Origin of the sequence: Kocuria sp. CPCC 205263, assembly GCF_040981075.1 — a bacterium.
Classification (GTDB): Bacteria; Actinomycetota; Actinomycetes; order Actinomycetales; family Micrococcaceae; genus Kocuria; species Kocuria rosea.
In genome coordinates this window covers 1-56,005 of record NZ_JAVKPV010000012.1, presented here as the reverse complement: position 1 = coordinate 56,005, position 56,005 = coordinate 1, and the positions used below count along the sequence as shown (strand labels likewise).

The window sequence follows — 56,005 nt, the reverse complement described above, 5'->3', positions numbered from 1 at the left end:
TCCCCCGGCCCGGGGTGCTGAATTCTGGACCGTGCGGCCCGGCGCCGGGTCGTGGACACGAACGGATACGGAGATCATGAGCGCCCACTGCGACGCGCCCTGTGACAGACCCCGGCCTTCGGGCCGTGCAGATGTGACGAGGTGGTGGGGCCGATGGAAGTCCTCTCCGTCCTCAGCGGGGTGGCGACGCCCCCCGTCCGCGGCGCCTCGACGGTCGCCGCCGGCCCGGACGCCCCGGCGCCCCGGACCGGTGTCCCCTCGGCCGGGGGAGGGCCCTCTGATGCTGGAAGCATGGATTCTGCTCGCCGTGGCCGTCCTCCTGATCCTCGGCAACGCGCTCTTCGTGGCCGTGGAGTTCTCGTTCCTGACCGTCAACCGCAACGAGGTCCGCGCCGCCGAGGAGGCCGGCGACCGCCGGGCCGCCGCCATCGAGCGGGCCCTGACGAAGACCGCCACCAACCTCTCCGGCGCGCAGCTGGGCACCACCCTGACCAGCCTGGTCGTGGGGTTCCTCGCCGGGCCCTCCCTGGGCGTGCTCCTGGCGCAGGGCCTCGGCCTCACCGGGATGTCCCAGGGGGCCGCCACCGGCATCGCCACCACGGCCGCGTTCGTGCTCGCCACCTTCACCCAGATGGTCTTCGGCGAGCTCGTGCCGAAGAACTGGGCGATCGCCGAGCCGATGCGCGTGTCCCGGCTCGTGGTCCCCCCGCAGCGGGTCTTCATGCTGCTGCTGGGCTGGCTGGTGACGTTCCTCAACTCCTCGGCCAACTGGGTGCTCAAGCTGCTCGGCTTCACCCCGACCGAGGAGGTGGCCAGCGCCCGCACGGCCGCCGACGTCATGCGCCCGCGCCCGTAGGTCACCTTCCTCGACGACCACACCGTCCAGGAGCTCGTCGAGATCTCCTCGGAGACCGGCCACTCCCGCTTCCCGGTGGAGGGCGACTCCGTCGACGACATTGTGGGCGTCGTGCACTTCAAGCACGCCCTCGCCGTGCCCTTCGAGGACCGCGGCACCCGCACGGTGCGCGAGTTCGCGGTCCCGACGACGACCGTCGCCGCGTCGATGACCCTGGACCCGCTGCTGCGCGAGCTGCGCAGGCCCGGACTGCAGATGGCCGTCGTCGTCGACGAGTACGGGGGCACCGCCGGGATCGTGACCCTCGAGGACCTGATCGAGGAGATCGTCGGCGAGATCAACGACGAGCAGGACGAGACCGTCGCCCGCTACCGCCGTACCCGCGACGGGGGGATCTCGGTGTCCGGGCTGCTGCGCCCCGACGAGCTCGGCGACGTCATGGGCCTCGAGCTGCCCGAGGGCCGGGAGTCCGACACCCTCGGGGGGCTGATGGCCGAGAAGCTCGACCGGCTGCCGCTGGGCAGAGACACGGTCACTCTCGAGGCCGTCGACCACGTCCACCGCGACGACGACAACCTCCCCACCACCACGGACGTCGCCCTGACCGTGGTGCGGCTGGACGGGCACCGGGTGGACCGGATCGTCGTCCGGCGCGGCGACGGCCGCCGCGCCGAGGCGGGCGGCGCCACGCCCGCGGGCACACCGGCCGAGAGGGCCGGCGACGCGTCCGGCTCCACGGCCGTCGACACCGAGAGGGGTGAGTCCCGATGAGCGAAGGCCTCGCCATCCTGTTCCTGGTCCTGCTGCTGGGCGGCAACGCGTTCTTCGTGGCCGCGGAGTTCGCCATGGTCTCGGCCCGCCGTGACCAGATCGAGCCGAGGGCCGCCGCCGGTTCCGGCGCCGCCAAGATCGCCCTGGAGGGCATCGAGGACGTCTCGACGTCCCTGGCCGCCACCCAGCTGGGCATCACGGCCTGCTCCCTGCTGATCGGCGCCGTGGGGGAACCCGCGATCGCCCACCTGATCGAGGGACCCATGGCCGACGCCGGGGTGCCCGAGGGGCTCGTGCACCCGGTTGCGCTGGTCATCGCCCTGCTCATCGTCACGTTCTTCCACATGGTGATCGGCGAGATGGTGCCCAAGAACATGGCCATCGCCAGGCCCGCGGCCTCCGCCCTGCTGCTGGGCCCGGTCCTGCGGGTCTTCGTGCTGGTCTTCCGCCCGTTCATCTGGCTGATGAACCAGTCCGCGAACCTCGTGGTCCGGTACGTGTTCAAGGCCGAGCCCCGGGACGAGGTCGCCTCGAGCTTCACCTTGGACGAGGTCGCCGGGTTCGTCGCCGAGTCGGGCCGCGAGGGCCTGCTCGACGAGGACGAGATCACCCTGCTCACCGGGGCGCTGAACTTCGAGCACCTCACGGCGGAGGACGTGGCCATCCCCGCCGGGCAGCTGCACACCGTGCCCCGCTCCGCCACCGTGGCGGAGCTGGAGCGGATCTGCGCGCGCACGGGCTTCTCCCGGTTCCCCGTCCGGGAGGACGACGGGACGCTGGTGGGCTACGTCCACACCAAGGACCTGCTCGCGACCCCGGCCGAGCGCCGCCACGCCCCCGTCCCGCAGGAGGCCGTCCGCCGGCTCGCCACAGTGCCCGCCGACGCCAAGCTGCGGCGGGTCATGCGCTCCATGCAGCAGCGCAACGCCCACCTGGCCCTCGTCGAGGGACGGGGGACGACGGCCGGGGAGGTCTCCGTGGTGGCGCTCGAGGACGTCCTCGAGGAGCTCGTCGGGGAGGTCCGGGACGCGACCGGCACGTCGGCCTGACCCCACCCGTGACGCGGCCCCGCCCGGACCCGGGCGGGGCCGCGTCACGCTCAGCGCACGGGGACCCGCCCGGCCACCGGGTTCTCCAGGGTCCCGGCGTACTGCAGGGACGCCGCCTGGTCGGTCAGGTCGACCATCTGCAGGGTGTTGAGCAGCTGCAGCCGGTTGAGGCAGGAGTGCTCGAACCGGGGCGCGAAGAGCGGCACGCGGTCCGCGCCGGCCGGGTCGGCGTCGGCGACGTCCTGGAGGCACCGCGCCGCGAGGTCCCAGAACTCGTCCGCGGCCAGCAGCCCGTCGGCCTCGAGCAGGCCCGCGAGGTGCCGCAGCACGCCGTCGAACACGTCCGTGTGCACGGACAGCGCCGCCGTGGCGGGCGGCACCACGTGGCGGATCCGCTCGAGGCCCTCCGGGAGGGGACGGTCCGTGACGACGGCGACCTCCTCGCCGATGTCCTTCATGACCGCCCGCCGCGGGACGTGCCCGGCCAGGACGAGGACGACGTTCTCGCCGTGCGGCATGAACACGAGGTCGTGGGCGAGCAGGCACCGGGCCACCGGGGCGAGGTACACGGCGAGCAGCCGCCGCACCCACTCCGCGGCGTCCAGCCTGGACGCGCGCACGTGCACGGAGACCAGCGGCGTGCCGCCGGCGTCGACGTGCAGCAGGGACGCGAGGGTCGCGAGCCGCTCCCCGTCCGCGAGCCGGGGCACGGGGCTCTCCCGCCACAGTGCCGCGATCATCTTGGTGTGCGGGCCCTCCTCCCCGTGGCCGGAGGCGGCGGCGCGGTGGTACGCGTCCCCGGTGTAGCCGACCGCGGCCACCTCCCGCAGGACCGAGAACCCGGCCTCCGCGAGCACCGGGTCGGCCGCGACGACGTCGGCGACCCAGTCGTTGATCGCGGGGGTGTCGCGCATGTACCGGGGGGAGAGCCCCCGGAGGAAGCCCATGTTCTGCACGGCCAGCGCGGTCTTCACGTAGTGCCGGTCGGGACGGGAGACGTTGAAGAACGTGCGGATCGACTGCTGCGCCCGGTGCTCGTCCCCGGAGGTGCCCAGCAGCACGAGGTCCCGGCGGGCGAGGTCGGGGGCGAACGTCACCGCGATCCGGTGCTCCCACTGGTGGGGGTGCACCGGCAGGGGACGGTAGTCCTCCGGGTCCAGGCCCAGACCGGTCAGCCGGGCCCGGAAGCGGGCCCGCACGGCCGGGTCCAGCTCATCGGCCCACAGCTGCTCCTCGGTGCGGCCGCGCCCGGTGTCGAGGCGGCTGAGCTCCCGGCGGACGGCGAGCCACACGAGGCGCACCGGACGGGCGGCCTCGGGGGCGAAGCGGTCGTGCTCGGTGACGCCCATCCCGATCCGGCCGTTGTTGGCCACGAAGCCCGGGTGCCCCTCGGTCATCGCGGCCTCGACGTCCTGGAAGCCCGCCTCCGCGAGCGCGGCCGAGGGCCGGGTCCGGTGCACCAGCTTGTACGCGGCCGAGGCGAGCGTCCCCGCGATCTCCTCGAGGTAGGTCGCCAGCAGGTGCGGGGGGATGCCGAGCGCGGGGGCCAGCTCCGTGACCAGCGCCTGGGCGTCCGGCTCGGCGTCCGCGCCGTCCACGGAGCGGCGCAGCGAGCCCTCGTCCAGCACCCAGTGCTCCAGGGCGGTGCGCCGGGCCCGGAACCGGTAGCGGACCCGGTCCCCGCCGGTGCGGACCTCGAAGAGCCCCTCCCCCACGGGCTCGGGGGCAATCAGCCGTTCGTGGGCGAACTCGGCCAGGGCCTTGCAGCACAGGTGGCGGTGCGCGGTCCGCATCGGGTGCAGGCCGAGGTGGGCGGGCCCGTCGGCGGCCTCCTCCCCGGGGACCGCGACGGGGACCACGGCGGGGACCACGGCGGCCGCGGGGCCCAGCTCGGAGGCCGCGAACCCCTCGGGGGTGCACGTGCTGAGCAGGGCGGTCTTGCAGGGCAGCTCGAGCGGGCCGTGGACCTCGAAGCCGGCGCGGGCGTTGAGCCGGTGGACGGCGGTGTTGCGGACGTCGGGCTCGACGACGACGCGCCGGGCCCCGCGCCCCTCGAAGAGCCAGCGCAGCGTGGCGGCCATGAGGGCGGCGCTCGTGCCCGGCACGGGGGTCCGGGCGGGGGCGAGGAGCAGGTGCATCCCCACGTCGCCGGGCCGGTGCGCGTAGTGGCCGGGGAGGAGCACCGCGCCGGGGTCGTAGGTCTCGACGAGCCCGAGCGGGACGCCGTCGAGGCGGGCCAGCCGTGCGTCGCAGTGCGGGTCCTCGGCGACGGCCGCGAAGGTGCGCCGGACGCGCTCGGGGTCGGCGTCGAGCAGGTCCCAGAACCAGGACCGGGGGTGGGTGAGCCAGGCGTGCAGGAGCTCGACGGTGGGCGCGTCCGGGACGAGCGGCTCGAGGGTCAGGACGCCGCCGGGGGTGGCGAGACGGGCGGGCGAGGGGCGGGCGGTCATGCGGTCTCCTGGGGGATGTCGCGGGGGATGTCCTGGGCGGCGCCGCGGGGGACGCCGAAGGTCTGGAAGGCGATGGCGGGCTCGACCGGGTAGACCTCCCGGCCCGTGACGGCCCGGAGGATGACGCTGTTGCGGTAGGCGCCCATGCCGAGGTCGGGGGAGGTCAGGCCGTGGGTGTGCACCTCGGCGTTCTGCACCCAGATCCGGGAGCGCTCGTGGTCGACCGCGTAGTCGCGGGAGACGTCGTAGCGGCCGGCGGGGTCCCACGCGATGTCGTCGAGGACCGGGGCGAGGAAGGCGGGGACCTCGGCGCGGTAGCCGGTGGCCAGCACCAGGGCGCCGGTGGGGTGCCGCCAGCCGCGCTCGAGCTCGTCGTCGTGCAGGGCGAGGACCAGGTCTCGGCCGTCCTGCTCGACACCCGTGAGGGTGGTGCTCGTGGTCAGCAGGCCGGCGGGGTGCCCGTGCACCGAGCGGCGGTAGAGCAGCTCGTGGATGTCGTTCACCAGCTCCGCGCTGATCCCCTTGTAGAGGCTGGCGTGCTCGCGGTTGAGCCGGTCCCGCCGGTCCGCGCCGAGGCCGTGGAAGTGGTCCACGTACTCCGGGGAGGTCAGCTCGAGGGTGAGCTTCGTGTACTCCATGGGGAAGAACCGCGGGGAGCGGGTGATCCAGTCCACCCGCGGGCCGTCGGCGCCGGAGCGCTCGAGCAGGTCGCGGTAGACCTCGGCGGCGGACTGGCCGCTGCCGAGCACGGTGACGCTCCCCCGCCCGAGCAGCTCCTCGCGCCGGGGCAGGTAGTCGCTGGTGTGCAGGACGGTGCCGGCGGCGGGGTCCACGCCTGCGGGCACCGCGGGCACCGTGCCGACGCCGAGGACCAGCCGGCGGGCCCGCCACTGCTCCGTCCCGGCGGCCGTCCGGGCCGTGACCACGTAGGCGTCGTCGGCGGGGTTGCGCTCGACGCCGGCGACCTCCCGGCCCCAGCGCAGGCTGTCGAGCTGCTCGCTCGCCCACCGGCAGTAGGCGCTGTACTCGGCGCGCAGCGGGTTGAAGTCCTCCCGGATGTAGAACGGGTACAGCCGTCCGGTCCGCTTGAGGTAGTGGAGGAAGGAGTAGGGGGAGGTGGGGTCGGCCAGGGTGACGAGGTCGGCGAGGAACGGGACCTGGATCGTGGCGTCCTCGAGCATCAGCCCGGGGTGCCAGTCGAAGGCGTCCTTCGCGTCGAGGAACACCGCGTCGAGGTCCTCCAGCGGTGCGGCGAGGCAGGCCAGACCCAGGTTGAAGGGGCCGATCCCGATGCCCAGCAGGTCGTGGACGTGCCCGGTCGCGGGGGCCATCAGCGGGCTCCCGCCGCGGCCTCGAGCGGGCGGGGCGCGGCACCGCGGGCGGCGGCCCGGACGAGGTCCAGCACGCTCCGGACGTCCTCGGTGGTCGTCGCCGGGTTGAGGAGCGTGAGCTTCAGGCACCGGCGGCCGTCGAGGACGGTCGAGGCGACCGCGGCGCGGCCGGAGTCGAACAGCGCGCTCCGCACGGTCTCCACGAGCCGGTCCGCGGCGGCGTCGTCGGTGTCCGGGGACCGGTGCCGGAACAGGACGGTCGAGAGCACGGGCTCGGCCACCAGCTCCAGGTCGGGGGTCTCGTCCACGATCCGGCCCGCCTCCTGGGCGAGCTCCAGCACCCGGTCGAGGGCGCGGCCGATCCCCTCGGCGCCGACGGTGCGCAGGGTCATCCACAGCTTCAGGGCGTCGAAGCGGCGCGTGGTCTGCAGGGACTTGTCCACGAGGTTGGGCCGCACCGCGTGCCGGGGGTTCAGGTACTCGGCGCTCCACGTGGAGAAGCGCAGGCTCCGCCCCTCCCGCAGCAGCAGGGCGGAGGCGGCGACCGGCTGGAACCAGGACTTGTGGAAGTCCACGGTGACGGAGTCCGCCCGTTCGATCCCGTCCAGCCGGTGGCGGTGGGCGGGCGAGACGAGCAGGCCGCCGCCGTAGGCGGCGTCGACGTGCAGCCAGACGCCGTGGGCGGAGCACGCCCGGGCGACGTCGGCCAGGGGGTCGATCGCCCCGAGGTCCGTGGTGCCGGCCGTGGCCACGACCGCGGCGATCTCCGCGCCGGACGCGGCGACGTCGTGCAGGACGCGCTCGAGGGCGACCGGGTCCAGGGCTCCGCCCCGGGCGGCGGGCACGGGCACGACCGCGTCCGCGGACAGGCCCAGCAGGTGCGCCGCCTTCGCGATGCTGAAGTGGGCGTGCTCCCCCGCCACGATCCGCAGCCGCCCGAGCCGCTCCCCGCGGGACGCCGGGTGCGCCCGGGACAGACGCTTCTCCCGGGCGGTGAACAGCGCCTGGAGGTTGGACTGGGTGCCGCCGGTGGTGAACACGCCGTCCGGCTCGCCCGCGGCGGGGAAGCCGATCCGCGCGGCGGTCCAGTCCACGATCCGCTGCTCGACCAGGGTGGCGGTGGTGCTCTGGTCCCAGGTCTCGACCGCCGTGTTCACCGCGGCGGTGAGCGCCTCGGCGGCCACCGCCGGGATGGCCACGGGACAGTTGAGGTGGGCCATGTAGCCCGGGGCGTGGAAGTGCACGGCGTGGTCGAGGTAGAGCCGCCGGGTCTCCTCGACCACGGCGCCGAGGTCCCCGAGGGGCCGTTCGAGGTCCACCGCGGAGACCAGCTCCTCGAGCTCCTCGGGCGTGGCGGCGGAGCGGGGGCTCCGGGCGCCGGCGAGGTGGACGGCGAGCACGTCGACGGTCTCGTGCAGGGCGCGGGCGTACTGCGCCGGGGTGTCGTGGGTCAGCAGGAAGTCGTGCATGGGCTCCTCGCAGGGGGTCGACGGGGCCGCTCGGGCCCCTCGTGGAGTTAGGCAAGGCATACCTAACCACATCGGCGGAGCGATTACATCATGCTCGTGTTGCGTATTCGCCGGATCACGCCCTAGGGTGATCCCTGTCTTCCGGGTTAGGCAACCCTTGCCTCACCTCGCGTCCCACCGACGGTCCCGCCGTCGACGTCCGAAAGGGTGGCCGTGGCCTCTCTGCTCTCCCACGCTCCGCGCCCGCTGTTCCCCGCCCCGTCCGCCGCGCGCCGCCGCGTCCTCGCCCCGGCCGCCCTGCTGGCCTTGGGGGCTCTGGTCCTGACCGGGTGCTCCACCGGACCGGCGGGCGGGGAGTCCGGGAGCGGGTCCGCGTCCGCGGAGGGCGCCACCGGCGAGTTCCCGCGCACCGTGGAGCACGCGTTCGGCGAGACCACGATCGAGGAGGCCCCCGAGCGCGTGGCCACGGTGTCCTGGGTCAACCACGACGTCGCCACCGCCCTCGGCGTGGTCCCGGTCGGGGTGCCCGCCCTGGACTTCGGCGCCAACGAGAACGGCTCCACGGACTGGTTCGACGCCGCGCTCGAGGAGTCCGGCGCCGAGGCCCCGGAGACCTACGCCGAGACGGACGGCATCAACTTCGAGGCGATCGCCGCGCTCCAGCCGGACGTCATCCTGGGCGCCTACTCCGGGCTGACGCAGGAGGACTACGACAAGCTCTCCGAGATCGCGCCCGTGGTCGGCTTCCCTGAGGACGCCGTGGCCTACGGGACGTCCTGGCAGGACTCCACCGAGCTCATCGGCCAGGCCCTGGGCCGGGAGGAGCGGGCCGCCGAGGTCGTGGCGGACGTCGAGCAGCAGATCGAGGACGCCGCCGCCGAGCACCCGGAGCTCGAGGGCACGTCCTTCGTGTACGGCACGCTCGACCCGTCCGCGGCCGACCAGATCTTCGCCTACACCGCGGTGGACAACCGCCCCAAGTTCCTCGAGTCCCTCGGCATGGTCCAGTCCGAGGCGGTCGCGGAGGCCGCCGAGGGCAAGGAGGACGAGTTCTTCATCACCTGGTCCCCGGAGCGCGCCGACGAGCTCACCTCCGACGTCTTCGTCAGCTGGGCCGAGGACGACAGCGTGCGGGAGGCCATCGAGAGCGACCCCCTGCTCAGCCGCGTCCCCGCGGTCGAGAACGACGCCCTGGTGCTCCAGAGCGACCAGCAGGAGGTGCTCTCGGTGTCGGCCGCCTCCCCCCTGAGCATCCCGTGGGCGCTCGAGAACCTGCTGCCGGACATCGCCGAGGCCGCCGCGTCCGCCGGCGGCCGGTGAGACCGCGGTCCCGGTGAGCAGCACGAGCACGGCCTCCCCCGCCCGGGCCACCCGCCAGGTCCCCGGCACCGCGCAGCGGCGCCGGGGCCGCGCCCTGTCCGCGGCCGTGCTGCTGCTCGTCCTCGCCGCCGCGGCCTCCCTGTTCTGGGGGGCCCGCTCGGTGGACCCGGCCACCGTGGTCGCCGTGCTCACCGGCCTGCCCGCCGCGCTCCTGGAGGGCGGCTGGGCGCAGGTCTCCGCCGGCCTGGGCATCGACGCCGCCGTGGTGCAGAGCAGGATCCCCCGGACCCTGACCGCGGTGCTCGCGGGAGCGGCCCTGGCCGTGGCCGGCGCCGGCATGCAGGGGGTCAGCCGCAACCCGCTGGGCGACCCGGGGCTGCTCGGGCTGACCGCCGGCGCGGCGTGCGCCGTGGTCCTCGGGATCGGCTGGCTCGGCCTCGTGGCCACGTGGCAGCTCACCGCCCTGGCCCTCGCCGGCTCGGCCGTGGCCGCGGTGCTCGTCTTCGGCTCGTCCCGGCTCGGCGGCGGCGCCCCGACCCCCGCGGGCCTGGTCCTCTCCGGCGCGGCCGTGAACGCCGGCTTCACCGCACTGACCTCCTCCGTGGTGCTCATGCTGCCCGCGGTCCTGGACCGCTTCCGGTTCTGGAGCATCGGCTCGGTCGCCCGCGCCGAGACCACCGACCTCGCCGCCGTGGCGCCGCTCGTGCTGCTCGGCGTGCTCCTCGTGCTCGGCGGCTCCTCGGGGCTCAACGCCATGGCCCTGGGCGACGAGCTCGCCCACGGGCTGGGCGTGGACCTGGGCGTGCAGCGCGTCCTCGTCTTCGTGGGCGTGGTCCTGCTCTCCGGCTCGGCCACGGCGCTCGCGGGCCCCATCGCCTTCGTGGGCCTGCTCGTGCCCCACGCCGTGCGCCGCCTCCTCGGCGGCGACTACCGCTGGATCGTCCTGTTCAGCGTGGTCCTGGGCCCCGTGCTGCTCCTTGCGGCCGACGTCCTGGGCCGGGTGCTGACCCCGCCGCAGGAGATCCACGTGGGCGTCACCACCGTGGTGCTGGGCGTGCCCGTGCTGCTGGCGCTGCTGCGCCGGGGCCGGAGCGTGACGCTGTGACCGGCACCGTGCTCGCCCCCGCACCCGCCGCCCCCGCGGAGCCCGGCGCCGCCGAGCTCGTCCGGGGCGTCCGCCGCGTCCGGACCCGCCGCACCCGCCGGGCGGTCGCTCTGCTGGCCCTGGCGCTGCTCGCGGCCCTGGCCGTGCGCGTGCTGCTCGGGCGCTACACCGTGACGGTCCCCGACTTCTTCGCGATCCTCGCCGGGGAGCAGGTCCCCGGGGCGAGCTTCATCGTGCTGCAGGAGAAGCTGCCGCGCGCCGTGCTGGGCGCGCTCGCCGGGACCGCCCTCGGCTGCTCCGGCGCCCTGTTCCGCCGGGTGCTCCGCAACCCCCTGGCCAGCCCCGACATCCTGGGCATCACCTACGGCGCCGCGGCGGGAGCCGTGGCCGGCGCCGCGCTGTGGGGTCTGCGGGGCACGGCCGTGTCCTGGACCGCCCTGGCCGGGGCGCTGCTCGCCGCGGCCCTCATCGCCACCGCCTCCGTCCGACTGCGCACCGGCGGGATCGTGGGCGAGCGCTTCCTGCTCGCCGGCATCGGCGTGGCCGCGCTCGCCCAGGCCCTCACCGCGGCCCTGCTGGCACGGCTGTCCCTGAACTCCGCCCAGGACGCCGCCCTCTGGACCGCGGGCTCCCTCAACGCCGCCACGTGGGACCGGATCACGGTCCTCGGGGCGTGCCTGCTGCTGGCCGTGCCCGCGGCCGTGGCCGTGCACCGCGCGCTCGAGCCCGCCGAGCTCGGCCCGGAGCTGGCGGCCGGGCTCGGGGCGCGCCCGGCGCGCAGCCGGGCCCTCGCCCTGGGCCTGGGCGTGCTGCTGGCCGCCGTGGCCACCGCCGCGACTGGCCCGCTCGCCTTCGTGGCGCTCATGTCCACCCCCGTGGCCACCGCCCTGACCCGCGGACGGACCTCGATCGTGGCGTGCGCCCTCGTGGGCGCCGTGGTCGTGGTGGTCGCCGACGCCGTCGGCGCGGGCCTGGTGGCGCAGGTGCAGCTGCCGGCCGGTGTGGTCACTGGCGCCGTGGGCGCCCCCGTGATGCTGTGGCTGCTCGTGCGGCAGCGGAGAGGAGCCCTGGCATGAGCCCCGAGCTGCGCGACGACGTGCGCCCCGGCCTGCGCCCCGTGGAGGACCCCGGGGAGGACTCCGGGGCCGGCGTCCCCGCGTTCCGGATGCGCGGCCTGTCCCTGGGCTACCAGGACCACACCGTGGTGCGGGAGGTGGACCTCGACATCCCGCACGGGGCCACCACCGTGCTCATCGGCGCCAACGGCTGCGGCAAGACCACGCTGCTCAAGGGCCTGTCCCGGCAGCTGCGCCCGCTCGCCGGCACGCTCGAGGCGGACGGCCGCGGCGTGCGCGAGTGGCACGCCCGCCGGTACGCCCGCTCGGTCAGCCTCCTGCCACAGTCGCCGGTGGTCCCGGAGGGCCTGACCGTCGCCGAGCTCGTGGAGCGCGGACGGCACCCGCACCGCCGGTGGTGGGGCGCCCCCTCCCCCGACGACGACGCGGCCGTGGCCCGGGCGATGGAGCTCACCGAGCTCACGGCCCTGGCCGCGCGCCCCGTGGAGGAGCTCTCCGGCGGGCAGCGCCAGCGGGTCTGGATCGCCCTGACCCTGGCCCAGCGCGCCCGCACGATGCTCCTCGACGAGCCCACCTCGTACCTCGACCTGGCGCACCAGGTGGACCTGCTGGACATGCTCCGGGGGCTGGAGCACCCGGACGGGCCGGGCGCCGGCCGGGCCACCGTCGTCGCCGTCCTGCACGAGCTGAACCTGGCCGCGCGCGTGGCAGACCGGCTCGTGGCGATGGCCGCGGGACGGATCGTGGCCGTGGGCACGCCCGCCGAGGTGCTCACCCCCGAGCTGCTGGCCGAGGTCTTCGGGCTCCGGGCGGACGTCGCCCGGGACCCCGTGGGCGGCCGGCCCGTCGTCCTGCCCCGCGGGCGGGCCCGCGAGGGCTCCCACCCCGTACCGCCCGCCGCACCCGTGGCCCTGGAGCCCGCGCCCCGGGCCGCCGCCGAGATCGGAAGGACCCTGCCGTGACCGTCATCCCCACCCCCGAGGCCACCGGCGCCCGCGCGGACCCCGTGCTGTGCGTCGAGGCCGCCGTGACGTCCGTGACCCAGCTGTGCCCGTCCTTCCGCCGGATCACCCTGGCGGGCCCGGAGCTCGCCGGCCTGTCCCCCGCGCTCATCGGGGCCGGGGACCGGACCCGGTGCCGGGACGCCTACATCAAGCTGCTGGTCCCGCCCCCCGGCCGCGAGCCCGAGCGGGCGGACCTGTCCCTGGGACTGCGGGAGGGCTGGTTCGCCCGGCCCGCCGAGGAGCGCGGCTGGATGCGCACCTACACCGTGCGCGGCATCCGGCGCACCACGTTCTGCGGGATGGTGGTCCCGGAGCTCGTGATCGACGTGGTGGTGCACGGCGGGCACGCCCAGGACGGCCCGGGCAGCCGGTGGGCGGCCGCCGTGTCCCCCGGCGAGCGCGTGTACCTGCTCGGACCCGGCCCCCAGGAGCGGCCCTGGGCGGCGTGGGACCACGGCGGCGCCCAGCGCGTGCTCGCCGTCGGGGACGAGACCGCCGCCCCGGCCCTGATGTCCGTCGCGGAGGAGTTCACGGACGCCCACCACGGGCTGCCCGCGGGCGGGACCCGCCCCCGCCTCGACGTGGTGCTGGAGGTCCCGCACCCCGAGGACGTCGCCGCCCACTGCCTGCCCGCGGACCTGCCGGACGTCCGGCTGCACGTCCTGCCGCGCGCCGGGGGTGCCGAGCCGGCCGGGCACGGGCACAGGGCCGCGGTGCGCCTCGCGCGCCTGCTCGAGCTGCCCGGCGGAGCCGTGGACGACGTCCTGGCGGGCCGCCGCCCGCAGCGCGGCCGCGGGACGCCCGCCCTGGCGGTCGCGGAGAACGCCGCGGAGCCCCGGGCCTGGTCGGTGGCCGCCCCCGCGCGCGCCGACGCCCCCTACGTGTTCCTCGCCGGCGAGTCCGGCACCGTCAAGGCGCTGCGCCGGCTGTGCGTCGACGCCGCGGGCATCCCCAAGGAGCACGTCTCCTTCATGGGCTACTGGCGGCAGGGCCAGGCGGAGTCCTGAGCGGCCGCGCGCCGGGCCGCCGCCCTGCCGCCGGCGGCCGGAGCCGACGCCGAGGTCCTAGGTCTCAGCCCTCGCGGGCCACGGCCGCACGGGCCCGGCGCGCGCCGGCGGCGCGGGCCGTGAGCTCCTCCAGCGGGCCGCGCGGGAAGCGCCGCAGCCACAGGTGCGCGAAGACCAGCACGGCGGCGCACACCAGCAGCCAGCCGAGCACCGTGGCGGGCAGCCGGTGCTGGGCCGCGGCCACGGCCAGGCCCGCGCCCCAGCCGTAGAACAGCGCCGAGGCCAGGAGGTTCTGCAGCAGGTAGCAGCTCAGGGCGGTCCGGCCGACCTCCGCGAGCCTCCGTGCGGCCCAGGACGGCCGCTGTCCGGGGCGACGCACCCCGAGGTGCGCCACGAGGGCCAGCAGACCCAGCGCCACGACCGGGGCGGTGGTGTAGCGGGCGAGAAAGGCACCGGCCTGCCCGCCCAGGAGGTTCAGGCCGAGGTCCACGGGCAGGGCGGCCCCCAGGCCCAGGACCATGAGCCGCCGCCGCCACCGGTCCCCGTCCGGGACGAGGAGACCGGCCCGCCACAGGAACCGCCCGGCCAGGAACATGACCACCCCCAGCGCGAGGATCAGGACGGGTTCGGCGCGGAACAGGACGACGGCGTCCACCCGCAGCAGCACGAGCTCCCACCACGTGCCGTCGGCGTAGGGGTTCGGCCGGGCCAGGGCCTCGGCCGGGTCCCCGGCGGGGACGACGACGAGGACCGCCGTCAGCGCGCCGATCACCGCGACGTGCGCGGCGGCGCACGCCAGGACGACGCCGCGCTGCACCCGCTCCGAGGTGGTCACCAGCCACGCCACGACCATCCCCGTGAGCGCGTAGCCCATCAGGACGTCGAACTCGATGATCAGCAGGTAGTTGAGCAGCCCGTCCAGGAACAGGATCCCCGCCCGCACCCGGTAGGACCGGGGCCACGCGAGTCCGCGCCGCCGGGCGGAGGCGTGCTGGACGGCGAGGCCGATCCCGAAGAGGAGCATCAGCAGGCCCAGGAACTTGCCGTTGGCCGCGGCCATCAGCAGCGCCTGGGCAGCACGCGCTGCTCCGCCGGCGGTGCCGGCCAGCGGATCGGTCAGGTAGCCGAGGAAGCCGCCCTGGTGGCTGAAGATCCAGATGTTGGTGGCGAGCGTGCCGAGGATCGCGAGACCGCGGGCCACGTCGAGGGCCGCGATGCGGGAGGGGGCGGGAGCGGGCATGGGTCCACTCTGCCCGGCTCCGGCTCGCGGCGGATCCGCCCCGGGACGGAGCCTGGCGGGGCGCCGATCCGCCGTCGACCGGGCTGGGGGACGACGCGCCGCACGGCGGGCCGCGCCGGCTCAGGGGTGGAGGGCGTAGGCGCGGGAGACGCTCACCATGGACAGCAGCTGGATCGAGCTGGAGTAGTAGGACGTGAACTCGGTGCGGGCCGCCAGACAGCGGCCCAGGGCGTCGAGCCAGGCCTGGTCGCCGCCCCAGCGGGCACCCACGAGCAGGGGCGCGATGAACGCGAGGTCCTGGTAGCCCCCGCCCGGCAGGGTCGCTCCGTCCAGGGTGAAGCCGGAGGGCAGCCGGGCAGGATCACCGCCGCACTTCGTCCGCGCCCAGCCGGAGATGCGGGCCGCGGCGGCCCGGGCCTCCGGGTGCCGGGACGCCCCCAGTCGCAGCGGGACGCGGCACGAGTTGTAGTAGTAGTGCCGGTCGTGGCCGGATTCCAGGGTGTGGGCCGGGGCGGGGGCGATGGTTGAGGCGGAGCCCACGGTGAAGTCCGGGAGCAGGCCGGTGCGCGGAGCGTGGACCGACTGCAGGCGCCGGACCGCGGCCAGGTGCCGCCCCCAGAGGGCTGCCCAGCTCACGTCCCCCGTGGCGCGGTGGAACGCCCCGAAGTGCCCGATCATCCAGTCGCTCGGGCGCGAGACGTTCTGCCAGGCCCCGTTGGACCAGTCCCCGAGCTCGAGGAGCCCGGTGGTGGGGGAGATCAGGGAGCGCTTGATCGCGGCGATGCGGGCCAGGGCCAGCCGCCGGTAGTCGTACGTCCCCGCGGAGCCCCACCGCCGGTGCGCCATCAGCCACCCCATGGCGAGGTCCAGGTCGCCGTCGGTGGCGCTGTCCCGGCCGTGGTGGGAGACCATGCGGTCGTCCTGCTCGGCGGCGTGCAGGCCCGGGTCGATCCGGGAGGGGTGGTCCAGGACGTAGCGGGTGATCCCGTCGACGTAGCCGCGGGCCCGGGGGTCGAGGGGCGCCAGCTGGGCGCAGAGCATCAGCCCGTACCCCTGCCCCTCCGCGACGTAGGGATTGGTCCCGTTCTGGGCATCGGCACGGACGGCCCACCAGCCGCGGGCCGCGTCGTGCCGCAGCAACGATGTCCAGCCGGCCCACAGCGTGCGGACCGCGGCGTCCAGCTGACGCTGGGTCGTGCTGCTCGGGCTGAGCGTGGTTCCTGCCTGTGCTGGGGTCGTCGGGGCGGCGACGGGTACGGTCGCGAGGGCGGCGCCCAGCGCGAGAAGGGTGCGGCGGTGCATGGGGGAACTCCCTGGGCCCGAGAGGGGGGTGGTGGGGGTGCGGGTGGGGGATCGTGACGAGGTCGGGGGCCACGTCACCGGGGGACCGTTCCGCGGGGGCCGTTCGGGGGACGGTCTCAGGCGCCAGTCAACCGGAGCCGCCCGGCGGGCGGGCGGCACCGGCGCCCTCCGGCGTGTCGGAGGGGCCAGGCGCCCCGCGCGGAGCCGTCGCGCAACCCGGCCTGCGGCGGCGTGCCCTGGACGGCGCCGGCAGGCCGCGCCCCGCTCAGGAGTCGCCGGCGCTCGCCGTGACGCGCAGGACGGCGTCGTCGTCGCCGTTCGAGGTGGTGACCCACAGCGCGCCCTCGTCGTCGAGGGTCAGCGAGCGCAGCCGGCCGTAGTCGTTCTCCAGCTCGGCCATGCGGGTCAGCCCGGTGACCGCGGTGTCCTCGACCCGGTAGACCCCCACGCCGGTGTTCTTCAGCTCCGCGACCGCCAGGGCGCCCTCCCACGCCCCCCACTGGTCCCCCTCGAGGAAGGCGGCCCCGCTGAGGGCGACCGTCGGGCGACCGGAGGACCACGCGGCCGGGAGCGAGTCCGGGAACTCCTCGAGATCGGTCATGGGCACGGACTCGTCGTAGCCGGGCGCCGGGTCCCACCCGTAGTTGGCGCCGGGCTCCAGGACGTTGATCTCGTCGTCGGTGCCGGGGCCGTGCTCCGCCGACCACACCGTGCCCGTCCCGGGCTGCACCGCCAGGCCCTGGACGTTGCGGTGGCCCAGGGTGTGGACGGCGGCCCCGGGCCCGTCCCGGTCGGCGAACGGGTTGTCCTCCGGGACCGTGCCGTCGGGGTGCAGCCGCAGCGTCTTGCCCCCGAGCGAGTCCGGGTCCTGCGGGTTCGCGCCCTGCGCGGCGTCCCCGGTGCCCACGAGGAGCGTGCCGTCCGGGAGGAAGCGCAGCCGGCAGCCGCTGTGCCGGCCGGAGCTGATGGGCAGGCCGTCGACGACCGTCCCGGTGCGCTCGGCCGCCGCGGCGCCCCCGTCGAGCCGCCAGCGGGTGACCCGCACGTCCTGCGGCCGGCCGTCCCCGGTGCGCGTCGCGTGGCACAGGAAGATCTCCCGGGTCCGCCCGAAGTCCGGGGAGACCTCCAGGCCCATCAGCCCGGCCTCGCTGCCCACGAACAGGTCGTCCAGGTCGGCCGCGACCTCCCGCGTGCCCTGCTCGTCGTGGGCCAGCAGCCGGCCGCCCCGCTCGGTGACCAGCACGGTGCCCTCCGGGGTGAGGGCCACGTCCCACGCGAGCTCGAGCTCGTCCACGACGACCTCGACGTCGAGGGCGGGGGCGTCCGCCGGGGCGCCCAGGCGCTCGCCGGTGGCCACGGTCCCGCCACCCTCCGGGGCGCAGGCGCTCAGCAGCAGCACGAACACGGACAGCGTGCTCACGATCCCCCCGCGGATGTCCATGGTGGCAATCTACTCCGGTCGACGCCGGGCCGGACCCGTAGGATCGGGGCATCCTGCCCCGGACGGGGCGCGGAGCGGATCGGAGGTGCGCCGGTGGACCACGCCCCGGCCGGTCGTGCCCGGCTGATCCTCCTGGGCGCCGTGGCGCCGGTCGTGTGGGGGACCACCTACGTGGTCACCACCGAGCTGCTGCCGCCGGACCGGCCCATGACCGCCTCCCTCCTGCGGGCCCTCCCCGCCGGGCTGCTGCTGCTCACCCTGACCCGGCAGCGGCCGCCGCGGGACTGGTGGGGACGGTTCGCGGTGCTCGCGCTGCTCAACTTCGGGGCGTTCTTCCCCCTGCTGTTCCTCGGCGCCTACCGCCTGCCGGGCGGTCTCGCCGCGGTCGTGGGCTCCGCCCAGCCCCTGGTCGCCGCGCTCCTGCTGCTGCTGGCCTTCCGGCAGCGCACGCCGCTGCCCCGGATGCTGTGGGCCCTCGCCGCGGTGGCGGGCGTGTCCGTGGCCGTGTTCGCCGGGACCGTCACCCTGGACGCCCTCGGGCTCGCCGCGGCCTTCGCCGGGACCGCGGTCATGGCCGCCGGGGTGGTCCTGACCCGCAGGTGGGGTCTGCCCGACGGCATGAGCGGGCTCGCGGCGACCGGCTGGCAGCTGACCCTCGGCGGTCTGATGATCGCCCCGCTCGTGCCCCTGCTGGACACCGGCGCCTTCGTCCTGGACCTGCCGGCCGTGCTCGGCTACGCCTGGCTGGCGCTGCCCGGCGGCGCCGTCGCCTACGCCGCGTGGTTCCACGCCGGACGGCGCGTGCCGTCCACGAGCCTGACCCTGCTGATCCCGCTGACCCCGGTGACGGCCGCGGTCCTGGGCCTCCTGCTGCTGGACGAGACGCTCACGGGCCTCCAGGCCGCGGGCTTCGGCCTGGCCCTCGTGGCGTCCCTGGCGGGACAGCTGCCGGGGCTGCCCCGCGCCGGGCTCCGCCGCGGGGACGCCGGCCGGTTCCGCCCGGGCGGCGGCGGTCCACGCCGCAGCGGCCGCGGAGCCCGTCACGGTTCTTCATGAGCTGCCGCCGGGCGTCCTGCCGGTCGATCGGCGGCGGCGGCCCGCGCCGGTTCGCACGCGGTCGGGAAAATCAAGGGGTGATCCGTGACCGGGGTCTCAGTAGGATGGGGCGAGGCCGCCGGATCTTCCTGATTTCCCTGGTGGCTGGGCCGGTGCGGGGGCGATCTCGTACCGGCCGCTTACTGCCCGCTCCGCAGCGGGCGCCTCCGGCTCAGCAGATCCGCTCCTCCGCGGGCAGCACGCCCTCGAGGAGATGAGCGGTGACCGTCTCGTCGATGCACCGGTTGCCGCTCACGTAGGATCCGTGCCCCTCGCCCACCCGGGTCAGCAGGTGCCCGCCCTCGAGCTGCGCGGCCAGCGCCTGCGACCACGCGTAGGGCGTGGCCGGGTCCCCCGTGCCGCCGACCACCAGGATGGGCCCGGCACCGGCGGCGTCGATCGGGGCGGGCACGCCGACGGGCTCGTGCGGCCAGGCCCCGCAGGTGACCTCGTCGTGGCTGAACCAGTCACCGAGGGTCGGGGACACCTCCTGCAGCTGCGCGTCCAGCGCCGCCATCGCGGCGGGGTCGTCGTCCTCGGGGAGGTCGAGGCAGTTGATCGCGATGTTCGCCGCGCTGGAGTTGGCGTAGGTGCCGTCGGGTCCCCGGCCGTACGCCAGATCCGCGAGGAGCATCAGGCCCGTCCCGTCCCCGTGCTCCGTGGCCAGCGTGAGGGACTGGGTCAGGAACCACCAGATGCGCGAGTCGTAGAGCGGCTTGATGAGCCCGCTGACGGCGTCGTTCACGGTGAGCGGCCGCCCGTCGGCGGTCGGCAGCGGCTGCACCTCGGTCTGCCGGAGCAGCGCCTCGATCTCGGCCATCCCCTTCTGGACGGTCCCCTCGAACGGGCACCCGTCCAGGGGCAGGCAGGACTCGACGTACACCCGGAGGGCACGTTCGAAGCCGGCGGCCTGGTCGAGGATCATCTCGGAGCCGTCGAGGGACGGATCCACCGCCGCGTCCAGCACGAACCGTCCCGTCCGCTCGGGGAAGAGGTCGGCGTACGTGGCGCCGAGCCGGGTGCCGTAGGAGTAGCCGAGGTAGTCGAGCTCGTCGTCGCCGAGTACCGCCCGCAGGATGTCCAGGTCCCGGGCGGCGCTGACCGTGTCGACCTCGCCGAGCAGCGGGCCGGTGTTCGCCGCGCACGCCGCGGCGAACCGTTCGGCCGCCGCGACGGCCTGGGCCAGGCCCTCCGGGGTGTCGGGGTCGATCGTGGTGGCCCGGCTCGCGTCCATCGCGGCGTCGTCGAGGCACTGCACCGCGGTGGAGCTGCCCACGCCCCGCGGGTCGAAGCCCACGATGTCGTAGGCGGCGCGGACTCGCGGGTCCAGACCCGCCGCCCACGCCTCGATCGAAGCCGTCCCGGAACCGCCCGGGCCGCCGAAGTTGACGAGCAGGGAGCCCTGCCGGGCGGCGGGGTCGGTGCTCGGCACCCGGGTGACCGCCAGCTGGATCTGCCCTGCGGCCGGGTTCTCGTGGTCGAGCGGCACCTGCACCAGGGCGCACTGCGCCGCCGCCCCGCACGGGGTCCAGGCCGGCTGCTGGGCGTAGAACTCCTCGAGCCCGGGCGGCACCTGGGCGGTGACGAGGACGCCGGGCGCCGGTGCGGCGACCGTGGCCGTCCCGGCCGCCGGAGCGGTCGCCAGGAGCACGGCCAGGGCCAGCGCGGAGCCCGCTCGGCGCGTGCGCCAGCGCCTCCGATCGCGGGCACCGGGGCCGGAGTCGGGGCGGTGGTCGTTCTCGGGAGCACGCATGGCTCACCACTGCTTTCGGTCGGACCGGCCGGACGCCGGTGCGCGAGCACGAGCGCGGACGCGCACGTCATGACCCCTGCCACCGGCCTCGCGGTCCGCCAGGCCCTCGGACGCCCCCGCGCCCCGCAGCCTCCGCACCCCACCGCCGTGCCACCAGGGGCTTCAGGCTAGGATCGCGCCGATCGGGCGGTCAAGGATGTGTCGTGGCGCGAAGACCGCCCGGGCCGCCCCGCGCCCCGGGCGGGCGGAGGACCACGGCGGACAGCAGCCCGCCCGCCGCGAGCAGGCCCGCGCACAGCGCCATGACCACGGGGAACCCCGCACGGAGCCGGGCCGGGTCGGTGAGACCGGTCTCCCCGAGCCCGCCCACCAGCGGGATCGCCGCGACCGCGAGCAGGCCCGCCGTGCGCGCCACGGCGTTGTTGACCCCGCTGGCCAGCCCGGCCTGCTCCGTGGGCAGCGCGCCGAGGACCGTGGCGGTCAGCGGCGTGACCAGGAGGGTCAGCCCGGCGCCGAACACCGCGGCCGGGAGCAGCACCTCCAGGAGGTAGTGCGCCCCGGGCCCGGCCCGGCCCAGCAGGAGCACCCCGAGCCCGGCGACCAGCGGCCCGACCGTCATCGGCAGTCGCGAACCCACCCGGTGCACCAGGGCCCCGGCGGACGGCGAGAGCAGCAGCATCAGGACGGTGACGGGCAGCAGGGACAGCCCGGCGGCCACGGGCGAGAACCCGGCCCCCACCTGGAGGGCGACGACGAGGACGAAGAAGACCGCGCCCAGGCCGGCGTAGACCACGAAGGTGATGAGGTTCGCCGCCACGAACAGGCGCTGCCGCAACAGTGCGGGCGGCAGCAGCGGGGACCTCGCACGCCGCTCCCGGAGCAGGAACGCCGCCAGCAGGACGGCCCCGGCCGCGAGCGCCCCGCCCGCCGCCGGCACCGACGGCTCCTCGCCGGACGCGGTGGTCAGCCCGAGCGTCAGCGCCCCGAGACCGGCCACCAGCAGCGCCGCGCCGGGCACGTCCAGCTGCGGGCACGCCGCCGGGTTCCTCGACTCGGGGACGTGCCGGCGGGCGATCAGCGCCACGGCGAGCGCCACCGGGAGGTTGACCAGGAACACCCACCGCCACGAGGTGGTCTGGACGAGCCAGCCGCCCGCGAACGGCCCCACGGCGGAGGCCACCCCCGTGAGCCCCGACCAGGCGCCGATGGCGCGGGCGCGGTGCTCCGGGGCGAAGGAGGCCTGCAGGATCGCGAGCGCGGTCGGCACCAGGAGGGCGCCGCCGACCCCCTGGACGGCCCGCGCGGCGACGAGGACGGTGACGTCCGGGGCCAGGCCGCACAGCGCGGAGGCCCCGGCGAAGCAGCCGACGCCGATCAGGAAGATCCGGCGCCGGCCGTACCGGTCCCCCAGCGAGCCGCCGAGCAGGACCAGGGCGGCCAGGGTCAGCGTGTACCCGTTGACCACCCAGGTCAGACCGGTGCTCCCCGCACCCAGATCGGCGGCGACGGACGGCAGGGCGATGCTCACCACCGTCGTGTCGATGAACGTCAGGGCCGAGCCGAGCACGGTGGCGGCCAGCACCCACCGGGCCCGCCGCTCGCCCCAGGCCAGCGGCTCGGACGGAGGGCCGTCGCCGGAGGATCGCACCATGGGCAGCTCGTTCCTCCTCGGTACCGGGGTCGGTCCCGGGGTCCGGCACGGGGTCGGGCACGGGGCCCCGCCGGAGCACCCCCGCGCCGTCACCGGATCGTTCCCGCCCAGTGTCCCACCGGGAGGACCCCCCGGTCCCGTGCCCGCGGCCCGGACACCCTGGACGGACCGCCCGGTGGGGCAGCACACTGGGGCGCAGGAGGCCACCATGACCCACGTCGCGTTCCCCGAGATGCCCTACGAGTCCTGGCGGGACACCCTGGACACCCTCCACCGGTTCGCGCAGGTGGTCGGCAAGGTGCGGCTGGCGTCCGCGCCGCGGCGCAACCACTGGTGGAACGTGCCGTTCCACCTGACCGGCCGCGGCATCACCACCCGGCCGATGGGACGGGACCCGGTCTTCGCCGTCGACCTCGACCTCCTGGACCACCGCCTCGACGTGAGCACCGCCGCCGGGGCCCGGCACTCCTTCGCCCTGCCGGGGCTGTCCGTCGCCGAGTTCCACGCCCGGGTCCTGCACGCCCTGGAGGCGGTGGGGGTGGAGGTGACGATCGCCCGTCCCCACCCGTTCGACCTGCCCGACTCCGGGCGCCCATTCGGCGCCGACACCGAGCACGCCGCCTACGACACCGCCGCCGTCACCCGCTACTGGCAGGTCCTCGGCCAGGTGAACCTGCTGCTGGAGGAGTTCGCGGCCGGCTGGTCCGGGAAGACCAGCCCCGTGCACCACTTCTGGCACACGTTCGACATCGCCGTGACCCGCTTCGCGGACCGCTTCGTGGATCCCCCGCCCGGCACGGACCCGGTCACCCGGGAGGCCTACTCCCGGGAGGTCATCAGCTCCGGGTTCTGGTTCGGGGACCCCTCGTTCCCGGAACCGGCCTTCTACTCCTACACCGCCCCGGAGCCCGACGGGCTGGCCGGTGAGCCCCTGCGGCCGGCCGCCGCGTCCTGGCGCGAGCGCGGCGGCAGCCACCTCGCGGTCCTGCGCTACGACGACGTGCGGGCGCTGCCCGATCCGCACGGCGCCGTCCTGGAGTTCTGGGACAGCGCCTACCGGGCGGGGGCGCGCCGCAGCGCCTGGGACTTCGCCCGCTACGACTGCCCGCAGGGCGTCACCGACCCCCTGCGCTGAGCCGGGCTCAGCCGCTCTGCCGGGCCTGCCGCTCGGGGTCGAAGAACTTCCCGAGCACCACGGTGTCCTGGACGGCGTAGCCCATCCGCTCGTAGAACTCCCGGGTCCCCGTGTTCGTGCTGCGCACCATGAGCTGCATCTTCGGGATGCCGCGCCCGGCCACCCACCCCTCGGCGGCGGCCATCAGCTCGCGGCCCAGCCCCTGGCCCCGGCGGGACGGGCGCACGGCCACGTAGTACACCCACCCCCGGTGGCCGTCGTGGCCCACCATGGCGGTGCCGGCGAGACGCCCCTCCTCGACGGCGGCCAGGACGGTGGAGGCCGGGCCGGCGAGCGCCCGGTCCAGGTCCGCCCGCGGATCGTTCCAGGGGCGGGTCAGCCCCGCCCCCTCCCACAGGGACACGGCGTCCTCGTGCAGGTGCTCCGGCAGTCGTTCGACGATCACACGGCCTCCTTCGGTCGGCCCATGCTCTCACGGGCGCCGATTCTCGTCCTGCGATAACGGCTCTGGCCCGCGGACGTGCGCTGGCTCACACTCTGAGACACACCCGTCACCGCCGACGAGGAGGAGACCCATGGTCTATCCCGCGAAGTACTCCGCTCTCAACGCCCTCGCCCTGACGGACGAGGCGAAGCGCACCCTCACCCGCGTCATCCGGGTGGCGTTCCCCCACCCCCGGATCCCCGACGGCCCGTACGAACGGATGGCGGAGAAGATCGCCGCCGAGGCCGAGGACTCCACGTGGTTCCGGATGGCCCTGACCCAGGGGCTGCTGACCCTGAACTCGCTCAGCGACGCACCGTTCGTGGAGCTGTCCGACGACGCCGCGCTGAAGGTGCTCAAGCGGATCGCCGACCTGGAGTTCTTCGGCTTCATCCGCCGCACCACCGTGCTGCACCTCTACGACGACCACGAGGTGTGGGAGGCCCTGGGCTACGAGGGCGAGTCCTTCTCGAAGGGCGGCTACCTGCACCGCGGCTTCGACGACCTCGACTGGCTGCCCGACCCGCGCGTCGAGGAGTCCGAGGAGGAGCTGGCCGAGTGCGGGCCCCTCGGCTACCCGGTGGCGACCGCGGCCCCCAAGGAGGGGTGGAACCTGGACCAGCAGGGCGCCTCCGAGACCACCGAGCAGCCCTTCAGCGACCTCTTCAAGGGGTCGGACGTCATCGAGCACGGGGAGACCGCATGACCACCACGCCCCAGGACCAGCAGCGCGCCGCACGGATCGAGCTCGACGACGACTCCGCCGTCGTCGTCATCGGCTCCGGAGCCGGCGGAGGCACCCTCGCCCACGAGCTCACGGAGAAGGGCGTCAAGGTGGTGCTCCTCGAGGCCGGGCCGCACCTGACCAGTGCGGACTGGGTCAACGACGAGTGGGAGGCCTTCCACCAGATGGCCTGGCTCGACCCGCGCACCACCACGGGGTCGTGGCGGATCGCCCGGGACTTCCCCAACCTCCCGGCGTGGATCGTCAAGGCCGTCGGCGGGACCACCACCCACTGGTCCGGAGCCACGCCCCGGTTCAAGGCCCACGAGTTCCGCACGCGCAGCGTCTACGGGCGCGTCGACGGCGCCAACCTCCTGGACTGGCCGATCGGCCTGGAGGACCTCGCCCCGTACTACGACCGGGCCGAGCAGAAGATCGGCAGCACCCACCGCCACGGCCGGCCGCCGCTGCCCGCGAACAACAACTACAAGGTGCTCGCCGCGGGCGCGCAGAAGCTCGGCTACCGGCACTACGCGACCGGCCCCTACGGGACCAACGCGGAGCCCTACGACGGGCGGCCGGCCTCCGTCCAGGACGGGTTCAACTTCCAGGGCGACAAGAACCGCTCGAAGTGGTCCACGCTCGTCTCGGAGATCCCCAAGGCCCTGCGCACCGGGAACCTCGACCTGCGCCCGGACTGCCACGCCGTGCAGATCACCCACACGGAGAAGGGCCTGGTCGACAGCGTGCTCTACGTCGACGGCGAGGGCCGGGTCCAGCGGCAGCGGGCACGGCTGGTGGCGGTGGCGTGCAACGCGATCGAGACGCCCCGGCTGCTCATGCTCTCCGGCTCCCCACTGTTCCCGGACGGGCTCGCGAACTCCTCCGGGCAGCTGGGCCGCAACTACATGCGGCACACCACGGGCTCGATCTACGCGCAGTTCGACCGGCCGGTGCACATGTACCGGGGCGAGACGATGGCCGGGCTCGTGGCGGACGAGTCCCGGCACGACGTCGACCGCGGCTTCGCCGGGGGCTACTACATGGAGACGATCTCCCTGGGCCCCGCCTTCCTCGCCAGCTTCGTGGACCCCGGCTCCTGGGGGCCGGAGTTCACGGCCCTGCTGGACGGCTACGACAACACCGCCGGTTTGTGGGTGGTGGGCGAGGACATGCCGCAGGAGAGCAACCGGGTGACCCTCAACTCCTCCGTGACGGACCACCTGGGGCTGCCCGTGCCCAACGTGCACTTCGACGACCACCCGAACGACGTGGCGATGCGCAACCACGGCTACCAGCAGGCGTCCCTGCTCTACGAGTCCGTGGGCGCGACCTCCGTGCACCACACCCCGCCCTACCCGTCGACGCACAACATGGGCACGGCCCGGATGAGCGAGCGCCCCGAGGACGGGGTGACCAACGCGTTCGGCCAGACCCACGACGTGCCGAACCTGTTCGTCGCGGACGGCTCGCTGTTCACGACCGGCGCGGCGGCGAACCCGACGCTGACGATCGTGGCCCTGGCCACCCGGCAGGCGGACTACATCGCCGAGCAGCTGGCGGGACGCCACCTGTAGCCGCCGGACGTGGAGGGCTGCTCAGCCGGTCGCGGACCGGACCGGGCAGCCCTCCGCGGCGCGCAGGGCCCGTCCCACCCGGTCCGCGGCGTCCCGCAGGACCGGCGCGATCGCCCGGTGCCGCCGCTCGAAGTCGGTGGGCCGCAGGGACACGGCCACGGAGCCCAGGGTGCGCCCGGCGGAGTCGACCACCGGCGCGGCCAGGCACGAGGCGCCGGGCACGAACTCCTCGCGCTCCACGGCGACGCCCTCCGCGCGCACCCGCCCGAGCTCGCGCCCCAGCTCGTCCGGCGTGGTGAGCGTGCGATCCGTCAGGGGGCGCATCCCGTGGCGGCCGAGGTAGTCCGCCACCTCGTCGTCGTCCATGCGGGAGAGCAGGATCTTGCCGAAGGCCGTGGCGTGCGCGCCGCCCGTGAAGCCGAAGTCCATGGGGTCGATGCGCGGCCGGCGCGGGGAGTCGACCACGTGCGCCACCACCACGGCGTCGCCGCGGTAGACCGCGAAGTACGCGGCGGCGTCGGCGCTCCCGTGCAGCTCCCGCACCGCGCGCTGCACGGTGGCGGGGGTCGCGACCTGCTGGCGCAGCGAGGCGTCGAGCGCGTGCAGCTTGTAGCCCAGGCCGTAGCGGCGCTGGTCCCGGAGGTGCACCACGTGCTCGGAGGCCACGAGCGTCTGCAGCAGCCGGTAGACCGAGGGCAGCGGCATCCCGAGCTCGGTGCTGATGTCCTTGGCCGTAGCGCCCCGGGGGTCCCGCGCGACCACGTCCAGGAGGGCGAAGGCTTTCTGGACGGAGGCCATGCCGGTGTCGCGTGTGGTCATGCCTCACATTGTGGCGTGCCGGGTTGCACATGCCAACAGCCCGGGAGCCTCGCTCCCGGGCCGGCGGCGCGCCGTCGGACGGTCAGCCGACCGTGAGCTCCCCCATCCGGTTCCAGCCCGAGGCGGAGATCTGCTCGCTGATGATCTGCGGGGTCTCCACGAGCGCCTGGGGCGCCTCCGCCGTGAACTTCCTGAAGTGGTCGCTGTTCACGTGCGGGCCCGCGCCGTCGTCCGCGAAGGCCTCGACGAGCACGAACTCGTGGGGGTCCTCCACGCTGCGGGACCAGTCGAACCACAGGTTGCCCGGCTCCGCGCGGGTGGCCTCGGTGAACTCCTTCGAGAACTCGACCCAGCGGTCGGCCCACTCCGGCTTCACCTTGAACTTGACGACGATGAAGATCATCCCTGCTCCCCTCTCGCGGACGTCCCGGTTCACCCCGGGACTCTCGGTGCCAGTGTCGCGGCCCGTGGAAGGGCCCGCCAAGGGAGGTTATCGCGGACCGATAACGACGGCGCCCGGCGCACCGTACGGTGGACCCATGACCGATCTGCACCGCACCCCGCCGACCGCGCCGGACACCGTGGACCTCGACGGGAGGACGTTCGTGGGCGTGTCCAACGCCGCCGACGGGGACGTCGGCTCCGACACGGTCTTCGACTACCACCAGCAGGACGACCTCGTGTGGGCCGAGTACGCGGGCGGCTCGGTGCGCCGGGGCTTCCTCGTCGGCACGCGCGCCGGGGACGGGCTGAGCTTCCGCTACTCGCACCTGGACCGTGCCGGGGAGACCGCCGGCGGGGCGTGCACGTCCCGCATCGAGGTGCTCGGGGACGGCAGGGTGCGCCTGCACGAGACCTGGGCCTGGGAGTCCCGGGCGGGCACGGGGCGCAGCGTGGTCGAGGAGGTCGGCCGCCGGCCCTGACGCCCCGGGCTGCGGGGGCCGCTCCCGGGGTGGGATCATGTCCCCATGAGCCGCAACCTCACCTCCGCCCTCGTGGACGACCTCCGGGCGCGCATCGTGGACGGGCGCATCTCCCCCGGTGAGCGCCTGCCCAGCGAGAGCACGCTGATCGCGGAGCACGGGGTCAGCCGCACGGTGGTGCGCGAGGCCGTCGCCCGGCTGCAGGCGGAGGGGCTCGTGCACACCCGGCGGGGCAGCGGCAGCTTCGTGCTGACCCCTCCGGCCGCGCCCGGCGGGACGAGCCGGCCGGTGCGGACCCTGCAGGACCGGCGCCGCCTGCTGGCCTTCCGCACCGGGGTCGAGTCCGAGGCCGCGGCGCTGGCGGCCACGGCCCGGGAGGAGCACCAGCTCGCCCGGATGGAGGACGCCCTGGCGCGGTCCGAGGAGGAGGTCGACAACCCGGCCGCGTCCCTGGAGAACGACTTCGAGTTCCACCGGACCGTGGCGGAGGCCAGCGGGAACCCGTACTACGTGGACGCCCTGACCGGCCTCGGGCCCGCCATGATCACCATGCCGCCGCGCCGGCTGGACGGCGCCCCCGGCGGCGGGCGCGCGGCCCGGGTCGCCGCCGAGCACCGGTCGGTCCTGGACGCGATCCGGGCCCGCGACCCGCTCGCCGCGTCGGCGGCGATGCGCGCGCACCTGGCGAACTCCCGGTGGCGGCTCGAGGCGGAGGCGGGCGACGGGCCGTCCGCAACCGCCCCGGGGAACGGCTGAGGCGGCCGTGACGACGCATGAGGTCCTCACCGGGGTCCGCCTGTCCCCGGTGCAGATGCTGCGGGCCCTGCGGGACCAGCCCGGGCTGGTGGGGCTGTTCGGCGACTGGTCCGACGGCGACACCGTGATCGGCGTGCGGCCACTCCGGGTGCTGGGCGCCGGCGAGGACCCCTTCGCGGCCCTGGACGCCCGGGCCCCGATTCCGGGCACCCCGCTGCCGGGCGCCGCCCAGGAGGGGGATCCCCCGCTGGACGACCCCCAGGAGGCGGCCTTCGGCGGCGGCTGGATCGGCTACCTCGGCTACCAGCTGGCCCGGCGCCTCGAGCGGCTCCCCGCCGCCCCGCCGCGCCCCGCGCGGCTGCCGGACCACCACCTCGGCTACTACGACCACGTCCTGCGCCACCGCGCCGCGGACGGCGCCTGGGTGCTCGAGTGGCTGCCGGGCACGGACCCGACCCGGGTGGCGGCCGCGCGGAAGCTCGCCCGCACGGCGCCGGACGCCCCGCACGCCCCGGTGCCCTACCGGTGCGGGCCCTTCACCGCCGACGCCTCGGCCGCCGCGCACGCCGCCGCCGTGACCGCGGTGCTGGGCCACATCCGCGACGGCGACGTCTTCCAGACCAACGTCTGCCGCGGTCTCGAGGCCGGTTTCCGGGGCGACCCGCTGGACCTGTTCTGCGCCGGCCAGGAGGCCCTGGCCCCGCGCTTCGCCGCGTTCCTGCGCCTCCCGGAGGGGGCCGCGGTGGCGAGCCTGTCCCCGGAGCTGTTCCTGCGCCGCACCGGGCGCACGGTCCTGACGTCCCCGATCAAGGGCACCGCACCGGCCGCGAGCGACCCCGCGGCGCTGCACGCCTCGGCGAAGAACCGGGCGGAGAACGTCATGATCGTGGACCTGATGCGCAACGACCTCTCCCGGGCGTGCGTGCCCGGGTCGGTGCGCGCCCCCGCCGCACCCCGGGTCGAGCCGCACACCGGGGTCCACCACCTGGTGGCGGACGTGCACGGGCGGCTGCCCGCGGGGCTGGGGGACGGGGCGCTGCTGCGGGCCACGTTCCCCCCGGGGTCCTGCACGGGTGCGCCCAAGATCCGGGCCATGGAGATCGTCAACGCGCTCGAGCCCGCGGCCCGCGAGGTCTACACGGGGGCGATCGGCCGCGCGGGCCCGGCCGGTCTGGTGCTCAACGTGGCGATCCGCACCTTCGAGTTCACCGGCGACCGGGTCCGGCTGGGGGTGGGCGGCGGGATCGTGGCCGACTCCGACCCCGCGGACGAGTCGCACGAGACGCTCGTGAAGGCGGTGCCCCTGCTCGACGCCGTCGGGGCCGTGCTGGACGAGGACCTCCGGCGGGACTGGGACGGGCACCGGCCCGCGACCGTGCTCGAGCTCCTCCCGGCCCTGCCGGTCCTCCCGCCGGCCCGGGATGAGGGGGTGTTCACCACGCTGCTCGTGCGCGAGGGCGCGCCCGTGGACCTCGAGGCCCACCTCGCCCGGCTCGGCGCCAGCTGCCTCGCCTGCTGCGGCGCGGCCCTGCCCGCGGGCGTCCGCGGCGAGGTGCTGGACCGGGCCGCCGCGCTGCCCGGTCCGCACCGGCTGCGGATCACGGCCGTGCCCGCCCCGGGGGAAGCCGTGACCGTGACGGTCACCGCCACGGCCCTCCCCCCGGAGCCGGTGCCGCCGTGGCGGCTCGTCCCCGTCCGGCTGCCCGGCGGCCTCGGGGGGCACAAGTGGGCGGACCGCCGGGTGCTCGCCCACGAGCCGGTCCCGGGGCTGTGGTCGCGCAGCTGCGATCCGCTGCTCGTGGACGCGGACGGCACGCTCCTGGAGACGGGCAGGGCGAACGTCTTCGTCGTCGTCGACGGCGCCGTGCTCACCCCGCCCGCGGACGGCCGGATCCTGCCCGGGGTGGTGCGCGCCCGCGTGCTGGCGGCGCTGCGCGCCGCCGGCACGGACGTCCGCGAGCGCCCGGTGGCGTGGGCGGAGCTCGCCCGCGCCACCGAGGTGTTCGTGACCAACTCGGTGGCGGGCGTGCACCCCGTCGGGGCGGTCGACGGCCTCGGGCGGTGGGAGCCCGGGCCCGTGCTGCGCGCCCTCGGACCGCTCCTCGGCTAGCCCTTCGCCGAGGCGGTCCGCCACCCGCCGTGGTAGTCCTTGCGCACCACCTCGGAGTAGGGCACGGGGCTGACCACGGCCCGGACCTCGAGCTGCTCGTGCGGTTCCACGGTCGTCTTGCGGCTGCCGCCGTCCGGCTCGCCCCAAACCACCTTCAGCTCGGTGCCCTCGGGCACGTTCGGGTCGACGGTCGCCAGGGACAGGCCCTTGCGCTCGTTGTAGCTGTAGCCGGTGAACATGGACAGGCCCACCGTGCGGCCGTCGGCGTCGACCACCGCGTCGTAGTTGGACGAGCCGTAGTTGGCCAGGGGCAGGTCGAAGTACTTGTAGTCCGGGCCCTCGGTGTCGAAGAGGGAGGCGAAGATCTTTTGCATGTCCTCGGCGTTCCAGGCCAGGGTCGCCTTCCGGCGCTGGGTCGAGGGGTCGACCTGCTCCAGGGCGTCGCGGCCGATGAAGTCGTGGTCGAACTTCACGAAGGACCCGTAGCCCAGCTCCCACGGCGTGAGGTAGTAGTCCTCGATGTTCTCGGAGACGAAGCTGCCGGCGAGCGCGTTGGTGGCCTCGTAGCTGTCCGCCCCGAGCCACTTCCGGTAGTCCGCCGTGCCCTCCCCGGTGTATATCGCCGGCAGCGGGGACGGGATCCAGCCCGACTCGAGGGTGTTGGAGGGGTACGCCCGGGCGCCGACGGGCACGATGCCGAACTCGGCGCCGACCTCTAGGATCGTGGCCCGCACCTGGTCGTAGGACTCGTAGGGGCCCCAGATCTCCAGCCCGGGCTCCCCGGCCATGCCGTGGCGCAGGGTGCGCACCTGGGCGCCGCCCACGCTCATGCGGTCCATGGTGAAGAACTTCAGCTGCTCGAGCGGTCCGCCGTTGAGCTTCTCGATGATCTGCCACGCGCTGGGGCCCTGGATCTGGAAGCGCCAGTACTTCCGGACCACGGGCTTGCCCATCGGGCGGGACGGGGAGCGGCGGTCGACCTCGATGTCGACGTCGTAGCCGCCGGTCTCGCCGTGGTAGAGCAGCCAGTTGGCGGCCGGGGCGCGGCCCACGTAGACGTACTCGTCCTCCTCCTGGTGGAAGAGGATGCCGTCGCCGATGACGTGGCCGGCCGGGGTGGTGGGCACGTACTGCTTCGCCTTGTTCACGGGGAACGTCCGCGTGCTGTTGATCGCGGTGTCCGAGATCAGCCGCAGCGCGTCCTTGCCGCGGATGAAGAGGTTGTCCATGTGGTGGGACTGGTCGTAGAGCACGGCGGTCTCCCGCCACGCCTTCTGCTCGCTGCGCCAGTTGTGGAACTCGGGCGCGACCACGGGATAGACGTACGCGCCGATCTGCGAGTTGCGCAGCAGCTCGACGGTGCCGTTCGAGGCGTCGAGGACGTCCTGGAGAGTGCGGGGTGCCACGGTTGACTCCTTCTCTGCGGTGGTGCCCCGGCCGCGACGGCGCGGCCGGGGCGGGGATCAGAACACGATGGTCTGGCGGTCGTGCCGGATGATGCGGTCCTGGCAGTGCCACAGCACGGCGCGGGAGAGCACCTGGCGCTCCACGTCCGCGCCGCGACGGGCGAGCTCCTGCGCGGAGTCCCGGTGCGAGGCCCGCACCACGTCCTGCTCGATGATCGGGCCCTCGTCGAGGTCCTCGGTGACGTAGTGCGCGGTGGCGCCGATGATCTTCACGCCCCGCTCCTTGGCCTTGCGGTACGGCTCGGCCCCGATGAAGGCCGGCAGGAACGAGTGGTGGATGTTGATCACCGGCGCCCCGACCTCGGTCAGGAAAGTGGAGGACAGGATCTGCATGTAGCGGGCGAGGACCACGAGGTCGACGTTGCCCTGCAGCAGGCGCAGGTGCTCCGCCTCGGCCGCGGCCTTGTCCTGGGTGGGGACGTGGAAGAAGGGGATGCCGAAGCCGCGGACGTCCTCGGCCATGTCGGGGTGGTTGGAGACGACCATGGAGATCGTCATGGGCAGCTCGCCCCGGCGCTGGCGCCAGACGAGGTCGAGCAGGCAGTGGTCGGACTTCGAGGCGAAGATCGCCACGCGCCGCGGCACCGAGAGGTCCGTGAACCGCCACTCCAGCTCGAACCCGTCCCCGAGGGCCGCGCCGAGGTCCTGCTCGAGCGCCGGCCGCAGGGCCGGGTAGCCGGGCAGGTGGAAGACGGTGCGCTGGAAGAACGCCCCGCCCTCGGGGTCGTCCGAGTGCTGGTCGAGGGCCACGATGTTCGCGCCGTGCCGGGCGAGGACGTCGGTGACGACGGCGACGATCCCCGGCTGGTCCCGGCCGTGCACCACGAGGCTGGCGTGGTCCGGGCGGAGCATCGACGGGCGGGCCGCGCTCACGGGGTCCTCCCGTCCGTCCCGAACTCGCGGACCCACTCGGCCGTGGCCCGGAGTCCGCCGAAGGTGTAGAAGTGCAGCAGCACCTGCCCGTGGACGGCGGGGTCGAGGCCGGCGGCGAGGTCGCGCAGGAAGCGGTCCGGGCCCGCGGTGCCCAGCAGGTTGGTCAGGGAGAAGCCGTACTTCTGGACGATCCCCGCCGAGGTGCCCACGCCGAAGCGGCGCGCGTAGCCGAGCAGCCGCCGGACGCCCGCCGGCCCGGGCACCCCGATCCGCACCGGGGTGTCGACGCCGCGGCGGCGCACCTCGGCCAGCCACTCCAGGACCGGGTCCTTGTCGAAGCCGAACTGGGTGATGATCTCGGGCTCGAGGCCCTGCTCGCGGATCGCGGCGGTCTTGTCGATCAGGGCGGACCAGAGGGCGGCGTCGTCGATGCCGGGGTGGCCCTCCGGGTAGCCGCTGACGCCCACACCCCGCACGCCGTGCCGCGGGAGCACTCCGGTGCGGATGACGGAGAGGGAGTCCGGGTAGGGGCCCTCGGGGGTCTCGGGGTCCCCGCCCACCACGAACACGTGCTCGGCGGCGCCGACCTCCGCGAGCGCCGCGAGGAACTCCTCGAGCTCGCCCTGGGAGCGCAGCCTCCGCGCCGAGAGGTGGGGCACGGGGACGAAGCCGTGCTCGCGCACCGCGCGGGCCGCGGCCACGCGCATGCCCAGGTCCTCGTTGCCGAGGAAGGTCACGTTGATCCGGGTCCCCGCCGGGACCACGGCGGCGGCCTCCTCCAGGGCCGGCACGTCCTTGCCCGTCATCTCGAGGGAGAAGTCCCGGAGCAGCGCGGCGGCCGGTCCGGCGTGGGGCGGGTCGATCGGCATCGGTCCACATCCTTTCCGCGGTGCGTGCCCGGGGGCGCGCCGCGGGCGTGGGGTTCACACGGTCTCGCCGCCAGTGTCGCAGGTCACAATAACTATGTACAGAGTGTTTCGGTGCCGGGCGGCCCGGGGTGCCCCGCGAACACTAGTCATACAAATTATTTATTTGTACTATTCATTCTGACCGCCGCCACCGAGACCCTCGAGGATCCCGCCATGCCGTACACCCCGGACACGGTTCGCCACGTCCAGCTCTCCACCGCCACCCTGCCGCTGAGCACCCCGATCTCCGACGCCAAGGTCTTCACCGGCCGGCAGCGGCCGATGACCGAGGTCGTGTTCCTCTTCGCCGAGATCAGCACGGCGCAGGGGCACACCGGGATGGGCTTCAGCTACTCCAAGCGCGCCGGGGGCCCCGCCCAGTACGCCCACGCGAAGGAGGTGGCGGAGGGCCTGATCGGCGAGGACCCCAACGACATCGCCAGGGTGTACGACAAGCTGCTGTGGGCGGGCGCCTCCGTGGGCCGCTCCGGAGTGGCCACCCAGGCGCTGGCCGCTATCGACGTGGCCCTCTGGGATCTCAAGGCCAAGCGCGCCGGGCTGCCGCTGGCCAAGCTGCTGGGCGCCCACCGGGACTCCGTGCGGACCTACAACACCTCCGGCGGGTTCCTCAACGCCTCCCTGGAGGAGGTCCGGGACCGCGCCACCCGCTCCCTCGAGGAGGGCATCGGCGGGATCAAGATCAAGGTGGGCCTGCCCGACTCCGCCGAGGACCTGCGCCGCGTGGCGGGCGTCCGCGAGCACATCGGTGCGGGCGTGCCCCTGATGGTCGACGCCAACCAGCAGTGGGACCGCGCCACGGCCCTGCGCATGGGCCGCCGGCTGGAGGAGTTCGACCTCGTCTGGATCGAGGAGCCCCTGGACGCCTACGACGCCGAGGGCCACGCCCAGCTGGCCGCGGCTCTGGACACGCCGATCGCCACCGGCGAGATGCTCGCCTCCGTCGCGGAGCACGTCCGGCTCATCGACGCCCGGGCCTGCGACATCATCCAGCCCGACGCCCCGCGCGTGGGGGGCATCACCCAGTTCCTGCGCCTGGCGGCCCTGGCCGACCAGCGCGGACTGGGGCTGGCCCCCCACTTCGCCATGGAGATCCACCTGCACCTGGCGGCGGCCTATCCGCGCGAGCCGTGGGTGGAGCACTTCGACTGGCTCGACCCCCTCTTCGAGGAGCGCCTGGAGACCCGGGACGGGCGCATGCTCGTCCCCGACCGCCCCGGGCTGGGCGTCACGCTCAGCGGCCAGGCCCGCGCCTGGACCACGGACAGCGTGGCCTTCGGCCGGTCGTAGACACCGCGGCCGGCGCCCCCGGCGGGCGCCGGCGCGACACGGCCGACGAAATCCGAGCGACCTCTTGACCCGTGAGGCAGGTCACAGCTACGCTCGGGAAAACGCTTTCCAGAACGCGTTGCCTCGACCCATAGGAGACATGATCAGCATGAAGCGAACGGGAACCCTCGCGAAGGCCGCCACCGTCCTCAGCGTGTCGGCGCTGGCCCTGACCGGCTGCGGCGGCGCCGACGACGCGAACGCCGACGGCAACGTCGAGCTGCGCTTCGCCTGGTGGGGCTCCGACACCCGCCACCAGCAGACGCAGGAGATCATCGACGCCTTCGAGGAGCAGAACCCGGGGGTCACCATCGTGGGCGAGTACGGCGACTTCGGCGGCTACTGGGACAAGCTGGCCACGCAGACGGCCTCCAGCGACGCCCCGGACATCATCCAGATGGACGAGAAGTACCTGCGCGAGTACGCGGACAACGGCGCGCTGCTGGACCTCTCCGACGTGGACGTCGCCGAGCTCGACGAGGGCGTCGTGGACAGCGGCCGGACCGAGGAGGGCCTCTTCGGCGTGGCCACGGGCGTCAACGTGATGGCGATGATGGCGAACCCCACCATCTACGAGGAGGCCGGGGTCGAGCTGCCGGACGACTCCACGTGGACCTGGGACGACTTCTCCGAGGTCTCCCAGCAGATCGCCGAGAACACGGACGTCCACGGCACCAGCGGCCCGAACGAGCCGGCCGGCTTCCAGATCTGGCTGCGCCAGCAGGGCAAGGAGCTCACCACGCCCGAGGGGCAGCTCGGCTTCGAGGCCAGCGACGCCGCCGGCTACCTGGGCATGTGGCACCAGATGATGGAGGACGGCGCCCTGCCCCCGGCCTCGGTGGTCACGGAGGACCAGGAGCCGGGCCCCGACCAGTCGCTGACCGGCACCAACGGCGCGGCCATGGGCATGTGGTGGACCAACCAGCTGAGCGCCCTCAACGCCGCGTCCGGCAACCAGCTGGTCCCGCTCCGCTTCCCGAGCACCGACGGCACCGAGGGCGGCGCGCAGCTCTTCCAGAAGTCGGCGATGTTCATGTCCGCCTCCGCCCGCACCGAGCACCCCGAGGAGGTCAAGGCGTTCATCGACTTCATGGTCAACAGCGAGGAGGCCGGCAAGATCAACCTCGCGGACCGCGGCCTGCCCGCCAACGAGACGGTGCGCGAGGCCGTGCTGCCCGAGCTCAGCGAGGCGGACACCGCGGCCGCGGAGTTCGTCGAGGAGATCCAGCCCGAGCTGGGCGAGGCGCTGCCGGTCCCGCCGCTGGGCTTCAGCACCCTGCAGGAGATCATCTACCGCTACGAGCTCGACGTGCTCTTCGAGCGCTCGACCCCCGAGGAGGCCGCCGAGCGCATGATGTCCGAGATGGAGTCGGCGATCAGCTGACCCCCCGCACACTCCGCGGGTGCCGGACGGCACCGTCCGGCGCCCGCGGCTCCACCTGCCCCCGCCCGCCGAACCCGCCCGCCGAATCCAGGAGAACCTGTGCAGACCCAGACCGTGTCCGCCCCCGCCGCCCGCACCGCGCCGGAGGGACCCGTGCGCGTCTGCCTGGTGGGGATCGGCGGCTTCGGCGGACGCCACCTCGCGAACATCCGCCGGCTCGAGGAGGAGGGCCGCGTCCGCCTGGTGGCGGCCGTCGACCGGCGGGTCGACGACGGCGGGGTGCTCGGACCGGACGTGCCCATGTTCGGCGACCTGGCGCAGCTGGAGGACGCCGGCCCGGACGTGGACGTCGTGGTGGTCTCCACCCCCATCGACACCCACTTCGACCTCGCCCTGGCCGCCCTCCGGATGGGGGCCGACGTCCTGCTCGAGAAGCCCCCCGTGGCCAACCTCGACCAGTTCGACCGTCTCCTCGAGGCCGCCGGGGCGGCGGACCGGCTCGTCCAGGTGGGCTTCCAGAGCCTGGGCTCCCACTCCCTGGAGGTCGTCGAGCAGCTGCTCGCGAGCGGGGAGATCGGGCGGCTGCGCGCGGTGGGCGCCACGGGGCTGTGGTCCCGGGACACCGACTACTTCACCCGGTCCCCGTGGGCCGGGCGGCGCCGCATCGGCGGGGTGGACGTGGTGGACGGCGTGGTCACCAACCCGCTGGCCCACGCGGTGATGACCGCCCTGCACCTCGCCGGCGCCCGCACCCGCGAGGACGTCGCCGAGCTGCGCACCGAGCTCTACCGCGCCAACGCCATCGAGTCCGACGACACCTCGGTGGTCCGGGTGCGCACCGCGGCCGGGATCCCGGTCACGTGCGCCCTGACCCTGTGCGCCGCCGAGCAGCAGGACCCGTTCATCACCGTGGAGGGCACGGAGGGGCAGGCCGTCCTGCACTACACCCAGGACCGGCTGACCGTCACGGGCCCGGAGGGGACGCGGGTCGTCGAGTCCGGGCGCACGAACCTGCTCGAGAACCTGATCGACGCCCGGGCCCGGGGCACCGCGCTGCTGTGCCCGCTGGTCGCCACGGGGGCCTTCGTGCGGGTGCTGGACGCCGTCCGCACCGCCCCGGACCCCGTCCCGATCGCCCCCGAGCACGTCCGCTGGCACCAGGAGGACGGGACGGCACCGCGCGCCGTCCTCGACGGGATCGAGGACTGGGCGGCGCGGGCGGTCAGGGCGCAGTCGGACTTCGCCGGCCTGGGCGCCCCCTGGGCGAACCCCGCCGCCACGAGCGGGAGCGTGCTCCTCGGCGAGCGCGAGGTCGCGCAGGTCCGCACGGGCGAGGACGTCGCCCCGACCTCCTCCCCCCGCCCGTTCCTGCACCCCGTGCGGACCCTCGGCGGCGTCGTCCTCACGGACCAGCAGCCCCTGGACCACGTCTGGCACCTGGGGGTCGGCACGGCGCTCCAGGACGTGGACGGCCTCAACTTCTGGGGCGGGCGTACCTACACCCGGGAGGCGCAGCGCTACGTGTGGCGGGAGGACCACGGCCGCGTGCTCCGGGTCGCGGCGCACCACGCCGGCGACCGCCTGGACGAGGAGCTCGCCTGGACGGGCCCGAACGGCGCCGCGGTGCTGACCGAGGAGCGCCGCTGGACGTTCCGACCCGTGCACGAGCACGCCTGGGAGCTCGGCCTGCGCTTCCGCCTCTCCCCCGCCGGCGACCACCCGGTGCGGCTCGGCAGCCCCGGTTCCAACGGGCGGGCCGGCGGCGGCTACGGGGGGTTCTTCTGGCGGCTCCCCGCCTGCACCGACGCGGACGTGTTCACCGCGGACGCGGCGGGCGAGCAGGCCGTGCACGGCAGCACCTCCCCGTGGCTGGCGTTCTCCGCCGAGTTCGCGGGGCGCCCCGCGACCCTCGTCCTGCGGCGCGGCGACGACTCGGCCGACCCCTGGTTCGTCCGGCACGCCGGGTACCCGGGGGTGGGCCTCGCCCTGGCCTGGGACGCGCCCGTCACCACGACGACGGACCGGCCGGTCGAGCGGGAGGTGCGCGTGCTCGTCGTCGACGGCCGTCTCGACACCCCCCGGGTGGAGGCCCTGCTCGGGGACGCGGCCCGGGGCCGGACCGCGTGAGCGCCCCGGAGCGGGCGGAGAAGCGCCGGCGGGTCCTGCGGGTGCTGGACGCGCACGGGGTGGACGCCGTGCTGCTGCAGAGCCACTCCGCCGTGTCCTGGTACCTCGACGGCGCGCGCGTGCACGTCTCGCTCGCCGGTCCGCCGGTGGCCGCGGTCCTGGTGCACCGGGACGGCGACGAGGTCGTGACCTCCCCCAACGAGGCCGCCCGCCTGGTGGCCGAGGAGCTGCCCGCGGGCGTCCGGCTGCACGAGGTGCCCTGGCACGGGTCCCTCACGGCGCCGGAGGACTGGTTCCCCGGGGCGCGTGCGATGGCCGTGGCCGCCGAGGAGTGCGTCGCCGCACCGCTGCGGGCGGCGCGGGCATCCCTGCTCCCCGGCGAGGCGCAGCGCTACGCGCAGCTGTGCCGGGACGCCGCGGCGGTGCTGACCGGGGCGCTGACCCGGGCGACCCCGCGCACCACCGAGCGGGAGCTCGCCGCCGAGCTGACCGCCGGCCTGGTGCGCGCGGGCGCGGAACCCGTCGTGGTGCTGTGCGGGGGCGCCGACCGCCTGCCCCACCGCCACCCCCTGCCGACCGCCGGGCCCCTGGGCCGGCGCGCGATGGCGGTCGTCTGCGCCCGCCGCGGCGGACTCATCGCCAACGCGACCCGCTGGGTACGCTTCGGCCCGGCCGAGCCCGCCGAGACGGACGCGGAGGCGAGGATCGCGGAGGTCGAGGCCGACGTCCTCGACGCGCTGCGCCCCGGGCTGCCCCTCGCCGACCTGCTGCCGGTGCTCCGGCACGCCTATCCGCGCCACGGCTTCGACGCCGAGGAGTGGACCCGCCACCACCAGGGCGGGCCCGCCGGGTACGCCGGGCGGGACCCGCGGCTCGCCCCCGGGGTGCCGGACCTCGTGCACGAGCACCAGGCCTTCACGTGGAACCCGTCCGCGCCGGGCACGAAGATCGAGGACACGGTGCTGCTGGGTCCCGGCGGCGTCGTGCCCCTGTCCGTGGACCCGCGCTGGCCCGTGGTCCGGGTCCGGGGCCGGGACCGCCCGGCCGTGCTGGAGCGCTGACGCGGCCCCGTCCGTCCGCACCGAGCAGGAAGGCCCGCACCCCCGGGGGTGCGGGCCTTCCGGCGGTCCGGGCTCCGGTGCTCAGGGACGCGCACCGTCCAGGGCGGGCAGCGCCTGCTGCTGCAGGACCAGGCCGAGACCGGGCAGGTCCCGGGTCTCCAGCCGCGAGCCGGTCACCACGACCGGGGACGGCCCGTCCAGGATCCCGAGGTCCGCGAACCCGGCGTCCTCCACGACCTCGACCGTGGTGGGCTCGGCGAGAGTCAGGGCCAGCTGCCCGGAGAGGTCCGGCAGCAGGTGCGGGGCGATCCCCACGCTGTGCGTGCGCGCGAGCTCCACGATCCGCCGGAACGGCGTGATGCCGCCCACCCGGACGATGTTCGGCTGGACGACGTCCACGGCGCCGGCCGTGATGAAGTCCCGGAAGCGGTAGACGTTGTGCAGGTTCTCCCCCAGGGCGATGGGGACCCGGCTGAACCGGCGCAGCTGCCGGTAGCCCTCGAGGTCGTCGGCGCGCAGCGGCTCCTCCAGCCACGACGGCCCGAACTCGGCGAGGGCGTCCAGGGCCCGGCGCGCCGTGGGCAGGTCCCACCGCTGGTTGGCGTCGACCATGAGCCCGCGGTGCGGGCCGAGCAGCTCCCGGACGGCCGCCACGCGCTCCACGTCCTCGCGCAGGTCGGCCCTGCCCACCTTGATCTTGACCGCGCCGAAGCCGGCGGCGACCCACCGGCGCACCTGCTCCTGCAGCTCCTCAAGGGTGTAGTGCAGGTTCACGCCGGAGCCGTAGACGGCCACGCTCTCCTGCCGGCGGCCCAGCAGCGAGGTGATCGAGACCCCGGCCCGGCGCGCCCGCAGGTCCCACAGCGCGAGGTCCACGCCCGCGAGCGCCACGCCGGTCAGCCCGGCGCCGCCCTCGTGCAGGTGCTTCCAGGCGTCGTCCCAGAGGGCCTCGGGGTTCTCGGTGCGCCCGCGCACGAAGCCCGCGAGGTCGTCGTCGAGGAGCGCCTTCACGGCCGTCGCCCCGATCGTCGGGGTCCAGGAGAAGCCCGTGCCGGTGGCGCCGTCGTCGGCCACGACCGTGACGGCCACGAGGTGGTTCTGCGGGGCCTCCGGCCCCCAGCTGCGCGGCAGCCGGGCCGTGATGAGCTCCGTGTGCAGGGCGGCGATGCTCATGCGGTGTCCTTCCCGTGCCGGCCGGCGCCCGCGGGCTCCCCGGCCGCGGCGGCCACGGGCTCCTCCCGGAGCTCGGTGCGCCAGCTGCGCGCCGGCTCCCAGCCCAGGACCCGGCGGGCCTTGTCGATGCTGAAGGCGGGGGCCGTCCCGGTCAGTCCCGCGGCGAGCTGCTCGCTGCCCGGGACGAACTCGGGCAGCAGCTCCGCGAGCGGGCGCCGGGCCAGGGCGTCGGCGGCGCCCACCAGGAAGGTGTCGCCGTTGCAAATCGCGCCCATCCGTTCCAGCAGCGCCTCCAGGAAGGCCGTGACGTCCCGGGCGTCCACGTAGTTGAACAGCGCCGGCGCGGCGAGCGCGGGGTCGTCGAGCCGCTCCCGCACGGTGTGGCCCTGCTGCGTCGGGGCGCCCTCCCACTCCTCGGGGGCGATCACGTAGCAGGGGCGGAAGGACGCGTAGCGCACGGTCTCGCCGCGGGCGGCGGCGAACATCTGCGCCACCTGCTCCGCCACGTGCTTGGACAGCCCGTAGGCGTGCCACGGCCGGGGCGGGGTCTCCTCGGTGAGCGGGAGCGCGGGCGGCAGCCAGCCCGCCGGGGAGCCGTAGCCCAGCACCGTGGGGCTGCTGGCCATGACGATCCGCCGCACGCCGGCCTCGGTCGCCGCGCCGGCCACGTTGTGCGCGATCACCGCGTTGGTCTGCAGGATGACGTGCTCGGGGGCGCTGAACGGGACGGCGATGGCCGCGAGGTTGAGCACGGCGTCCGGGCGGGCCGCGCGCATCAGCGCGTGCACGGCGTCCGGGTCGGTGAGCTCCGCGCCGCGGTGCTCCACGGCGGGGTGGGAGCCGGCGGGGTCGGCGGGCAGGGACCGGTCGACGCTGAGGACGTCGTAGCCGGCCTCCGCCAGTCCGGCGACCACGCTGCGGCCGAGCCGGCCCGCGCCGCCGGTGACGAGGACGCGGCTCATGCCGGGACCTCGCTCCGGCTCGCCCCGGCGGCCGCGCCCAGGTCCAGCTCGGCGATCCGGACGGGCAGCCCGGACTCGAGGGAGCGGTTGCCGGCGATGCCCACGGCCACCGCCGCCACGCCGTCCCGGTAGCCGGAGGGCCGCCCGTACGGGTCCTCGCCGGGGCCGCGGAAGACGTCCGCCAGCAGCAGCCGGTCCCCGCCGCCGTGGCTGCCCGCTCCGTTGCTGATGACGACCTCCTCGGCGGCGCCCCAGTGGCGCTGGACGGTCAGGCGCTCGCCGCGGCTGCGGGCCCCGCCCCGGTGGGGGCCCACCGTGACCGAGGGGTCCACCGGGGAGCCGCCGCTCGCCGGCAGGACCGCCGCCCGTTCGACGACCTCCAGCTCGGCCCGGCCCTCGGTGCCGTTGACGGCCACCCGGTACCCCTCCCACGGGGAGTGCGCGTTGAGGGAGTAGGAGAGGGTGGCGCCGCGGGCGTAGTCGACCACGAGGGCCAGGTTGTCCTCGATGCTGATCCCGTCGGAGAACACGTCCTGGTCCCGGCGGTACCCGTCGTGGTGCTGGTGGTCGAGGTAGAGCCGGCTCAGCCGCTCGTCGGTGCGCAGGTCCAGGGCGAAGGGGTCGCCCCCCTCGACGTCCCGTGCGGGGGCGCCCGCGCGCGCCCGGGCCTCGGCGTTGTCCCGGCCGTAGAACCGCAGCCCGCCCGAGGCGAAGACCCGCTCCGGGGTGTCGGCCAGCCACCAGTTGACCAGGTCGAAGTGGTGGGAGGACTTGTGCACCAGCAGCCCGCCGGAGTTCTCCTTCTGCCGGTGCCAGCGGCGGAAGTAGTCGGCGCCGTGCACGGTGTCGAGCATCCAGCTGAAGTCCACGGAGGTGACCGTGCCGATCGCCCCGGACTGCACGACGTCCTTGAGGGCGGTGTTGCGCGGGGAGTACCGGTAGTTGAAGGTGACCACTACGTGGCGGCCGGTCTCCTCGACGGCCGCGGTGATCCGGCGGCAGCCCTCGGCGTCCACGGTCAGGGGCTTCTCGACGACGGCGTCCGCCCCGGCGCGCAGCGTCTGACAGATGTAGTCGGCGTGGGTGAAGTCGGGGGTGGTGATGATGACCCGGTCGATCCCCTGCTCGCGGATCGTCCGGGTGAGCTCCGCGGGGTCCAGGACGCCGATCCGGACGCCGGAGGTCTCCTCGGCGAGCCGGCGGTAGTGCTCGGCCCGCCCGGGGTTGGTGTCGCCCACCGCCACCAGCTCGGCGACGTCGGCGTGGTCGTCCAGCAGGGAGCGGAGGTACATCTCGCACCGGTTGCCGGTGCCGACCAGGACGTACCGGGTCCGCCTCTCCTGCCGTGCCGTGCCGTCCGTGCCGCTGTGTGCTGCGCTGTCCATCGGTTGCTCCTGGTTCTGGAGGGGTGTGCGGGGGTGCGGGCCGGGCGGCCGGGTGTCCCCGGCCCGGGCGGGCCGGGGACACCGGGGGCCCTGCTCGGGGCCCGTCGCCGGCTACTTGATGCCCGTGGTGGCGATGCCCTTCACGAGGAACTTCTGTCCCACGAGGAAGGCGATGAACACCGGCAGCAGGGACACGATCGACATCGCGAACAGGGATCCCCACGAGGACTCCCCGGAGGCGTCCACGAAGGCCCGCAGCGCCACGGGGACGGTGAACATGTTCGGGTCGGTCAGGTAGATCAGGGCGCTGAAGAAGTCGTTCCAGGTCCAGATGAACGTGAAGATCGTGGTGGTGGCCAGGGCCGGGACCATCATCGGCAGGATGATCTGCCCGAAGATCCGGGCGTGCCCGGCGCCGTCGATCCGCGCCGCCTCGTCCATGTCCTTCGGGATGCCGCGGATGAACTGCACCATGAGGAACACGAAGAACGCGTCGGTGGCGAGCAGCTTCGGCACGATCAGGGGCCAGAAGGTGTTCACCCACCCGATCTGGGAGAACATGATGTACTGCGGCACGATCACCACGTGGAACGGCAGCATGATGGTGAGGAGCATGAGGGCGAAGGCCGGCTTCTTGAAGCGGAACTCCAGCCGGGCGAAGGCGTAGGCCGCCATGGAGCAGGAGACCAGGTTGCCGACGATGCACCCGAGCACCACCACCGCGGAGTTGAACAGGTACACGCTGAACGGGCTGGACAGGGCGCCCCACCCGTCCGAGTAGTTCGCGGTCTCGAGCGTCTGCAGCAGGATCCCGGGCTCGCGGAAGATGATGTCGTCGGGGCGCAGGGAGCTGGCCACCATCCACAGCAGCGGGTAGATCATCACGCCGCCGGTGAGGATCAGCGCCAGGTGCTTGAGCAGGGAGCGGATCCGTGCCCGGGTCCCCGGACCGCGGGGCTTCGGCGCCGGGGCGCTCTGCGAGCCCTCGGTCTGCGCCGGGACGAGGTCCTGGTCGGCCGTCCGGACGGCGCTGTCGGCGATTGTCGAATTAGTCATCGTAGAACACCCAATACTTAGACGCGATGAAGTTGAGGGCGGTGAACGCCCCGATGATGAGGAGCAGCAGCCAGGCCATGGCCGCGGCGTAGCCCATGTCGAAGCGGCCGAAGCCCGTCTGGTACAGGTACAGCGTGAAGAACATCGTCGAGTCGGACGGACCTCCGCGGCCGCCGGAGACGATGAACGCCTGCGTGAAGGACTGGAACGCCTGGATGATCTGCAGCACCAGGTTGAAGAAGATGATCGGGCTCAGCAGCGGCAGCGTGATCCGGAAGAACTTTGTGATCTTCCCGGCGCCGTCGATGGAGGCCGCCTCGTAGTACATGGTGGGGATCTGGCGCAGGCCCGCGAGGAAGATGATCATCGGCGCCCCGAAGGTCCACACGTGCAGCAGGATGATGCTGCCGAGCGCGGTCCGGGGATCGGCGATCCAGCCGATGCCCTCGATGCCCACGAGGGCCAGGAGCTGGTTGACCAGTCCGGTGGTGCCGAAGAGCTGCTTCCAGAGGATGGCGATGGCCACCGAGGAGCCGAGCAGCGAGGGCAGGTAGAAGACGGAGCGGTAGAACGCGAGGCCGCGCAGGCCCCGGTCGAGGACCATGGCGATCGCCAGGGCCAGCATGAGCTGCAGCGGCACCCCGACGAGCACGTACGTGAAGGTCACCTGCAGCGAGTTGTGCAGCCGCTCGTCCGCCAGCATCCGGGAGAAGTTCTCCGTCCCGATCCAGTCGGGCGCCCGCATGAGGTTGTAGTCGGTGAAGGAGAGGTAGAGGGACATCAGCATGGGGCCCAGGGTGATGACCACCAGCCCCACGATCCACGGTGCCAGGAAGACCGCTGCGGCCTTGTTGTCCCGCCGGTCGGCGCGGGTCCTCCTCCGGCCGGCCGCACCCTTGGCCCGCTTCCCGGGCAGGCCCTCCCGGGTCAGCTCCTCGACGACGCTCATGCCGGGACCGCCCCTCGGCGCAGCCGCGCCCGGGAGACCCGGAGCGGTTCGGTGTCGATGTGCCTCGTTGTCATCGGTATCTCCTCGGAGCGGGTGGGAAAGCGTTTTCCAGAGCTGCGTTGCGTTCAGGCTAGTGGCCGGTTCCTGTGACGTCAACCACAATCTACGGTTGTGTCGGCACCCGTCGCGGGGCCGACCCGCCGTCGGACGGGAGCCCGGCCAGGAGCCGCAGCGCCTCGACGGTGGCCGGCGGGCCGTAGCGCCCCGCCTCGTCCTGCGCGGCCCGGACGGACGGCGCGACGCCCACGAGCGAGGCCGCCGCCAGGACCCCCGCGCCGCGCAGCTGCTCCGCGGACAGGTCCAGCCGGCCCGCCACGGCGACGACGGGCACGCCCCGGGCCGCGGCGAGCGCGGCCGCGGCGAGCGGCGCCTTGCCCTGCAGCGACTGGGCGTCCAGCGACCCCTCGCCGACGACGAGCAGGTCCGCATCCTCGAGCTGCTCCTCGAGCCCCACGAGGGAGGACACGAGGTCGAAGCCGCGCTCGAGCGTCGCCGGGGTCAGGGCCAGGAAGCCGGACGGGAAGCCGCCGGCGGCGCCGGCCCCCGGGAGCAGGAACGGACGGGCGCCCTCGAGACCGGCCAGCAGCCCGGCCCAGCGCCGGAGCGCGGCGTCCAGCTCGCGCCGGGCGGCGCGGTTCGCGCCCTTCTGCGGGGCGAAGACGTGCGCGGCCCCGTCGGGGCCGTGCAGCGGGTTCTGCACGTCCACGGCCAGCCGCAGCCGCACCGTGCGCAGCCTCGGGTCCAGGGCGGAGGCGTCCAGGCGGGCGGCGGACAGCAGCCCCTCCCCGCCCAGGGGGACGGGCGCGCCGTCGTCGTCGAGGACGTCCAGGCCGAGCGCCCGCAGGGCGCCCGAGCCCCCGTCCGTCATCGCCGAGCCGCCGAGCCCGACGACGACGTCGGTCGCCCCGGCGTCCAGCGCCGCCCGGATCAGCTGGCCGCAGCCGTAGCTGTGCGCCGCCCGGGCCGTCGCCGGACTCGGGCGCACCTGGTCCAGCCCGCTCGCCTGGGCGGACTCGATGACCGCGGTGGTGGCGCCGGAGGGCGCCGTGAGCAGCGCCCAGCGCGCCCGCACCCTGCCCTCCACGGCGCCCCGGACGAGGGTGCGGCGCAGCCGCGCCCCGGCCGCCACCGCGGCGTCGACCGTGCCCTCGCCCCCGTCGGCCAGGGGCACCGCCCGGATCCGGGCCCCGGGCCGGTGCTCGCGCACCCCGGCCGCGAGCACGGCGGCGGCCTCGGCCGCCGTCAGCGACCCTTTGAACTTGTCCGGGGCCACGACCACCCGGGGCCGCTCACTGAGCTCGTGCGGCCCCACGTCAGGCCGTGGCGCGGGCGGGTGCGCCGGTCAGGGACGGCAGCACCAGGGACTCCCAGCGCTCCTTCATCACGGCGAGCACGACGTCCGGGTCCTGGTCGAAGATCTCCTGGTTGAAGATCTCGACCTCGACCGGGCCCGTGTAGCCGGCGGCGGCGACCCAGCGCCCGATCGAGCCGAAGTCGATCACCCCGTCCCCCATCATCCCGCGGGAGAGCAGGGCGTCGGAGGCGATCGGCAGGTTGAAGTCGCAGACCTGGTAGGACGCCAGCCGGCCCTCCGCGCCGGCCCGGGCGATCTGGGTCTCCAGCCCGGGGTCCCACCAGACGTGGAAGGTGTCCACCACCACGCCCACGGCGTCCACCGGGTGCGGGGCGGCGAGGTCCAGGGCCTGCCCGAGCGTGGAGAGCACGGCCCGGTCGGCCGCGTACATGGGGTGGAGCGCCTCGAGCACGAGGCGCACCCCGTGCTCGAGGGCGTAGGGGACGAGCTCGGCGAGCCGTTCGGCCACGCGCTCGCGGGCCGCCACGACGTCCTTGTCGCCCCGGTCGCCCTCGCCGCCCAGGACGTGGGCGGCGGCGGGCAGGCCGCCGACGACCATGATCAGCTCGCTCGTGCCCAGGACCTGGGCCTCCCGGATCGCGGCCCGGTTGCTCTCGAGGGCGGCCCGCTGCCCGGCCTCGTCGGCCGCCGTGAGGAAGCCGCCGCGGCACAGGCTGGAGACCTGCAGCCCGGCCTGCTCGATGATCCGGGCCGCGTTCTCGAGCCCTGCCTCGGCCACGCGGTCGCGCCACACGCCGATGTGCCCCAGCCCGGCGCGGGCGGTGGCGTCCACCGCCTGCTGCAGGGTCAGGCCGCGGGTGGTGCCCGTGTTCAGCGACAGCTGGAAGTCCGCGCTCATGCCGCACCTCCGGTGCTGCCAGCCGGCACGAGAGCCGGTGCGAGGACCGGCGCGCCGAGGCCCGCCGCGTCGAGGAAGGTGCTCATCCGCCGCGCGGCGAGCTCCGGGTCGAGCAGCAGCCCGGCCCGGTCGGCCAGCCTGAACACCTCGACCAGGTGCGGCACGGAGCGGCCCGAGTGCAGTCCGCCGACCATCTGGAACCCCGGCTGGCTGCCGTTGAGCCAGGACAGGAACGCGATGCCGCACTTGTAGTAGAAGGTCGGGGCGCTGAAGACGTGGCGCCCGAGCTCCTCCGTGGCGTCGAGGATCGCCCGCGCCCGGCCGGGCTCCCCGGCGTCGTAGGCCTGCAGCGCGGTGGACGCCGCCGGGTAGATGCCGGCGAAGATCCCCAGCAGCGCGTCGGAGTGCCGGGTGCCGTCGCCGTCGATGAGCTCGGGGTAGTTGAAGTCGTCGCCGGTGTAGAGGCGGACCCCCTCCGGCAGCGCCGCCCGTAGCCGGGTCTCGTGCGCGGCGTCCAGGAGGGAGACCTTGACGCCGTCGACCTGCCCCGGGTGGGACCGGATGAGCTCGAGGAAGGTCTCCGTGGCCGTGTCCACCGCGTCACTGCCCCAGTAGCCGGCCAGCGCCGGGTCGAACATCGTCCCGAGCCAGTGCAGGACCACGGGATGCCGGGCCTCGCCCAGCAGCTGGGAGTAGACCCGCAGGTAGTCGTCGGCGTCCTGGGCGGCCCGCACCAGTGCGCGGGACGCCATCAGGATGACCTTCGCCCCGGCGCCCTCGACCACCTCGACCTGCTCCCGGTAGGCCTCGAGCACGGCGCGCAGCCCGGTCTCGCCGGGCGTGACGCCCGCCGGGTCCAGCTGGTCCGTGCCCGCCCCGCACGCGATGAGGTCGCGGACGGTCCTGCCCGCCAGGGCCGGGTTGCCGGTGGCCAGCGCCGCCGAGGCCTCGGCGGTCGAGCGCCGGATCAGCTGCTGGGTGGCCGGCCAGTCCAGGCCCATCCCCCGCTGGGCGGTGTCCATGGCGTCGGCCACGCCCAGCCCGTAGGACCAGATGTCGTGGCGGAAGCCCAGGGTCGCGTCCCAGTCCAGCTGCGCCGGCGCCCCGGGGGTGTTGTCCGCGAGCACCAGGGGCACCACGTGCGCGGCGGCGTAGGCCTTGCGCGCGGTGAGGGGCGCCTGCGGCCGGGTCCAGCTCCCCGGTCCGGAGAGCACGTGCTCGGTGCGGGATCCGCTGCCGTCGGGCAGGAGCACGGCGCTCACCGGACGGCCTCGGCGGTGCGCCGCTCGGCCGGGGACAGCTCGATCGCCGGGATGTCGATGGTGCGGCGCTCGGCCGAGGAGCGCAGGCCCAGCTCGGCCAGCTGCACCCCGCGCGCGGCGGAGAGCAGCCCGAACCGGTGTTCGCGGCCCGCTGCGACGTCGGCCAGGAACTCCTCCCACTGCGCCTTGAAGCCGTTGTCCAGCTCCGCGTTGGCCGGCACCTCCAGCCACTGGTCGCGGAAGGACTCGGTGACGGGCAGGTCCGGGTTCCAGACCGGCTTGGGCGTGTGGGCCCGCTGCTGGGCCACGCACTTGTTCAGCCCGGCGACCGCCGAGCCGTGGGTGCCGTCCACCTGGAACTCCACCAGCTCGTCGCGGTACACGCGCACGGCCCAGGAGGAGTTGATCTGGGCGACCACGGGGTCGCCGTCCGGGGTCTCGAGCTCGAAGACGCCGTAGGCGGCGTCGTCCGCGGTGGCCGGGTACTCGTGGCCCTGCTCGTCCCACCGCGCGGGGATGTGCGTCACGGCGGTCGAGGTGACGGACCGGACCGGGCCCACGATGCCCTCGAGGACGTAGTTCCAGTGGCAGTACATGTCGACGGTCATGGACCCGCCGTCCTCGCGCCGGTAGTTCCAGGACGGGCGCTGGGCCTCCTGGTGCTCGCCCTCGAAGACCCAGTAGCCGAACTCGCCGCGCAGGGACAGGATCCGGCCGAAGAAGCCCTCGTCCACGAGCCGCCGCAGCTTCACGAGACCGGGCAGGTAGAGCTTGTCGTGGACCACGCCGGCGGTGACGCCTCGCTCCTGGGCGATCTGCGCCAGCTCCACCGCCTCGTCCAGGGTCTCGGCGGTCGGCTTCTCGGTGTAGACGTGCTTGCCGGCGCGCATGGCCTTCTTGAGGGTCTCGGCCCGGAGGCTGGTCATGGAGGCGTCGAAGACCACGTCCACGGTGGGGTCCTCGATGACCGCGTCGAGATCGGTGGTCCAGTGCTCCACGCCGTGCCGGCGCGCCAGCTCGGCGACCTTGGCCTCGTTGCGGCCCACGAGGATCGGCTCGACGGTCACGCGGGTGCCGTCCGGCAGGGTCACTCCTCCCTGGTCCCGGATGGGCAGGATCGAGCGCAGCAGGTGCTGGCGGTAGCCCATGCGGCCGGTGATGCCGTTCATGGCGATGCGGAGAACTCGGGGCTCGGACATCATCAACTCCAGAGGATTCGGGAAATTTGTAGGAAAGCGCTTTCCACTCTAGGGTTGGCTCAGTGTGATTGTCAACACGTTCCCGGCCCCGGACTCCCCGGCGCGGGGGCGAGACGCCCACCGGATGCGGTGAGGAGGAAGCAGGACCGGACGATGAGCGCAGTGACCCTCTCCCAGGTGGCCCGGGAGGCCGGGGTGTCCCTGGCCACGGCCTCCCGGGTGCTCAACGGGTCGGACCGCCGGCCGGCCGAGCACATCGCGGAGCGCGTCCGGGACGCCGCGGAGTCCCTCGGCTACGTGGCCAACGCCCAGGCGCAGGCGCTGGCGCGGTCCACCACCGGACTGGTGGGGCTCGTGGTCCACGACATCGCCGACCCCTACTTCTCCTCGATCGCCAAGGGCGTGCAGCGCCGGGCCCGCGCGGACCGGCACCAGCTGCTGCTGGCCGCGACCGACGGCACCGACCAGCTCGACGCCGTCGCGGCCTTCGCGTCCCACCGCACCGACGCGATCATCATGGCGGGCTCGCGGCGGCGGGAGATCGACCCCCGGCTGCTCGCCGAGCTCACCCGCTACCAGAAGAACGGCGGCCGGGTGGTGACCATCGGCCAGGCCTGGCTCGAGGGCGCCGGCGCCGTCACCATCGACAACCGCAGCGCCGGCGACGACCTGACGGACATGCTGATCGGGACGGGCCGGACCCGCTTCGCCTTCCTCGGCGGGCCGGACGAGCTCGCCAGCGCGGCGGAGCGCCGGGCGGGCTTCCGCGCGGCCCTCGAGCGGGCGGGCCTGGAGCCGGAGGCCGAGGTCACGGAGGACTTCAACAGCCAGGGCGGCTACGAGGCCGCACGGGCGCTGGTGGACCGGCTCGGAGCCGCCGCCGTGCGCGGGCTCACGGTCGTGGTCGGCAACGACGTCATGGCGCTCGGCGCGATCGCGGGCTTCCGGCACGCCGGGCTCGTGGTGCCGGACGACCTGCGGGTGGCCGGCTTCGACGACATCCCCAACCTGCGGGACTTCTCCCCGGGCCTGACCACCGTGCGCTTCCCCCTGGAGCAGATCGGGGAGACCGCCGCGGACATCGCCCTGAGCCACGACCAGGTCCGGATCGAGCACGTGGTGGGCGACATCGTGCGGCGCGAGAGCGCCTGACCGCGCCACGACCGAGGGCGCCGCCGCCGGACTCCTGTCCGGCGGCGGCGCCCCGGTCGTGCGGGGGTGGGGCTCAGAGGTGCGCCTCCCCGGCCTTCACGGCCAGGACCGGCCGGTCGGACTGCAGGAGGATCCGCTGGGCGTGCGAGCCCATGATGAACTTCCCCACCTGGGAGCGCTGGCGCAGGCCGATGACGATCCGGGACACGTCGTGCTCGCGGGCGAGATCGAGGATCTCCTGGGCGAGGTCGTCCCGGTGGGACGGCTGGAGCACGGTGTGCGGGACGCCGGCGGACTCGGCGGCGGAGGTGACGCGGCGCAGGTCGTCGTCCGAGGCGACCGACTTGTCCGCCAGGGCGCCCTCGCGCACGGAGTTGACGATCAGCAACCGCTCCCCCCGCAGCCGGGCCTCCTCGATGGCGGCCCGGACGGCGGCCTCGCCGACGGGTGTGGGGACGTAACCGACGAGGATGCTCATGCGTTCTCCTTGACAGGGGTGCGGTCGGTGTCCTCGGCGGACGGTCCCGCGGGGGACATCCCGGAGGCGCTGCGACGGCGGAGGGCGGACTGGATGACGGGCAGAACGGCGACGAGCACGAACAGCAGCAGCAGGGTCGCCGAGATGGGGCGGGTGAAGAACCCGGTGACGTCTCCCTCGAAGACGAGCAGGGAGCGGCGCAGGTTGGACTCCAGCAGGGAGCCGAGGACGAAGGCCAGCACCAGGGGGCCGGGCTCGAAGCCGAACTTCTTCATGAGGTAGCCGACGGCGCCGAAGACCACGACGAGCATGACGTCGAACATCGAGTTGTTGATCGTGTAGGCGCCCAGCATCGTGATGAGCACGGTGATGGGGGCGAGGATGGCGCCCCGCACCCGGAGGATGCGCACGAAGACCCCGATCAACGGGATCGACATGATCAGCAGCAGGATGTTGCCGACGTACATGGAGTTGACCACGCCCCAGAACAGCTCGGGGTCCTGCTGGACGAGCTGCGGGCCCGGCGTGACACCCTGGATGAGCAGGGCGCCGAACATCAGGGCCATCGTGGCGTTGGCCGGGATGCCCAGGGTGAGCAGGGGGATGAAGGAGCTGGTGGCCGCCGCGTTGTTGGCGGTCTCCGGTCCGGCGACGCCCTCGATGGCGCCCCGGCCGAAGCGCTCGGGCTGCTTGGCCCGCTTCTTCTCCATGGCGTAGGCGGCCATCGAGGAGATCGTGGCGCCGCCGCCGGGCAGGATGCCGAGGAAGAAGCCCAGGACCGAGCCGCGGCCGATGGCCCCGGACGACTGCTTGAGATCCGCCCGGGAGGGCCAGACGTTGGAGACCTTGTCGGGCGCCTTGGCCGCACGGTGGCGCTCCTCCAGGTTGTGCAGGATCTCGCCGAGGCCGAACAGCCCCATGGCCACGGGCACGAAGTCGATGCCGTCGGCCAGGTTGAGGTTGCCGAACGTGAGCCGTTCGGCTCCGGTGAAGACGTCGCGGCCGACCGTGGCCAGCAGCAGCCCGAAGCACGCGGCGATCAGCGCCTTGGACTTGTTGCCGTTGCTGATGGTGGCCACCAGCAGGATGCCGAGCAGGGCGAGCGCGGTGTACTCGGGCGGACCGAAGTCGAGGGCGAAGCCGGCGACGAGCGGGGCCAGGAAGGTGAGGCCGACGATCGCGACGGTGCCGCCGATGAAGGAGCCGATCGCGGCGATGCCCAGCGCGGTGCCGGCTCGGCCCTGCTTGGCCAGCATGTAGCCGTCGAAGACCGTGACCACGGAGCTGGCCTCGCCGGGCAGCCGGAGCAGCACGGAGGTGATGGTCCCGCCGTACTGGGCCCCGTAGAAGATGCCGGCCAGCATGATGATCGCCGTCACCGGTTCGATGCCGTAGGTCAGCGGCAGCAGGATGGCGATGGTCGCGGCGGGGCCCAGGCCGGGCAGCACGCCGATCAGCATGCCGATGGTCACGCCCAGGAGGCAGTACAGGAGGTTGGTCGGTTGGAGGACGACGCCGAAGCCGTCCAGGGCGGGTTGCAGGAAGTCCATGCGGGAGCCTTTGGTCGGTGGCCGCCGTGGCGGCGGCCGTCAGAACAGGTGCGGGATCGACGTACCGAGGGCGGTGATGAAGATCAGGTAGAAGGCGACGACGACGAGCGCGGAGTACAGGGTCGCGGCCCGCCACGTCTCGCCGCCCAGGAACTTCATCCAGACGAAGGACAGGAGCAGGGCGGGGATCTCGAAGCCGATCACGGGCATGAGCAGCACCAGCCCCACGAGGGTCACGAGCCCGCAGGCGGCCAGCAGCGACTCCCGGGTGAACTTCTCCCCCTCTCCTCCGCGCCGGCCCAGGACCAGGTGGGACAGGCCGATCACGACGGCCACGACGCTCACCACGAACGGCCACATGCCGGGGGCCGGCTGCTGCGGTGTGCCCAGTCCCATGCGCAGGGACAGCACGGCCGCAGCAGCCGCCAGCACCGTGACCGCCAGGGTCGAGCCGAGGGCCGCCGCGCGGCCGCCGGGCGGGGGCCCCTCGGCCTCCCACTGGGCGGCGAGCTGCTCCGGGGTGAGCTCCTCGACCGCCGTCTCCGGGTCGTGGAGGACGTCGGCGACGGAGGCCGTGTCGTCCGGGCGGGACTGCTTCATGGAGTCGCTCCTGGCTGTGGTGGTCGTCATGGCCGTGGTGGTCGTCATGGCGGCGCCGGTCCCTACTCGGCGAGGGAGATGTCGTGCTCCTCGACGAGCTGCTCGTAGCGCTCGGCGAGCTCGGTCCACTCCGCCTCGACCTCCTCGCCGGAGACCTCCCACGGGGTGAGCAGGTTCTGCTCGTTGAAGTCCTGGTAGGTCTCCGACTGCACGGCGGCATCGAAGGCCTCGACCAGCCGCGCCTTGACGTCGTCCGGGAGCCCCTCGGGAGCGGCCACCGCCCGGTACTGGGAGACGGGGACGTCGTAGCCGGACTCGACGGCGGTGGGCACATCGGGCAGGAACTCGTTGCGCTCCTCGGAGAACACCACGATCGGCGTCACCTCGCCGGCGTCGATCTGCGGCTTGGCCTCGCCCAGCTGGACGGTGGCGACCTGCACCTGGTCGCCGAGCACGGCAGTCAGCGCCGGGGAGCCGGAGTCGAAGGGCACCTCGGTGCCGGTGATGTCGGCCTGCGCGAACAGCACGGTCTGGGCCAGCTGGGAGCCGGTGCCCACGCCGGTGGTGCCGTAGCTGAACGTGCCGGAGGCGCTCTCCACGTCCTCGAGGGTCCCGAAGCCGGACTCCTTGCTCGCGACCATCACGTAGTCGTCCTGGGACAGGCCCTTGAGCACCTCGACGTCGTCCAGGGACACGGCCTCCTCCTCGCCCACGGCCAGCGGCGTGATGGTGATCAGCGAGGCGTTGAGCAGCACCAGGTTCTGACCGTCGGGGGACGCGCCGGCGACCTCCTGGGTGGCGAGGGCGCCGTTGGCGCCGGGCTTGTTCACGACCGGCATCGGGACCCCGAGGTCCTCCGTGGCGGCGTCGGACACGGCGCGGGCGATGAGGTCGGTGGATCCGCCGGCGGCCTGGCCCACGGTCAGGGTGATGGGATCCGTCGGGAAGTCCGCCCCGGAGGCGCTGCCGCCCCCGCCGACGTTGCCGCCGCACGCGCTGAGCGCGAGGAGCGAGGTCGCTGCGGTGACGCCGACGAGCGCCGTGCGGAACGAGGTGTTCTTCATGGGTTCTCCTGAAGGGGTGAGGGATCGGAACCACCGGACCGGGGCGCGAGAGGACTCGCACCTCTGTGAGTGGCATCACAAGCGGATCGGTTCCCGAGCCTAAAGAGGGATGATGATGCCTGTCCAAGCCAATTCGTGCATTGAGTAATACCCGGAGGACATGATGTTCACACTCGATCAGGCACGGAGCTTCATCGCCGTCGCGGAGGAGCTGCACTTCGGCCGCGCCGCCGTGCGGCTCAACATGACGCAGCCTCCCCTGAGCCGCCAGATCCAGAAGCTCGAGAAGACGGTGGGGGTCGAGCTCCTGGAGCGGGACAACCGCCGGGTGGCGCTCACGGCCGCCGGGCGGGCGTTCCTGGTCGAGACCCGCAAGCTGGTGGTCGCCGCCGACCGGGCGCCGCTGCTGGCGCGGCGGATCGCCGCCGGGCGCTCGGGCGTGCTGCGGATCGGCTTCACGGCGGCCTCCGGGTTCAGCCTGCTGGGACCGCTGCTCAGCGAGATCGAGCGGGTGCTGCCGGACGTCGACGTCGACCTGCAGGAACTGGTGACCGGCGAGCAGCTGCAGGCGCTCGAGAACGGCGACCTCGACCTCGGGCTCGCCCGCCCGCCCTTCGACACGGAGCTCTTCGAGTCGCAGCTGCTGCTCGCCGAGGACCTGTACGTCGCCGCCCCGGCCGACCACCCGCTGAGCACCCTCAGGCGGCCCGTCACGTCGGCCGACCTCAAGGACCTCCCGCTGATCATGCACTCCCCCACCAAGGCGCGGTACTTCTACGACCACGTGGTGCGGCTCGTGGAGGTGGAGCACCGCAACGTCGTCCACACCGTCAGCCAGGTCCTCACCATGGTGGCGCTCGTGGCCGCGGGGCGAGGAATCGCCTTCGTCCCGGAGTCCGCCCGGCTGCTCGGCATCGACGGTGTGTCCTACCACCGGCTGGCCAGCAGCTCCTCGGGCTCCGTCGAGCTGCACGCCCTGTGGGACCGCACCTCGAAGAATCCCGCCCTGCACCATCTGCTCGACCTCCTGCGCACCCAGCCGCACTGAGCCCAGCAATCGATGCCCTCAGTGCATGACTCCATTCAAAAACGGCCTTGGACAGCATCAAAAGTCCTCCCTAGGGTGAGACGTGATTCACAGGCAGAACGCCTCACCTCGACCCATACGAAGGACGACGACCGTGGCCACACACACGCCCCAGGAACTGGCGGACAAGCTCAAGGACGGTCTGCTGTCCTTCCCCGTCACCGCGTTCGACCAGGACCTGCTCTTCGACGAGAGCGCCTA

At 74.3% G+C, this 56,005-nt stretch carries 48 protein-coding genes and 2 pseudogenes; 23 read left to right on the top strand and 27 right to left on the bottom strand.

Features of this window, described 5'->3' with window-relative positions; translation table 11 throughout:
- The first annotated feature begins 280 nt into the window (after positions 1-280).
- The 4 genes and pseudogenes from RF647_RS16070 (at position 281) to RF647_RS16055 (ending at position 2,676) form a co-directional block, all read left to right on the top strand.
- Positions 281-856 (top strand): CNNM domain-containing protein, encoded by a 576-nt coding sequence (locus tag RF647_RS16070; protein ID WP_368812607.1) that lies wholly within the window; start codon positions 281-283, stop codon positions 854-856.
- Between the two features lie 12 nt (positions 857-868).
- Positions 869-976, top strand: a pseudogene (locus tag RF647_RS16065) (hypothetical protein); the annotation flags it as partial.
- Positions 959-1,627 carry a transporter associated domain-containing protein gene (locus RF647_RS16060; RefSeq protein WP_368812642.1) on the top strand — a complete coding sequence of 223 codons (669 nt, stop codon included), beginning with the start codon at positions 959-961 and terminating at the stop codon, positions 1,625-1,627. The pseudogene RF647_RS16065 and the gene RF647_RS16060, both read left to right, overlap by 18 nt.
- Positions 1,624-2,676 (top strand): hemolysin family protein, encoded by a 1,053-nt coding sequence (locus RF647_RS16055; protein ID WP_368812606.1) that lies wholly within the window; start codon positions 1,624-1,626, stop codon positions 2,674-2,676. Before RF647_RS16060 ends, RF647_RS16055 begins: the two co-directional genes overlap by 4 nt.
- 50 nt (positions 2,677-2,726) lie before the next feature.
- Here RF647_RS16055 and RF647_RS16050 read toward each other — a convergent pair whose 3' ends face one another.
- The 3 genes from RF647_RS16050 to RF647_RS16040 are packed head-to-tail and all read right to left on the bottom strand — an operon-like array spanning position 2,727 to position 7,926.
- Positions 2,727-5,126, bottom strand: coding sequence for a GNAT family N-acetyltransferase (locus tag RF647_RS16050; protein ID WP_368812605.1), 2,400 nt, complete (start codon positions 5,124-5,126; stop codon positions 2,727-2,729).
- On the bottom strand, positions 5,123-6,457 hold the full coding sequence (locus RF647_RS16045; protein ID WP_368812604.1) for a lysine N(6)-hydroxylase/L-ornithine N(5)-oxygenase family protein: 1,335 nt from the start codon (positions 6,455-6,457) through the stop codon (positions 5,123-5,125). Before RF647_RS16045 ends, RF647_RS16050 begins: the two co-directional genes overlap by 4 nt.
- Positions 6,457-7,926 carry an aspartate aminotransferase family protein gene (locus RF647_RS16040; RefSeq protein WP_368812603.1) on the bottom strand — a complete coding sequence of 490 codons (1,470 nt, stop codon included), beginning with the start codon at positions 7,924-7,926 and terminating at the stop codon, positions 6,457-6,459. Before RF647_RS16040 ends, RF647_RS16045 begins: the two co-directional genes overlap by 1 nt.
- 207 nt (positions 7,927-8,133) lie before the next feature.
- Here RF647_RS16040 and RF647_RS16035 point away from each other — a divergent pair, with 207 nt between their 5' ends.
- Genes RF647_RS16035 through RF647_RS16015 form a run of 5 tightly spaced genes read left to right on the top strand, consistent with a single transcriptional unit; the run spans position 8,134 to position 13,438 of the window.
- Positions 8,134-9,246 (top strand): iron-siderophore ABC transporter substrate-binding protein, encoded by a 1,113-nt coding sequence (locus RF647_RS16035; RefSeq protein ID WP_368812602.1) that lies wholly within the window; start codon positions 8,134-8,136, stop codon positions 9,244-9,246.
- A 13-nt stretch (positions 9,247-9,259) separates the two neighbouring features.
- Complete coding sequence (locus RF647_RS16030; protein ID WP_368812601.1) at positions 9,260-10,351, top strand: FecCD family ABC transporter permease; 1,092 nt, start codon at positions 9,260-9,262, stop codon at positions 10,349-10,351.
- Positions 10,348-11,427 (top strand): FecCD family ABC transporter permease, encoded by a 1,080-nt coding sequence (locus RF647_RS16025; RefSeq protein ID WP_368812600.1) that lies wholly within the window; start codon positions 10,348-10,350, stop codon positions 11,425-11,427. The genes RF647_RS16030 and RF647_RS16025 overlap by 4 nt, the downstream gene beginning before the upstream one ends.
- On the top strand, positions 11,424-12,389 hold the full coding sequence (locus tag RF647_RS16020) for an ABC transporter ATP-binding protein (RefSeq protein ID WP_368812599.1): 966 nt from the start codon (positions 11,424-11,426) through the stop codon (positions 12,387-12,389). Before RF647_RS16025 ends, RF647_RS16020 begins: the two co-directional genes overlap by 4 nt.
- Entirely contained in the window at positions 12,386-13,438 is a 1,053-nt protein-coding gene (locus RF647_RS16015; protein WP_368812598.1) for a siderophore-interacting protein, read from the top strand. Before RF647_RS16020 ends, RF647_RS16015 begins: the two co-directional genes overlap by 4 nt.
- A 64-nt stretch (positions 13,439-13,502) precedes the next feature.
- Here the strand turns inward: RF647_RS16015 and RF647_RS16010 are convergent, their stop codons facing one another.
- The 3 genes from RF647_RS16010 to RF647_RS16000 form a co-directional block, all read right to left on the bottom strand.
- Entirely contained in the window at positions 13,503-14,678 is a 1,176-nt protein-coding gene (locus RF647_RS16010; protein ID WP_368812597.1) for a DUF418 domain-containing protein, read from the bottom strand.
- Positions 14,679-14,798: 120 nt separating this feature from the next.
- Positions 14,799-15,980, bottom strand: coding sequence for a glycosyl hydrolase family 8 (locus RF647_RS16005; RefSeq protein ID WP_368812596.1), 1,182 nt, complete (start codon positions 15,978-15,980; stop codon positions 14,799-14,801).
- Positions 15,981-16,245: 265 nt separating this feature from the next.
- The gene (locus RF647_RS16000) at positions 16,246-17,421 is read right to left on the bottom strand and encodes a sorbosone dehydrogenase family protein (RefSeq protein ID WP_368812595.1); all 1,176 of its coding nucleotides are present in this window, start codon (positions 17,419-17,421) and stop codon (positions 16,246-16,248) included.
- A gap of 93 nt (positions 17,422-17,514) precedes the next feature.
- Here RF647_RS16000 and RF647_RS15995 point away from each other — a divergent pair, with 93 nt between their 5' ends.
- A complete protein-coding gene (locus RF647_RS15995) occupies positions 17,515-18,477 on the top strand; it encodes a DMT family transporter (RefSeq protein ID WP_368812594.1) in 963 nt (320 codons plus the stop codon).
- Positions 18,478-18,688: 211 nt separating this feature from the next.
- On the opposite strand, the gene RF647_RS15990 is transcribed toward RF647_RS15995, so the two are convergent.
- Together RF647_RS15990 and RF647_RS15985 are read right to left on the bottom strand one after the other, a co-directional pair.
- A complete protein-coding gene (locus tag RF647_RS15990) occupies positions 18,689-20,269 on the bottom strand; it encodes an alpha/beta hydrolase (RefSeq protein ID WP_368812593.1) in 1,581 nt (526 codons plus the stop codon).
- A gap of 190 nt (positions 20,270-20,459) precedes the next feature.
- Positions 20,460-21,920, bottom strand: coding sequence for an MFS transporter (locus RF647_RS15985; protein WP_368812592.1), 1,461 nt, complete (start codon positions 21,918-21,920; stop codon positions 20,460-20,462).
- A 208-nt stretch (positions 21,921-22,128) separates the two neighbouring features.
- Here RF647_RS15985 and RF647_RS15980 point away from each other — a divergent pair, with 208 nt between their 5' ends.
- Positions 22,129-23,055, top strand: a complete 927-nt coding sequence (locus RF647_RS15980; RefSeq protein ID WP_095650270.1) for a DUF5996 family protein — start codon at positions 22,129-22,131, stop codon at positions 23,053-23,055.
- 7 nt (positions 23,056-23,062) lie between these two features.
- Here the strand turns inward: RF647_RS15980 and RF647_RS15975 are convergent, their stop codons facing one another.
- Complete coding sequence (locus RF647_RS15975; RefSeq protein ID WP_368812591.1) at positions 23,063-23,500, bottom strand: GNAT family acetyltransferase; 438 nt, start codon at positions 23,498-23,500, stop codon at positions 23,063-23,065.
- 130 nt (positions 23,501-23,630) lie between these two features.
- Here RF647_RS15975 and RF647_RS15970 point away from each other — a divergent pair, with 130 nt between their 5' ends.
- Positions 23,631-24,245, top strand: a complete 615-nt coding sequence (locus tag RF647_RS15970) for a hypothetical protein (RefSeq protein ID WP_017834686.1) — start codon at positions 23,631-23,633, stop codon at positions 24,243-24,245.
- Positions 24,242-25,840: a GMC family oxidoreductase gene (locus RF647_RS15965; protein WP_368812590.1), complete on the top strand. Its 1,599-nt coding sequence runs from the start codon at positions 24,242-24,244 to the stop codon at positions 25,838-25,840. Before RF647_RS15970 ends, RF647_RS15965 begins: the two co-directional genes overlap by 4 nt.
- A gap of 21 nt (positions 25,841-25,861) precedes the next feature.
- Here the strand turns inward: RF647_RS15965 and RF647_RS15960 are convergent, their stop codons facing one another.
- Together RF647_RS15960 and RF647_RS15955 are read right to left on the bottom strand one after the other, a co-directional pair.
- Positions 25,862-26,659 (bottom strand): IclR family transcriptional regulator, encoded by a 798-nt coding sequence (locus tag RF647_RS15960; RefSeq protein ID WP_368812589.1) that lies wholly within the window; start codon positions 26,657-26,659, stop codon positions 25,862-25,864.
- Between the two features lie 82 nt (positions 26,660-26,741).
- Entirely contained in the window at positions 26,742-27,062 is a 321-nt protein-coding gene (locus RF647_RS15955; RefSeq protein ID WP_368812588.1) for a putative quinol monooxygenase, read from the bottom strand.
- A gap of 136 nt (positions 27,063-27,198) precedes the next feature.
- Here RF647_RS15955 and RF647_RS15950 point away from each other — a divergent pair, with 136 nt between their 5' ends.
- From RF647_RS15950 to RF647_RS15940, 3 genes are read left to right on the top strand one after another with little or no spacing between them, the layout of a single operon-like run.
- Positions 27,199-27,582, top strand: a complete 384-nt coding sequence (locus RF647_RS15950; protein WP_368812587.1) for a hypothetical protein — start codon at positions 27,199-27,201, stop codon at positions 27,580-27,582.
- Between the two features lie 45 nt (positions 27,583-27,627).
- Positions 27,628-28,338, top strand: coding sequence for a FadR/GntR family transcriptional regulator (locus RF647_RS15945; RefSeq protein WP_095650268.1), 711 nt, complete (start codon positions 27,628-27,630; stop codon positions 28,336-28,338).
- Between the two features lie 7 nt (positions 28,339-28,345).
- Positions 28,346-30,448: a bifunctional anthranilate synthase component I family protein/class IV aminotransferase gene (locus tag RF647_RS15940; RefSeq protein ID WP_368812586.1), complete on the top strand. Its 2,103-nt coding sequence runs from the start codon at positions 28,346-28,348 to the stop codon at positions 30,446-30,448.
- Here the strand turns inward: RF647_RS15940 and RF647_RS15935 are convergent.
- Genes RF647_RS15935 through RF647_RS15925 form a run of 3 tightly spaced genes read right to left on the bottom strand, consistent with a single transcriptional unit; the run spans position 30,445 to position 33,656 of the window.
- Entirely contained in the window at positions 30,445-31,854 is a 1,410-nt protein-coding gene (locus RF647_RS15935; RefSeq protein WP_368812585.1) for an aminomethyl transferase family protein, read from the bottom strand. The genes RF647_RS15940 and RF647_RS15935 overlap by 4 nt on opposite strands.
- Positions 31,855-31,911: 57 nt before the next feature.
- Positions 31,912-32,766, bottom strand: coding sequence for a formyltetrahydrofolate deformylase (purU, locus tag RF647_RS15930; protein ID WP_368812640.1), 855 nt, complete (start codon positions 32,764-32,766; stop codon positions 31,912-31,914).
- 17 nt (positions 32,767-32,783) lie between these two features.
- A complete protein-coding gene (locus RF647_RS15925; protein WP_368812584.1) occupies positions 32,784-33,656 on the bottom strand; it encodes a methylenetetrahydrofolate reductase in 873 nt (290 codons plus the stop codon).
- Positions 33,657-33,869: 213 nt separating this feature from the next.
- On the opposite strand from RF647_RS15925, the gene RF647_RS15920 reads away from it, so the two are divergent.
- The 4 genes from RF647_RS15920 to RF647_RS15905 all read left to right on the top strand — a co-directional run bounded on the left by RF647_RS15920 (position 33,870) and on the right by RF647_RS15905 (position 39,614).
- The gene (locus RF647_RS15920; protein WP_368812582.1) at positions 33,870-35,003 is read left to right on the top strand and encodes a mandelate racemase/muconate lactonizing enzyme family protein; all 1,134 of its coding nucleotides are present in this window, start codon (positions 33,870-33,872) and stop codon (positions 35,001-35,003) included.
- A gap of 148 nt (positions 35,004-35,151) precedes the next feature.
- Positions 35,152-36,426, top strand: coding sequence for an ABC transporter substrate-binding protein (locus tag RF647_RS15915; protein ID WP_043739617.1), 1,275 nt, complete (start codon positions 35,152-35,154; stop codon positions 36,424-36,426).
- A 99-nt stretch (positions 36,427-36,525) separates the two neighbouring features.
- Positions 36,526-38,553: a DUF6807 family protein gene (locus RF647_RS15910; RefSeq protein ID WP_368812580.1), complete on the top strand. Its 2,028-nt coding sequence runs from the start codon at positions 36,526-36,528 to the stop codon at positions 38,551-38,553.
- Positions 38,550-39,614 (top strand): M24 family metallopeptidase, encoded by a 1,065-nt coding sequence (locus RF647_RS15905; RefSeq protein ID WP_368812579.1) that lies wholly within the window; start codon positions 38,550-38,552, stop codon positions 39,612-39,614. The genes RF647_RS15910 and RF647_RS15905 overlap by 4 nt, the downstream gene beginning before the upstream one ends.
- A gap of 81 nt (positions 39,615-39,695) precedes the next feature.
- Here the strand turns inward: RF647_RS15905 and RF647_RS15900 are convergent, their stop codons facing one another.
- The 9 genes from RF647_RS15900 to RF647_RS15860 form a co-directional block, all read right to left on the bottom strand.
- Positions 39,696-40,787, bottom strand: a complete 1,092-nt coding sequence (locus RF647_RS15900) for a mandelate racemase/muconate lactonizing enzyme family protein (protein WP_368812578.1) — start codon at positions 40,785-40,787, stop codon at positions 39,696-39,698.
- On the bottom strand, positions 40,784-41,749 hold the full coding sequence (locus tag RF647_RS15895) for an NAD-dependent epimerase/dehydratase family protein (protein WP_368812577.1): 966 nt from the start codon (positions 41,747-41,749) through the stop codon (positions 40,784-40,786). Before RF647_RS15895 ends, RF647_RS15900 begins: the two co-directional genes overlap by 4 nt.
- Positions 41,746-43,134, bottom strand: a complete 1,389-nt coding sequence (locus RF647_RS15890; protein ID WP_368812576.1) for a Gfo/Idh/MocA family protein — start codon at positions 43,132-43,134, stop codon at positions 41,746-41,748. The genes RF647_RS15895 and RF647_RS15890 overlap by 4 nt, the downstream gene beginning before the upstream one ends.
- A 111-nt stretch (positions 43,135-43,245) precedes the next feature.
- Entirely contained in the window at positions 43,246-44,190 is a 945-nt protein-coding gene (locus RF647_RS15885) for a carbohydrate ABC transporter permease (RefSeq protein WP_172604323.1), read from the bottom strand.
- Positions 44,183-45,139, bottom strand: a complete 957-nt coding sequence (locus RF647_RS15880; protein ID WP_368812575.1) for a carbohydrate ABC transporter permease — start codon at positions 45,137-45,139, stop codon at positions 44,183-44,185. The genes RF647_RS15885 and RF647_RS15880 overlap by 8 nt, the downstream gene beginning before the upstream one ends.
- A gap of 163 nt (positions 45,140-45,302) precedes the next feature.
- Positions 45,303-46,472 (bottom strand): glycerate kinase, encoded by a 1,170-nt coding sequence (locus RF647_RS15875; RefSeq protein WP_368812574.1) that lies wholly within the window; start codon positions 46,470-46,472, stop codon positions 45,303-45,305.
- A 40-nt stretch (positions 46,473-46,512) separates the two neighbouring features.
- Positions 46,513-47,412, bottom strand: a complete 900-nt coding sequence (locus RF647_RS15870; protein ID WP_368812573.1) for a sugar phosphate isomerase/epimerase family protein — start codon at positions 47,410-47,412, stop codon at positions 46,513-46,515.
- Entirely contained in the window at positions 47,409-48,674 is a 1,266-nt protein-coding gene (locus RF647_RS15865) for a dihydrodipicolinate synthase family protein (RefSeq protein WP_368812572.1), read from the bottom strand. The genes RF647_RS15870 and RF647_RS15865 overlap by 4 nt, the downstream gene beginning before the upstream one ends.
- Positions 48,671-49,873 carry a Gfo/Idh/MocA family protein gene (locus tag RF647_RS15860; protein ID WP_095650257.1) on the bottom strand — a complete coding sequence of 401 codons (1,203 nt, stop codon included), beginning with the start codon at positions 49,871-49,873 and terminating at the stop codon, positions 48,671-48,673. Before RF647_RS15860 ends, RF647_RS15865 begins: the two co-directional genes overlap by 4 nt.
- Before the next feature lie 153 nt (positions 49,874-50,026).
- Here RF647_RS15860 and RF647_RS15855 point away from each other — a divergent pair, with 153 nt between their 5' ends.
- A complete protein-coding gene (locus tag RF647_RS15855) occupies positions 50,027-51,025 on the top strand; it encodes a LacI family DNA-binding transcriptional regulator (RefSeq protein WP_368812571.1) in 999 nt (332 codons plus the stop codon).
- A 73-nt stretch (positions 51,026-51,098) separates the two neighbouring features.
- Here the strand turns inward: RF647_RS15855 and RF647_RS15850 are convergent, their stop codons facing one another.
- Genes RF647_RS15850 through RF647_RS15835 form a run of 4 tightly spaced genes read right to left on the bottom strand, consistent with a single transcriptional unit; the run spans position 51,099 to position 54,717 of the window.
- A complete protein-coding gene (locus RF647_RS15850) occupies positions 51,099-51,503 on the bottom strand; it encodes a universal stress protein (protein WP_017834662.1) in 405 nt (134 codons plus the stop codon).
- Positions 51,500-53,053 carry a tripartite tricarboxylate transporter permease gene (locus tag RF647_RS15845; protein WP_368812570.1) on the bottom strand — a complete coding sequence of 518 codons (1,554 nt, stop codon included), beginning with the start codon at positions 53,051-53,053 and terminating at the stop codon, positions 51,500-51,502. The genes RF647_RS15850 and RF647_RS15845 overlap by 4 nt, the downstream gene beginning before the upstream one ends.
- A 39-nt stretch (positions 53,054-53,092) precedes the next feature.
- Positions 53,093-53,701, bottom strand: coding sequence for a tripartite tricarboxylate transporter TctB family protein (locus RF647_RS15840; RefSeq protein ID WP_368812568.1), 609 nt, complete (start codon positions 53,699-53,701; stop codon positions 53,093-53,095).
- Positions 53,702-53,715: 14 nt separating this feature from the next.
- Positions 53,716-54,717, bottom strand: a complete 1,002-nt coding sequence (locus tag RF647_RS15835) for a tripartite tricarboxylate transporter substrate binding protein (protein WP_368812567.1) — start codon at positions 54,715-54,717, stop codon at positions 53,716-53,718.
- Between the two features lie 163 nt (positions 54,718-54,880).
- Here RF647_RS15835 and RF647_RS15830 point away from each other — a divergent pair, with 163 nt between their 5' ends.
- Both RF647_RS15830 and RF647_RS15825 read left to right on the top strand, forming a co-directional pair.
- A complete protein-coding gene (locus RF647_RS15830) occupies positions 54,881-55,765 on the top strand; it encodes a LysR family transcriptional regulator (protein ID WP_368812566.1) in 885 nt (294 codons plus the stop codon).
- A 133-nt stretch (positions 55,766-55,898) separates the two neighbouring features.
- A pseudogene (locus RF647_RS15825) lies at positions 55,899-56,005 on the top strand (5-dehydro-4-deoxyglucarate dehydratase); the annotation flags it as partial.

What these genes read in the sequence shown, in the direction of transcription:
- RF647_RS16070 (WP_368812607.1), top strand. Translation starts at nt 281, where the DNA reads ATGCTGGAAGCATGGATTCTGCTCGCCGTGGCCGTCCTCCTGATCCTC.
- RF647_RS16055 (WP_368812606.1), top strand. Translation starts at nt 1,624, where the DNA reads ATGAGCGAAGGCCTCGCCATCCTGTTCCTGGTCCTGCTGCTGGGCGGC.
- RF647_RS16050 (WP_368812605.1), bottom strand. Translation starts at nt 5,126, where the DNA reads ATGACCGCCCGCCCCTCGCCCGCCCGTCTCGCCACCCCCGGCGGCGTC.
- RF647_RS16045 (WP_368812604.1), bottom strand. Translation starts at nt 6,457, where the DNA reads ATGGCCCCCGCGACCGGGCACGTCCACGACCTGCTGGGCATCGGGATC.
- RF647_RS16040 (WP_368812603.1), bottom strand. Translation starts at nt 7,926, where the DNA reads ATGCACGACTTCCTGCTGACCCACGACACCCCGGCGCAGTACGCCCGC.
- RF647_RS16020 (WP_368812599.1), top strand. Translation starts at nt 11,424, where the DNA reads ATGAGCCCCGAGCTGCGCGACGACGTGCGCCCCGGCCTGCGCCCCGTG.
- RF647_RS16010 (WP_368812597.1), bottom strand. Translation starts at nt 14,678, where the DNA reads ATGCCCGCTCCCGCCCCCTCCCGCATCGCGGCCCTCGACGTGGCCCGC.
- RF647_RS16005 (WP_368812596.1), bottom strand. Translation starts at nt 15,980, where the DNA reads ATGCACCGCCGCACCCTTCTCGCGCTGGGCGCCGCCCTCGCGACCGTA.
- RF647_RS16000 (WP_368812595.1), bottom strand. Translation starts at nt 17,421, where the DNA reads ATGGACATCCGCGGGGGGATCGTGAGCACGCTGTCCGTGTTCGTGCTG.
- RF647_RS15990 (WP_368812593.1), bottom strand. Translation starts at nt 20,269, where the DNA reads ATGCGTGCTCCCGAGAACGACCACCGCCCCGACTCCGGCCCCGGTGCC.
- RF647_RS15985 (WP_368812592.1), bottom strand. Translation starts at nt 21,920, where the DNA reads ATGGTGCGATCCTCCGGCGACGGCCCTCCGTCCGAGCCGCTGGCCTGG.
- RF647_RS15980 (WP_095650270.1), top strand. Translation starts at nt 22,129, where the DNA reads ATGACCCACGTCGCGTTCCCCGAGATGCCCTACGAGTCCTGGCGGGAC.
- RF647_RS15970 (WP_017834686.1), top strand. Translation starts at nt 23,631, where the DNA reads ATGGTCTATCCCGCGAAGTACTCCGCTCTCAACGCCCTCGCCCTGACG.
- RF647_RS15965 (WP_368812590.1), top strand. Translation starts at nt 24,242, where the DNA reads ATGACCACCACGCCCCAGGACCAGCAGCGCGCCGCACGGATCGAGCTC.
- RF647_RS15960 (WP_368812589.1), bottom strand. Translation starts at nt 26,659, where the DNA reads ATGACCACACGCGACACCGGCATGGCCTCCGTCCAGAAAGCCTTCGCC.
- RF647_RS15955 (WP_368812588.1), bottom strand. Translation starts at nt 27,062, where the DNA reads ATGATCTTCATCGTCGTCAAGTTCAAGGTGAAGCCGGAGTGGGCCGAC.
- RF647_RS15950 (WP_368812587.1), top strand. Translation starts at nt 27,199, where the DNA reads ATGACCGATCTGCACCGCACCCCGCCGACCGCGCCGGACACCGTGGAC.
- RF647_RS15945 (WP_095650268.1), top strand. Translation starts at nt 27,628, where the DNA reads ATGAGCCGCAACCTCACCTCCGCCCTCGTGGACGACCTCCGGGCGCGC.
- purU (WP_368812640.1), bottom strand. Translation starts at nt 32,766, where the DNA reads ATGCTCCGCCCGGACCACGCCAGCCTCGTGGTGCACGGCCGGGACCAG.
- RF647_RS15925 (WP_368812584.1), bottom strand. Translation starts at nt 33,656, where the DNA reads ATGCCGATCGACCCGCCCCACGCCGGACCGGCCGCCGCGCTGCTCCGG.
- RF647_RS15920 (WP_368812582.1), top strand. Translation starts at nt 33,870, where the DNA reads ATGCCGTACACCCCGGACACGGTTCGCCACGTCCAGCTCTCCACCGCC.
- RF647_RS15915 (WP_043739617.1), top strand. Translation starts at nt 35,152, where the DNA reads ATGAAGCGAACGGGAACCCTCGCGAAGGCCGCCACCGTCCTCAGCGTG.
- RF647_RS15900 (WP_368812578.1), bottom strand. Translation starts at nt 40,787, where the DNA reads ATGAGCATCGCCGCCCTGCACACGGAGCTCATCACGGCCCGGCTGCCG.
- RF647_RS15895 (WP_368812577.1), bottom strand. Translation starts at nt 41,749, where the DNA reads ATGAGCCGCGTCCTCGTCACCGGCGGCGCGGGCCGGCTCGGCCGCAGC.
- RF647_RS15890 (WP_368812576.1), bottom strand. Translation starts at nt 43,134, where the DNA reads ATGGACAGCGCAGCACACAGCGGCACGGACGGCACGGCACGGCAGGAG.
- RF647_RS15885 (WP_172604323.1), bottom strand. Translation starts at nt 44,190, where the DNA reads ATGACTAATTCGACAATCGCCGACAGCGCCGTCCGGACGGCCGACCAG.
- RF647_RS15880 (WP_368812575.1), bottom strand. Translation starts at nt 45,139, where the DNA reads ATGAGCGTCGTCGAGGAGCTGACCCGGGAGGGCCTGCCCGGGAAGCGG.
- RF647_RS15870 (WP_368812573.1), bottom strand. Translation starts at nt 47,412, where the DNA reads ATGAGCGCGGACTTCCAGCTGTCGCTGAACACGGGCACCACCCGCGGC.
- RF647_RS15860 (WP_095650257.1), bottom strand. Translation starts at nt 49,873, where the DNA reads ATGTCCGAGCCCCGAGTTCTCCGCATCGCCATGAACGGCATCACCGGC.
- RF647_RS15855 (WP_368812571.1), top strand. Translation starts at nt 50,027, where the DNA reads ATGAGCGCAGTGACCCTCTCCCAGGTGGCCCGGGAGGCCGGGGTGTCC.
- RF647_RS15850 (WP_017834662.1), bottom strand. Translation starts at nt 51,503, where the DNA reads ATGAGCATCCTCGTCGGTTACGTCCCCACACCCGTCGGCGAGGCCGCC.
- RF647_RS15845 (WP_368812570.1), bottom strand. Translation starts at nt 53,053, where the DNA reads ATGGACTTCCTGCAACCCGCCCTGGACGGCTTCGGCGTCGTCCTCCAA.
- RF647_RS15840 (WP_368812568.1), bottom strand. Translation starts at nt 53,701, where the DNA reads ATGACGACCACCACGGCCATGACGACCACCACAGCCAGGAGCGACTCC.
- RF647_RS15835 (WP_368812567.1), bottom strand. Translation starts at nt 54,717, where the DNA reads ATGAAGAACACCTCGTTCCGCACGGCGCTCGTCGGCGTCACCGCAGCG.
- RF647_RS15830 (WP_368812566.1), top strand. Translation starts at nt 54,881, where the DNA reads ATGTTCACACTCGATCAGGCACGGAGCTTCATCGCCGTCGCGGAGGAG.